This is a genomic window from Tessaracoccus massiliensis, from assembly GCF_000826065.2.
In the GTDB taxonomy this organism is placed as follows: domain Bacteria; phylum Actinomycetota; class Actinomycetes; order Propionibacteriales; family Propionibacteriaceae; genus Arachnia; species Arachnia massiliensis_A.
Window position 1 is genome coordinate 113,823 of sequence record NZ_LN623539.1, and the last position, 56,882, is coordinate 170,704.

Genomic DNA, 56,882 nt, shown 5'->3' on the forward strand with positions numbered 1-56,882 from the left:
AGGACGACTCCGAGTTTGACACGGACCCGGACGGGCTATGAGTGCTGACTACCTGATCGACACCAATATCTGGATCTCGGTGATCCGCGGAGACCAGCGCATCAGAGGCCGTCTGGCTGCGCTCCAAGGCAGGGCCATGCTCTCGCTCATCGTCTGGGGAAAACTGCATACCGGCCTCAACCTTGATCCACAGCGACGCCAGCAGGCCGCCCTTGACCAGATCCGCAGAGGTGCCAGCATCAACCGTCTCACCGCTGAGGTAGCTGAAACCTACGGCACCCTCCGCGCTCTCCTTCGCCGCGAGGGTCTGTCCATCGGCCACAACAACACGTGGATCGCAGCCGAAGCCCTGATCTTGGATCAGACAGTGGTCACCCTCAACGGAAACCACTTCACCCGGATTCCCGGCCTCGCCGTGGAGGACTGGCGCTAGGGAAAACTCTCGCGCTCCCTGAGCCAGCCGCCCGCGGCCCGACGCTTGTGCTGAGCCTGCCCCAGCGCGAAGCGCCGGGGCAGCTCGAAGTAAAGGGCGCCCGCAGAGGGCAAGCTCAGGGACCCGTCAGACGCGGGCGCCGAGGAAGTTGATGACCGATTCGAAGAACTTGCGGCCGTCGAGCGTGGGCGAGGTGAGCTCCTCCACGTTGTGCTCCGGGTGCGGCATGAGACCCACGACGTTGCCGCGCTCGTTGGTGATGCCGGCGATGTCGTTGGCCGAGCCGTTGGGGTTGTCCAGGTAGCGGAAGACCACCTGGTCGTTGTCCTCCAACTTGCGCAGCGTCTCCGGCGAAGCCTGGTAGTTGCCCTCGCCGTTCTTCAGCACGATGGTGATCTCGTCGCCCTTGCCGAAGGCGCAGGTCCACGTGGTGTCGATGCTTTCGACGCGCAGGCGCTCATCGCGGCAGATGAACTGCTGGCCCGCGTTGCGGATCATCGCGCCCTCCAGGAGGTGCGCCTCGCAGAGGATCTGAAAACCGTTGCAGATGCCCAGCACCGGCATGCCCTTGTTGGCCGCGTCGATGACGGTGTCCATCACCGGGCTGAAGCGGGAGATCGCGCCGCAGCGCAGGTAGTCACCGTAAGAGAACCCGCCGGGCAGGATGATCGCGTCGACGCCCTCGATGGAATCCGAGCCGTGCCACAGCGGGACGGCCTCGGCGCCGGAGAGGCGCACGGCACGCAGCGCGTCGTGATCGTCGAGCGACCCCGGGAACGTGACGACGCCGATGCGGGTCATCAGTCGGTCACCACGTCGAACGACTCGATGACCGTGTTGGCCAGCAGGGTTTCGGCAGCCTCACCAATCTGGGCGAGGACCTCCGGGGTGACCTCCCCGTCGACCTCGATCTCGAAGCGCTTGCCCTGGCGCACGGACATCCCGTGGAAGCCGAGGCGCTGGAGCGCACCGGTGACGGCCTTGCCCTGCGGATCAAGGATCTCGGGCTTCGGCATGACGTTGACAACGACGCGTGGCATAGCTGAAGCGTAGCGGAAAGGCCGCGGGCGGCCCGGGGGTGTCTCCCCCGAGCCGCCCGCGCGCCCTGTCCCCCGCTCAGGAGGCGGGCGTGAATGCCACGATGTTGTTGAACACCCACTCGTTGCTACGGGCGAAGCGGTACCCGCCGCCGTCGGCCGGCTGTGCGGACACGAGGGTGGCCCTCACGTAGGAGCGGCAGGCCCCGGAGCCGGTGGCGACGGTGTCGCACTCGGTGCGCCACTGCCGGCCGTCCTCCGCGGTCCACGCCCCGGTTTCAGCGAGCGGGTTGCCCGCCCAGGTCGCGCGCTTGGCCGGCAGGTACGTGAGGTTGTTGAACGCCCAGCCCTGACGCACCTCATACTCCCCATCCACCTCGACGACGGTGGTCGCCCAGATGTCGGTGCGGCACCGCTCGGTGGCCGAGTACGGCTCGCACGCGGTGTTCCAGCGACGCCCGTTGACCTCGTGCAGACCCGGCAACGTGTACGGGGCGGTGCGCTCCCCCGTCGCGGCTGGAGGCGCAGACGGTGCGGCCGTCTCAGTCACCACGGAGGTCGCGGTCACGGTGGGAGCAGGCTCCGGGGTGGCAGTCTGCGTCACGACGGACGTCGCGGTTGCAGTTGCAGTCACCGTCGCGGTAGCCGTCGCTGTGACGGTCGGCGCCGGCTCCGGTGTGGCGATCTCGGTCACGACGGTAGTGGCGGTCACTGTCGGTGCGGGCTCCGGGGTCGACGTCACGGTGACGGTCGGTGCGGGCTCCGGGGTCGCGGTGACGGTGACGGTCACCGTCGGGACGGGCTCCGGCGTCGGCTCCTGCGCCTCCGCGACAGTGGCGAGGATGCTGCCCGCGAACCAGCCGCCGGCCGCGTTCTTCGACCATGTCAGGGTGTAGTCACCGGGTTCAGCGAAGACGAGGCTGCCGTCGTCGCCCACAGTGACGCCCTCGGGGGTTTTCAGCTCCACCGGCGTGCCGTCGAGGTAGGTCACCGCTGGGGCTGCGGCCGGCGCGCCGGCCTCAGCCGTCATGGTGAGCTTCTGCCAGCGGGCACGCACCGCGCTGTAGTCGGTGACCTTGACGTGCTTGAGCGGGCTCAGGTCGGCGATGGCGTTGGTGCCCAGATCCAGGGACTTGAGGGTGGCGAACCCGGCCAGCGGGGTGACGTCCTCGATGAGGTTGTTGGAGACCAGCAGGCTCGACAGGGAGGTGGCACCCTTCAGAGGGCTGAGGTCACTGATCTTGTTGCCCTGCGCGGCGAACGTCTCCAGCTTGGTGAGTCCGCTGAGTGAGGAGAGCGAGGAGAAGCCGTTCTTGTGCGCCACCAGCCGCTTCAGGTTGGTGAGGCCGGAGACGTCGAGCTCGGTGATCTTGTTGTCGTCGATCGTCAGGTCACGGATCGAGTCGCTCTTCAGCCCGGTGACGCTGGTGAGCTGATTGCGGCTGAGCCCCACCTCGGTCACGTTCGGTAGCCCCGAGATGACGCTGGGGTCGGAGACCAGGTTGCCGTTGAGCATCAGCTCGGTCAGGTTGGTCAGCGCCGCGATGGGAGCGAGGTCGCTGATCTGGTTGGTGGCCATGGACAGCTCGGTCAGGCCGGTGAGGCCGGCGACGGGGCGCAGATCGGTGATGCCGTTGCCATAGGCCGTCAGCGACGTCAGATTCGTGAGGCCCGCCACCGGCGTGAGGTCGGTGACCTTCTGGCCGCCGATCGACAGGCCGGACAGGCCCGTGAGGTGTTCAGCGCCCGTGATGTCGGTGATGGTGCGGTACTTCGTCGCGGTGCAGTTCAACTCGCCCGTGAGCCGGTTGAGTTGATCCTGTGAGATGGCCGAATCGGCCGCCTGGCCGAGCTTGTCATTGAGGCAGAGGCGGAACTTGGGGTCCGGCACGTCCACCAGCGTCGGGTCGGTCACCGTGAGCCGCGCGGCAGAGGAGTGCACGGTGCCTGCCGGGTTGGCCACGACCGCACGGAACTGGTGGCCATGATCGGCGAGCGTGACGCTCTCCAGCGCCAGCGAGCCACCACTGGCGCCGTCGATGGGTGCCCAGGTGGCGCCGTCGGCGGAGCGTTCCCAGGCGATGGCGGGTGCTGGGCGGCCAGCGACCTCGACGGTGAAGGTGGCCCCGAAGCCCACCTCCGTGGCCACGTCCACGGGCTGCGTCACGACGGTGGGCGCGAGGGGTGCAGGGTCTGCGACTTCGCCTGGCTTGTAGCCCTCCCACCGCGGCGGGTTGCCGTTCCAGGTCGTGGCAGGCGACACCGCCCAGCCCTCAACGCTGCCGGCAGCGGGCTGGTATGAGCTGGCACCAAGCTGGGAGAACTCCCAGTCGCCCCAGCCCGCGTCGTCGGACCACTGTCGGTGGAAGTAGGTCCACCACTTGCCGTCTGCCACGTAGTCGGCCCGCACGCCGTTGATGACCTTGATGAACGCCGGGTCGTCGATGGTGAAGCCGGCCGAGACGAGGGCCTCCGACCCGGTCTCGAACTCGGTGGCGCAGCCGCCGAGAAGGTCGCCTTCACCGGGGTCGACGATCACGAACACATTGTTGTCGTAGGTGCATTCCCGCACCTCGGCGTCTGTGAAACTGAAGTCGGCCTGGGCCTGTGACGCCCAGGGCACTGAGGCGGTGACGGCGAGGGCGAGCGCCGTTGAGACGGCGCGTCTGATGGGATGGGGGCTGTTCATGCTGCCTTTCTTCTCGCGAACGAACGCGACCAGGGCAGCAGAACTGCTCGGGACGCAGCTCGCTTATCCGCGGCGAGTACTGATTCCTTCGAACAGGTTTTGGTCCGGCTAGCCGGAGACGGGTCTCCGGTCACGGTTGCGGGTCAGCCCGGGATTTGCACCCGGTTCGCCACCTGATCTGAGCGGAACCCTAGCAGTAGGCTGACGACACCACCATCCGGGGCGGACTCCTGAGCGCAGACGTGCCGGCAGGATGGTCGCCTTACCGCCACCAGGTCTCCGACGTCCTGGCGATCAGGGCAGCGCCAAGCTCTCGATCCCGGACACCACGTGGATGACATCGCCACCATCGGCATCGCCCGGCACGATCTGGGCTTCGGGGATCCCCGCTCGCGGCCACGCAGATCCTCGACTGCCACTGACTCCCGTCCGGTTCCCCGGTCTCACCGGCGTGACCACCGTCAGCGCGACACCGTCGGGTCGTCCGCGATCGAGAAGCGCAGCGGAAAGTCCGCCGCCGCGGTGATGCCGATGCGGGGGCCGGAGACCAGCACCGGTGCCGCACCTTCCCGCGGGGTGAGCGTGAGCCCGGTGGAACCGTCGAGCGGGGCGCCCGTGTCATCGAGCGAGATGCCCAGCGCCACGGTCAGCCGGGCCGGGCCTGCAGCCAGATCTGCGTCCGTGCGGGTGCGGCCGACGGCCGAGCGCCTCGCGCGCGCGATCTCCACGCCGTCGACCACCTCACCGGCACGGACGAGGACACCGGTGGGCGTACCGTCGGGGCCCACCTTCACGTTGAAGCAGGTGTGCAGCCCCATGTGCCGGTAGACGTAGGCGTGCCAGGGCGGCCCGAACATCGCCTGGTTGCGGGCATTGGGGCCGCGGTAGGCGTGCGACGCCGGGTCGTGCGGGCCGGCGTAGGCCTCCACCTCGGTGATGCGGAGGGTCACCGGGCCCGGCGCGCGGTCGACGGTGAGGTGCGCGTTGAGCAGACGTTTCGCCTCGACGGCGACGGCATCGAGCGCCTTCAGAGCGTCGAGATCAAGCTCGGTGAACCGGGCGTCGCGCGGCGTCAGCACCTCAGGCTGCCCCGGGCACGCCGAGGAGGCGGCAGATCTGCGCGTCGAGCGGGGAGGTGGGCACCTCGCGCCCGTCGGCGTGCGTGATGCGGGCCACCAGGCGGCTACTGGAGAGCAGCCAGCCGCCGCGGGCGCGGTACAGGTCGTCGACCACCAACGGCTTGACCTCCACCTCGAGGCCGGCGCCTGGCGCCTTCTCCATCAGTTCGGCCACGGTGATGGAGCGCAGGATCCCGTCCAGCGGCGGGGTGGTGAGCACGCCGTCGAGGTCCAGGATGAGGCTCGAGGTGGGCCCCTCCAGGAGGGTGCCCGACGGGGTGATGAACAGGGCGTCATCCGCGTCGTTGTTCATCGCGTAGCGGCGGGCGGCCATGTTGATGCCGTAGCTGAGCGACTTCGCTCCGGGCAGCAGCCACGGCAGGTCGACGATCTCGGTGCCCTCGAAACCGCGGTCCAGCAGCAGCACCTTCACGCCGTCGCGGCGTTCACGCAGGGAGCGCTCGTCGATGGGGGCGGCCATGGCCCAGCCGCTGGGCTCGTCGATGCCCTCGGGCCCGCGGGTCATGAACAGCCGCACCACGGCCTGATCCTCGGCCGCCCAGTCCCAGGCCTCGATGATGGCCCGGATGGCCCGGCGGTAACCTTCGGCATCCGGGGCGGGAAGTCTGAGGATCCCAGCCGATGCAGCGAGGCGCTCCAGGTGCTCCTCGACGTGGCGGGGCTCCTGGTCGACGACGATCAGCGACTCGAAGACCCCGTCTCCCCGCACCACTCCTTGATCGTCGGCGCGGACGATGGGCTGGGAGGGGTCGACGATCGTGCCGTCGAGGAGTGCAACCATGCGGATAGCCATGGCACGAGCCTACGCGTTAGGCGAACGACTTTCCGGTGAGACGACGGTACGCCTCGAGGTAGCGCTCGCGGGTGGCGGCCACCACATCATCGGGCAGCGGGGGCGGCGGGGCCTCGGATGTGCGGTCCCAGCCCGATTCGTGGGCCAGCCAGTCGCGCACGTACTGCTTGTCGAAGCTGGGCAGCGACTCCCCCGGCTGCCACTGCGCCGCGTCCCAGAAGCGCGACGAATCGGGGGTGAGCACCTCGTCGGCCAGCACGAGCGTGCCGTCGGGACGGCGGCCGAACTCGACCTTGGTGTCAGCCAGGATGATGCCCCGCGCGTCGGCGATCTCGGCGGCCTTCGCGTAGATCTCCAGCGTCAGGTCCCGCAGTTTGGAGGCGAGTTCCTCGCCGTGCAACTCGGCGATGGTGGCGTAGTCGACGTTGACGTCGTGCTCCCCCACCGGGGCTTTGATCGCGGGAGTGAAGATGGGCTCCGGCAGCTTGTCGCCGTCGCGCAGCCCCTCGGGCAGCGGCACTCCGCACACCGTGCGCGACTCCTGGTACTCAACCCACCCCGAGCCGGTGAGGTAGCCGCGGGCGACGCATTCAACCCCCACCATGTCGAGCGCCTCGACGAGCGTGGCGCGCCCGGCCACGGCGTCGGGCACATTGGTGGAGACCACATGGTTGTCGACGATGTCCGTCAACTGGCTGAACCACCACAGCGACAGTTGCGTCAGCACGGCGCCCTTGTCCGGGATGAGCGTGCTGAGCACCTGGTCGAAGGCCGAGATGTTGTCCGTGGCCACCATGAGGATGCGGCCGTCGGCGGCGTCGTAGAGTTCGCGGACCTTGCCCGCGTGCCGCAGTGGAAGGTTCAGGAGATGTCCGTACTGGCTCACCCGGCGAGCCTATCGCCCGCGGCACCTCCGGCCGCTCACAATCGGAGGAGTTCCGCCGACAGCGCCTCGTAGGGCGCCACGTCGATGCCCTGCTCGGCTTTTAGAAGGCTCATGGGTCACGAAGCCATTGAAAATGTCCGTGCCCCGAGGTTGTGTACTCTCCCCGGCTTGACACCCAGGAATTGAGAATGATGAACGCTCGTCGCAGGCGCGCTCAAGGAGGTCCTTCAGTAAATGAATGAGAAATTTCCGCAATTGATTGCCAGGCAGAGGAAGGACTTGCCAGTCAACTGTTTTACGGTCGCGCGATCACCGCTGCGCCGGTAGGCGTACACCTCGTGGTTCGGGACTTGGATGCCGGACGCAACAACCGAGACGCCGCCATTCTTGAACATTTGCACCTGGGCGTTGTACGTGATCGGGCTTGCCAAGGTGCATAGGGGGTTGCCAACTGCATGGGCGATCTCGAAACTGACGTAGGAGGTGGCAGCCCCTTTTGGAAGGAAACGTATTCCAGCACTGCTCGCCGTAGCCTCACCATGGACGGGGCTTGTCCGGACTGTTTTTCCTACAGTGCGCGTGGGAGTGTATGTCCTCCCAGTGTAGTCGATTGCAGCGGCTGCGATCGTCCGCGAAGATCCGGCCCGGTAGCTGGTGTTCCAGCTGCGGTTGTCCCCCAAGAAGGTCCCACAGGGGCTTGAGATGCTAGCAGGGGGAATGAACGTCTTGTAGTTGAACGAGGTCCAATCACTAGGGGAAGCAGACGTCGTCATGTCTGGAAAAGAGAAGGAGGTCCCGCTGGGCATGGCAACCACGGCGCCCTGTGACCCTGCGAGTGTCGTGGTTTGACAGTTGGTTTCCCCTTGCCTCCCAAGCGTTTTAAGCGCAGTGGTTCCTGAATCCGTCGTCACCCGCATGGCTAAGACATCGAGTCGCTCGGGCTTCGGGAACTCATCAAAACTCACCGTCTCCTCATGGTGACTGAAATCTTCAGTAGTGACCTCTCGCAATGAAGCCTCGGCCAACTCCTCAAGCAGGTGAGTGCTAAGTTTGACCTCTTCGGGACGCTGCCCTTTCCACAGCTCGACTCGAACCTCCCCATTCAACGACTCGAGCACGGGGGCGAACATATCGCTGTCCAGTGTGCGAGTTGCCAATCTCGCGCCGCCAGGCAGAACGATCATCTTCGATGTCTCATCTACAGTGACGAGGCAAGGGTCGTCATCAGTACGGGGGGTGGCACCCGCGTTCAGACCCAGCGGCCCTGTGGTCGCACACAGGGCAAAGATCACGGATCCCAGAGTGAGTTTCGTTTTCCACTTCATTGTGCCTTCCTTCATCCACTCTCGTCGTCGAGAGGCCGTAGGGGTAGGTTACAGGACTTGGCGGCGTCAAGAGGGGCTGAGATCATTTTGTTTTGACGGACCTCCGCTTCTGTCCGACATGATCCAGAGATAGGAGCCACCATGCACACTTCTCATCTCTGCGACGGACGCCCGCGGTTGCCTGTCGTCGTCGGCGCAGCAGGAGCAGTAGCGAAGCAAACCTACCGCGATCTGCCTCACAGGCATGTTCTCATGCACACAGGTAGGATGTAGGCAAATGGCACGTGGCCTCACGTAGGCAAGTGCACAAGGATGGAAGGCTACCTGATGAAGCCGTCGTTTCTGCTCGGGTCATGCGTAGCATTGTGGGGAGTCGTCAGCGCTCTTCCAACTATCGGGATGATCGCTCCCATGCCTTGGCTTGTCTGGCTTGTTGCCGCGTTCTGGGGCGTCGTCTACGCAAAGAGGAACTTGTCAGCGAGGCTCGCCTTGATTCAGGGTGCAAGCGTAGTCGTGGCTGCTTTGGTCTCTGGGCGCACCAGTGAGTACTTCGCGTACGCTTTGGTCATCCCTGGTGTCGTCGTCCTATCAATCGGGTACCTTATCCTGTGGATGGCTCCTTTCGGCATCGCAGACGCCTATATCAAGGACGGTTCCACCAGGCGATAACTGCGGGTCGACGGTCTTGTGGCGCCTGCGGATCGCAGGGCCGCAAGCTTGGACGATCCAGCCGGAGGACGAAGAAGTGCAACCACGTAACATCCATCGGTGATCTCGGTTGTCTCCCCTGATGCAACACGACGTAGGACGTCGACGACATTGTGGCCCAAATCTAGGCACGAGATCTTAGCATGTCACCACCCTAGCGCTCAAGGCTCGCGCCGATAGCCCCCGGAAAAACTCATCGTAGGGCGCCACGTCGATGCCCTGCTCGGCGAGCCAGTCGTCGCGGTCATAGGTGCAGCCGTAGCGCTCCCAGGAGTCGCAGAAGATGGTCACCACGCTGCCCTCCTCCCCGTTCCTGGCCATCTCCCGTGCGATGACGGCGGTGGCCCGCGGGATCACCGCGATGAAGCGCAGACCCAGCAGCCGCGCGAAGTAGGCCTCGCTCACGGCGGTGGAGCCGCTGGAGGATTCGATGACGGTGGTGTGCTGGTGGATCTGCCCGTTGCACAGCCCGAACAGGAACAGCGAACGCGCCAACCGGTGCTTCAGCGAACCGGTGGGGTGCGTCGACTCGTCCTTGAGGTAGATGTCGACGCCGGGGCACGAGGCGAGCGGGAGCCGGCGCAGGGCTACCGAGTGCCCTCACTGCACCCGGACACCCTGCGCGGAGCCTTCTCCCTCAACCGCCATGCTGTGGATGCCGATCATGCCGAGGAAGGTGGTGCGGTAGGTGCCGCGCACCGTGACCCGCGCCCCGGCCTGCTCGGTGAGGTGGACATCGGCGGTGTAGCCGGATGCCTCCGCGAACCGCTGAGCGGCGCTCCTGCCCGCCCCCACGTCGAGGGTGGGGCCTTCCTGGGTGAGGACCACTTGGTGCGTGGCGGCACGCGCTGCCTGGGCGGCCACCTCCCGCGCCTCCTGCTCCGCGGCTGCATGCCCGGCGAAGTCGACGCCAAGTCCGATGGTCACGATGAACGCGGGCATCGCCACTGCCGCCCACACCGACAGCGACAGCCCTCTCTCATCTCGACGCCTACCCATGCCCCCATTCAACATCGACGAGGGGTCACCGCAAGGCCAGCCGGGGAGGCTGTGGATAACCTGCGTCAGAGCACGGAGCCGGGGCGGTACGCGGCCGCCTCGGGATCCGCCTCGACCACTTTAGCCACACGCTCGGCGACCCTGGCGACCTGCGCCTGCGCCGTGCCGGCCAGTTCCAGGGGGCTGCCCACCAGGTTGCCCAGCTCCTCACGCGTGAGGCCGAGGCGTTCGTCGGAGGCGAGCCTGTCGAGCAGGTCGTTGGTGCGGGCGCCCTTGCGCAGGTCCAGCGCGACGGCGACGGCGTGCTCCTTGATCGCCTCGTGCGCAGCCTCGCGGCCCACCCCCTTGCGGACGGCTGCCATCAGCACCTTGGTGGTGGTCAGGAACGGCAGGTAGCGCTCCAACTCCGCCTCGATGACGGCGGGGAAGGCGCCGAAATCCGCCAGGACGGTCAGGAACGTCTCGAAGAGCCCGTCGAGCGCGAAGAACGCATCCGGCAGCGCGACGCGGCGCACCACGGAGCAGGACACGTCGCCCTCGTTCCACTGGTCCCCGGCCAGTTCGCCGACCATGGACACATAGCCGCGCAGCACCACGGCCAGGCCGTTGACACGCTCGCAGGACCGGGTGTTCATCTTGTGCGGCATCGCCGAGGAGCCCACCTGCCCCTCCTTGAACCCCTCCGTGACCAGCTCGATGCCGGCCATCAGGCGGATGGTGGTGGCCACGTTCGACGGCGCTGCGGCGATCTGCGCGAGGGCGGTCACCGCGTCGTAATCCAGGGAGCGCGGGTAGACCTGCCCGGTGGAGGTGAACACCGCGGCGAACCCGAGCTCGTCGGCGATGCGCTGCTCCAGCTCCGCCAGCTTCTCGGCGCTGCCGCCGAGGAGGTCGAGCATGTCCTGCGCCGTGCCGACGGGGCCCTTGATGCCACGGGCCGGGTATCGGCCGATGAGGTCGTCGAGGCGATCCAAGGCGACGAGCAGCTCGTCGGCCGCCGTCGCGAACCGCTTCCCGAGGGTGGTCAGCTGCGCGGCGACGTTGTGCGAGCGGCCCGTCAACGGCTGATCGGCGTACTGCGTGGCGAGGCGCGCCAACTCCGCCAGCGCGGCCACGACCCGCACCCGGATCACTCGCAGCGAGTCGAGCACCTGGAGCTGTTCGATGTTCTCCGTGAGGTCGCGCGACGTCATGCCCTTGTGGATGTGCTCGAACCCGGCGAGGTCGTTGAACTCCTCGATGCGGGCCTTCACGTCGTGCCTGGTGACCCGCTCACGCGCGTCGATCGACGCCAGATCGACCTGGTCGATGACGCGCTCATAGGCGGCGATCACCTCGTCGGCATCTGCGCCGCCGAAGTCGACGCCCAGGTCTCGCTGGGCGCGCAGCACGGCCAGCCACAGCTTCCGCTCGGAGATGATCTTGGCCTCGGGGGCCCAGATGTCGCGCATCTGCGTCGACGCGTAACGGTTGGCCAGCACATTGGGAACGCTCATAGCTCCTAAGCCTATCCCCCTGTCTTCCCCGGCGGTCCTGCCGCTGCGCCAGTTTGGAACCACCGGCGCGGCCGGCGCCGGCGCATGCGCGAGGACCCACTGTGAGCGCGAGTCAGACCGCTTCGTGGTACTGGCCCCCGGCCTTCAACGACGCCAGGCAGTTGGTGGACTACTACGAAACCGTCGGCATCCCCTGGTGAAACAGCTCCACCACGCAGGGCTCCAGCCACTCCCGTCCTCGGAACAGGACTCTGACGCGCGTCACTGAGCAGACAACTCACCCACCAGGTGCGGCTTGCCGTCCTTGTTGACGACGGCGAACCGCCACTGGTCATCGCGGCGTTCGGCCGCGTAGCCCACCTTGCCGGGCAGGAGGATGGGCTTGGCGAACTGCACCTTGACCTCGTAGCCGTCGGGCAGTTGCCCGCCCAGCGCCGCGACGGCCCGGGCATGCGTCCACATGCCGTGGATGATGGGCCGCGGGAAGCCGAACAGCTTGGCGGTGAGCGGATACAGGTGGATGGGGTTCGAGTCTCCGGAGACCTTCGCGTACTGACGCCCCAGATCCGGCGCGAGGCGCCACTGCTGAGACGGCGGCACCTCGGGCGCCGACAGCCGCACCGCAGCGGCAGGTTCGCCCGGCACCTTCGCCCCGGTGGCCAGGTAGTTCGACGAACCACTCCAGACGAGGTCGTCACCGGAATGGATCTCGCCCACCATGTCGAAGACCGCGCCCTTCGCATGGGGTTGCAGATTCTCGGCCCGCACGGCCATCCGCAGCTTCTCCCCCACCCGCACGGGGCGGTGGAGCCGCATGGTGTTGGTGACGTGCACCAGGCCGGCCAGCGAGAACGGGAAGTCCTCCTCGGCCATCAGCGCGGCCTGCAGCGGGAAGGTCTGCACGTGCAGCCAGGTGGCGGGCACCTCGTCGCGCAGGGTGAACCCCGTCACCTTGCAGTAGTCGGCCAGCCGGCCGATGTCCTGCTGCTGGTCCATGATCAACAGGGACCGGTTCGGCAGCTCGGCCCTGCGCCCCTTCTTCGTCACCGCGCCGCTGAGCGCCTTGACCAGCAGCTTGTTGACGTCGGGCATCGTGCGTAGTTCAACCACGTCGCGGCTCATCTCTCACGCCCCCACGAGGTTCTGGCCGCACACGCGGATCACCTGACCGTCGACGCCGCCGGAGGCAGGGTCGCACAGGTACGCGAGGGTCTCCGCCACGTCGACGGGGTTGCCTCCCTGGCTGAGCGAATTGGTGCGTCGGAAGATCTCGCGCTGCACGAACGGGATGGCCGCGGTCATCTCGGTCTCGATGAACCCGGGCGCCACCGCATTGGTGGTGATCGGCCGGTCGGCCAGTTCGTCGCGCATGGCCCACACCAGGCCCATCACGCCGGCCTTGGAGGCGGCGTAGTTGGTCTGGCCCTTGTTGCCCGCCACGCCGGAGGTCGACGCGATGCCGACGATGCGCGCCTCGTCGCCGAAGCCGCCGGGCACGTCGTTGCCGAGCAGGTAGTCGTTGATCCGGATCTCGGCGGCGAGGTTGACGTCGAGCACGGAGCCCCACAGCTTCTCGTCCAGGTTGGCCAGCATCCGGTCACGCGTGATGCCCGCGTTGTGCACGATCGCCCAGATACGCGCGTCCGCGCCGTGCACACGTGCGATGTGCGCCGCGATGCGCTCGGCGGCGTCCGTCGCGGTGATGTCGAGTTGCAGCGCGGAGCCCTTGATCTCGTTGGCCACCTTGGCCAACGCGTCCCCGGCGGCGGGGATGTCGACGGCGACCACCTGCGCGCCGTCGCGTGCGAACGTCCTGGCGATGGCGGCGCCGATGCCTCGTGCGGCGCCGGTGACCACCACGACGCGGCCGTCGAACGGCGTGTCGGTGAGCTCGTGGGTGATTTTTGCAGGGCCCACGCGCCAGGTCTGGCCGGAGACGAACGCGGAGCGTCCCTCCAGCAGGAACGACAGCGTGGAGGCCAGATCCGAGGCTCCGGCCCCGCCGTGCACGAAGACGAGGTTCGACGTGGAGCCGGCCCGCAGTTCCTTGCCGACGGTGCGGTTGATGCCGTCGAGCCCCTGCGCCACGGCCTTGGCCTCCAGGCCCTCCACCTCGGAGGCGTCGGTGGCCAGGATGACGATGCGGCCGGAGGGCTCGAGCCCGCGCATCACGGGGCGCAGCAACTGGCGCACACCCTCGAGCTGCGCGATCTCGCGCACGCCGGTGGCGTCGATGACGATGGCGCCGGGCTTCTGCTGGTAGCGCGGCGGCTGGGCGCGACCCTTGTCGTCCTTGGTGCGGTTCTCGGCCACGTCCAGCAGCGGCTGGCCGGGTGTGATGCCCAGCAGGGAGAGGGTCTCGCGGGCGAGACCTCCGCCGTCGAGCTTACCCAGCACAACGGGCCCGGTGGGCGTGGTGCGCCCGCGCCGCAGCCGCGGCGGCTCGGACAGGCCCAGCTTCTTGGCGACGAACTTGCCGGCGGGGGTGCCGTAGATCATTACGAGTGCGTCCATGCTCATGCCTCCAGAATTGCGACGATGCCCTGGCCACCGGCCGCGCAGATCGAGATGAGGCCGCGCGAACCCGGCCCCTTCTCCGCGAGCATCTTGGCCAGCGACGCGGCGATGCGGCCGCCGGTGGCGGCGAACGGGTGGCCCGCGGCCAGCGACGAGCCCTTGACGTTGAGCTTGGCGCGGTCGACCGTGCCCAGGCCCTGGTCCTCGAGGGACTTCAGCGTGGCGAGCACCGTCGAGGCGAAGGCCTCGTGGAACTCGTAGAAGTCGAAGTCCTGCAGCGTCAGAGCGTTGCGCTCCAACAACTCCGGCACGGCACGCGCGGGCGCCATGAGGAGGTCTTCGGAGCCGGTGACGTAATCCGACGCGGCGACCTGTGCGTCGACCACCTTGGCCAGCACGGGCCAGCCCTTGGCGCGGGCGTGCTCCTCTTCGGCGAGCAGCACCAGAGCGGCGCCGTCGGTCAGCGCGGTGGAGTTACCGGCGGTCATGGTGGGGTTGTCCTTGCCGAAGACGGTGCGCAGCTTGCCGAGTGCCTCCATCGTGGTCTCGGGGCGCAGGATGCCGTCCTTGGCCACCCTCAGGTACGGGGTGACCAGGTCGTCGAAGAAACCCTCGTCCCAGGCGCCGGCGAGGCGGCGGTGCGACTCGTAGGCCAGTTCGTCCTGCTCCTCGCGGGTCACCCCCCACTTCTTGGTGGTCAGCGCCTGCGACTCGCCCATGCTCAGCCCGGTGCGGGACTCGACGACACCCGGGGGGACCGGCATGAGGTCAGCGGGGAGGATCCTGCTGATCGCGGCGAGCTTGTCCGGCAGCGACCGGGCGCGGTTGAGCTTGAGCAGCGCCTTGCGCAGGGGCTCGGTCACGACGATGGGGGCGTCCGACGCGGAGTCGACGCCGCCTGCGATCGCGACGTCGGCCTGCCCCAGGCGGATCTTGTTGGAGGCGTAGACCACGGATTCCAGGCCGGTGGCACAGGCCTGCTGCAGGTCGCAGGCGGGGGTCAGGGGCGACAGGGAGGAGCCCAGCACGGCCTCGCGCGTGAGGTTGAAGTCTCGCGTGTGCTTGAGGACTGCGCCGGCCACCACCTCGTCGACCTTCTGGCCGGCGAGCCCGAAGCGGGCGACGAGCCCGTCGAGCGCCGCCGTGAGCAGGTCCTGTGCGGATGCGGCGGCGTACGTTCCGCCGGCCTTGACGAAGGGGGTGCGGTTGCCACCGACCACCACTGCGTTGCGTGGGTTCATGTTGAGGATTCCTCCGGACGTTCTGGTCAGGTTCACAAGTTATCTGTATCCGAGGGTAGCAGGTACGAGTAGTTTCGGATACTGTGAGTTACATGAACAATGCTGAGCCGGTCGCCGACGGGCGGGCCACGCGCTGGGAGAAACACAACACCCAGCGCCGCCGCGCGCTCGTAGAAGGCGCGGTCAAGGCGATCCGCCAGCACGGCCCCGGCGTCGGGATGGATGAGATCGCAGCCATGTCCGGCACGTCGAAGACCGTGCTGTACCGCCACTTCGGAGACAAGGCGGGGCTGTACCAGGCCGTCATCGACTCGGTGCACGACTTCATCCTGCGCAAACTCCCCCTCGACGACGCCGAGCACCTCGACCCGGTGGAACTGGTCTCGACGGTGGCCGACGCCTACCTCGCCGTCGTGGAACGGGACCGCAACCTGTACTTCTTCGTCGCCTCGCGCCCCACGGGCGAGACGCCCACATCAGATCCGGTGGGCTACATCACCACCCGGATCGGGGACCGGGTGGCTGAGGCCATGAAGGCCTGGCTCCGCAGGGAGGGGCTCAGCGAGGACCCCGCCAACATCTGGGCGCACGGCGCCGTCGGCTACATCTGGGCGGTCGCGGACCGGTGGATCGTCACCAACCTGCGCCGCCCGCGTGCCGATGTCGTGGCCTACATCAACCAGTTTTTCGCACCAGCTTTCACCGCACAGAAGAACACAAAGGAGTGACACCGCACATGACCATCACCCCCACCGGCGAAGGGCTACGCCGCGCACTGGACGGCCCGTTCCATGACCTCAAGCAGCGCTGGCGCACCGAGATCAGCGCCGACGACGTCGTGCGCGACACTGCGCTGTCCATGGAAGAGGCCCGCGAATGGACCCTCGACCGCATCAAGCGCCTCGCCAGCCGCGAGTTCGTCACCGCGGGCTTCCCGGCCGCGCAGGGCGGCACCGGATCGTCGGCCGAATCCGTGGCGAACTTCGAGATGATGGCCATGGGTGACCTGTCGCTGACCATCAAATCCGGCGTGCAGCACGGGCTTTTCGGCGGCGCCATCACCAACCTCGGCACCGCCAGCCACCACGAGCGGTTCCTCCCCGGCGCGATCGACGTGTCGCTGCCGGGCTGCTTCGCCATGACCGAACTGGGCCACGGCTCCGACGTGCAGTCCATCGAGACGTCGATCACCTGGGACCCGGAGACCGCCGAGTTCGTCGTCCACTCCCCCAGCCCGACGGCGGCGAAGGCCTACATCGGCAACGCCGCCCGCGACGGCCGTATGGCCGCGGTCTTCGGCCAGCTGTGGGTCGACGACGAGCACCACGGCGTGCACGTGGCGTTGGTGCCCATCCGCGACGAGCAGGGCAACCCCATGCCGGGTGTGACCATCGGGGACCACGGCCACAAGGGCGGCCTGCTGGGGGTTGACAACGGCACCATCTCGTTCGAGCACGTGCGCGTCCCGCGCGACATGCTGCTGGACCGCTACGGCGGCGTGGGTGAGGACGGCAAATACCACTCGAAGATCGAATCGATCAACGCACGCTTCTTCACCATGCTCGGCACGCTGGTGCGGGGCCGTATCTGCGTGGGCGGCGGCGCCGCGTCGGCCGCCCGTAAGGCACTGAGCGTCTCGGTCAACTACGCCGACCGTCGCCGCCAGTTCCGCCAGCCGGGCCTAGGCGAGGAGATCCTGCTGCTGGACTACCTGCAGCACCAGCGCAGGCTGCTGCCCAACGTCGCCCGGGCGTACGCGTTCGGCTTCGCGCAGAACGAGATCGCGCTGCAACTGCAGCGCATCATCGACGCGGACGGCTCGGATCCGCAGGCCGCCCGCGAGCTGGAGACCCGCGCGGCGGGCATGAAGTCAGCCATCACCCGCTGGGCCAACGACACGCTCCAGGAGTGCCGCGAGGCCTGCGGCGGTGCCGGCTACATGTCGGACAACGGCATCACGCTGTCGCGCCAGGACGCGGACATCTTCGCCACGTTCGAGGGCGACAACACCGTGCTGATGCAGCTGGTGGCCAAGGCGCTGCTGCTGGACTACAAGTCCACGTGGGGCGACATGGATCTGCGCGGCACCGCGCAGAAGACCGCCAAACTGCTGGGCGGGCGGTTCCTGGAGCGGACGACGGCCCGCTCGGTCATCGACCGCCTGGTGTCGACGGCGAACCGCAAGTCCGAAGCGGATCAGCTCCGGGCCCGCGGCTGGCACGTGCAGATGTTCGAGTACCGCGAGCAGCACATCGTCGAAGGCTTGGCGCAGCGGATGCGCGCCGCGAGCAAGGAGAAGTCCTTCGAGGCGATCAACGCCTGCCAGCCGCACATGATCGAGGCGGCCAAGGCGCACGTCGACCGCGTGGTGCTCGAGGCCTTCATCGAGGGCATCGAGGAATGCACAGACGACTACGTCAAGGCCATCCTCATCAAACTCTGCGACCTCTACGCGTTGACCACCATCGAGGCCAACCGGGCCTGGTTCCTGGAGCACGAGGTGTTCGACGCGCGGCGCAGCAAGTCGATCACGTCCGCCGTCGACGAGCTGTGCGGCGAGTTGCGCCAGCACTCGCGGGCGCTGGCCGAGGGCCTGGGAGTGCCGCAGGAGTGGACCATCCACCCCCGCACCGCCGTCCCGCCTTTGATCCCCGCCCCTTGAGCGGCACGAGGGGCTGCGGAGGGTGCAAATCAGCACTGTCAGACCTCGCGATGCGCTGCCCCTCCTATCCCACATACATGAACGGAAAGGGAACGGAGTTCACCTCGTCACTGCACCTTGGCTTTCTTGGCGGGGCCGCTCAATAGGGTTTAGGCTCTCTGACCATGGGCATGGGGACTCAAGAAGCGAGCACAGGTATGACAAGCACGTCTACAAACAACGGCTTCGGTAAGAGTCTCTACCGAGTTCCCGTTTTGTGGCGGCGAATCGCGTTGATATCTTGGGACGCCTTTGCTTGGGTTATCGCCCTGCTTTTCTTCACCCTCATCCGCTACGATCTCGGGCTCTCCAGCACCCAGTGGCGCATGGCGCTCCTCTACACGGGGGCCGCTGTGGTGGCCCAAGTCCTTGCCGGCCTCTTCACCCAGCACTATCTAGGGCGGAGCAAGATCGGCAGCTTCACCGAAGCCACGTGGGCGGGTGCCATCGTGCTCGTCATCGCTGTTGTGCTCGCCCTCGTCTTCGGCGTGATCAGCTCGGACATTCCGCGCGGCATCACTCTGGGCGTTCCACCCGTTGCTCTTCTCGCCATGGCCGCAGCGCGCTGGCTGTTCCGCAGCATGGTGGATGCCCGCCCCCGGAACGCCCGGGCCGACGCGATCCCAGCCATCGTCTATGGAGCCGGTAACGCGGGCTACCAGGTTGCGCAGCTGATGGATCTGGCCGAGGAGCCGCCCTTCCACATCGTCGGATTCGTCGACGACGACAAGGGCAAACGTCACCTTCGCATTCGCGGCGCACGGGTACTGGGCCGCGGCAAGGATCTGGTCCAAGTGGCCCGCGAGACTGGTGCGGAAGCGGTCATTTTGGCCATCTCCTCAGCGAGCCCCAAGCTGATCACGAAACTGAACGAAACGGCCCGCGCCAACAATCTTGATCTCATGGTCATTCCCCCCCTGCGCGAAATGGTGGGTGGGCAAATGACGATCGGCTCGCTGCGCCACCTCAATGTGGCTGATCTTTTGGGCCGCCGTCCAATCCGTACCGATTTGAGCGCCATCGCCGATTACATCACCGGCAAGGTGGTGCTCGTCACAGGCGCCGGCGGATCAATCGGCTCGGAACTCGCCGTTCAGGTGAACCGCCTCGGTCCCTCGAAGCTTGTGCTTCTGGACCGCGACGAATCCGCCCTTCACGGCGTCCAACTCGCCATCTATGGCAACGGCCTGCTCGACACCGACGACATGGTGCTGTGCGACATCCGCGACGAAGACGCCCTTCGCGAGATCTTCCAGACGCACCGCCCCGAGGTCGTCTTCCACGCGGCTGCACTCAAGCACCTCCCAATGCTCGAGCGGTTCCCCTTCGAAGGATGGAAGACCAACGTCCTGGGCACCCGCAACGTTCTGCGCATGGCTCACGAGGTTGGCGTTAAGCGCTTCGTGAACATCTCCACAGACAAGGCAGCCGCTGCCACCAGCGTGCTGGGGCGGACCAAGCGCCTCGCCGAACGCCTCACGGCGTGGTATGCCAACGGATACCAGGTCCCCTACCTGTCGGTTCGCTTCGGCAACGTCTTGGGCTCGCGGGGCTCGGTTCTGATCTCCTTCCGCACGCAGATTGAGCAGGGTGGCCCCGTGACGGTGACCCACCCAGACGTGACGCGATACTTCATGACCATCCCCGAAGCGTGCGAGCTGGTGCTGCAGGCTGGAGCGATCGGAGAGCCCGGCGACGTCCTGGTGTTGGACATGGGCGAGCCGGTCAAGATCGTTGATGTCGCCAAGCGCATGATCGCCGAGTCAGGCAAGGACATCTCCATCAAGTTCACTGGGCTTCGCGAGGGCGAGAAGATGCACGAAGTGCTCTTCAGCAACCAAGAGACTGGCCAATCTAGCCGGCACCCCCTTATCAGCGAAGTTTACGTACCACCACTTAACCCAGCATATCTAGCTCCAGAACTTGATTCCGATGAAGTGCTCGGGATCTTGGACACTGAACCGACGCTCTTCCTCAGGCCATAGTTCATCACCGACGGCCAAATCGTCGGTTTGCGAGGGCATCTCGGACAAGCTGAACCGAGCCCTTTAGGTGATCACGGGTCGCCTGCGCTGCCACCAGCGGAACGAGCATCGCTACAGTACCAACCAGCACACCGATCAGGATCGCTGGCGCTCCGCTCAAGGCTGGCGCGACTGATCGAACGACAACCCAGCAGGCAGCCCCACCCAACAGGGCGGAAGCTATGATCCAGGTCCCCTGGACGAGGAACTTGCGGACCGGAAGGCCAGTGGTTCGCCCAAGCCAGAAAAGGCTAATTGGCCAGCCTGCAGCGAGTCCGAGCGCGTAGCCCCACGCCACTCCAGTCAAACCAAAGAAGGACCCCGCGATGAGAAACAAGACGGAAAGTGGCTTGGTGACGAGATCACACTGGAGCAACTGTTTGCTTTGCTGGTTGGCGATGAACCCCCACCAGGCTACTGTTCCGAGCGATGACGCCAGCCCACCTACTGCCAAGACCTGAAACACAGGAATGGTTGGCCCCCAACCAGCGCCAAGCGCGAGAGGGATCAACTCCTCGGCGGAACCAGCTGCCATAGCGAAGATCCAAGCCATTGCAGCTCCGATAACAAACTGCACCCTGAGAAGAATGGGAGCGTAGGCACGTCCCTCGTTCTGCGCCTTGTTCATGAGCGGCACCGCCACATGTACGAGAGGCGAAACAAGCCTCGAGGCTGGCGCCTGCAAGAGTTGATACCCTCGGTTGTAGTAGCCCAATGGGAGGGCTCCCAGCCTCGTGCCCAGAATGAAGGTATGGGCATTATTCTGCAGAAAACTCATGGCATACGCCGCCCCGTACTGTGCTCCAGCGCGAAACATTGCCGCCGATCCATGGCCACGCCTTGGGCGGCTCGGCAGCCAGCGTGTAGCGACTATGCGAAGCAAGAGCAGGACAGCCGCCGCAACCAATTGTTGAGCGACAAGCGCCCAGTAACCGGCCCCGGCCAGCGCCAAGACAATCGCAGCCCCAAGCCCAGCGGCCTGCGAAGCGACATCAGTCCCTACCATCGCTTTGTAACGCAGCTCCCGCGCCAGCCGAACTTGTAGTTGAGCACCAATCCCGGTGATGACAACGACAAGGGCCATCAATGGAACGAGGTGCGCAAGGCGCGGCTCTGAGTACAGGGCCACAATTGCGGGAGTTGATAGCGCTAACCCTCCGCCAGCCACAATCGCGAGGGATACGCTCATCCAAAACAGATTGGATGCCTGCTGGTTGGTCAACTCCCGGGCATGAAGCGCAACGGTGGGCATCCCTGAGTCCCTCAATAGACTTCCCAAAGTCACAAAAACCGCGACCATCGCTAGGAGGCCAAAGTCCTCAGGCCTAATCAGCCGAGACAGAACGACCACAGCTACGAACTGGATAACAGCGACCGCTGCACTCCCCAGCACAACTACAGCGCCTCCACGTGCACCGCTCGCTTGCTTTTCAGTCGCCATCTAGATCGCTCTTTGGTGGGCACGTGAGGCACTGCGGGTGCGCTTCGGCTCATTGGACAATCGTTGGTTCAGCATCGCGACCAATGCGATTGCAGACACCCCAACCAACGTGCTAGGAGCGACAATTGCACTGACAAACCCAGTTGCTGATCCCCTGGGAGACCAGAGGATGCTCTGAATTGCGATGAAGCGCACCGCATCGGCGACTACTGAGGATCCGCCCGCTCGATCAACCCAAGCGATCAATAGTCCGATGACGATCGAAACCACCAATACCCCGCCGAAGCCAAAGTCGACGAAAGCCTCTGCAATGTAGGACGAACCCGTTGCCTGCCCATCCAAGTATCGCTGGCCAAGGACGAGGTAAGACAGTGAGTGGCTGAGCGAACCGCCTTCCATGGCGCGCGTAACAGAGTTGCCCTCGAAGACTGTCTGCCCAGCAATCCGGGCTGGTATACCCCTGTGCAAGAACTCAAGGAGATACTGTTGCTCCGGCAGAGCGTCCCCGTAAAGCGCAACGTTCTCCAGAACCTTGACAGTGACTCCTTGCCCATGAAAAAACTCAGGCACGGCCGACAGAGAGAACCCCGAGGCATTGCCGACACCACGCCACGACTCCAGGCCCGCGAAGAGCACCAGCAGTAGCGGTAAGAGCAGCAACGCCGGCAGCACACGTCTCCGAGTCACCCACGGGTCTTCGGGAGTGATTCGGTTACGGACCAACCCATAGCACAAAAGAAACAGCAAAAGGACGGCGAGTTCTGCGCGTCGCCCGGTCAACAGGTGAAGGCCTGAGTACATGCCCCATAACACGAGCGGCACGAGAGCCGTGCGCAGTCGCGGCATCGTTGCCAAATAGATTGCGAAGGCGACGGCGGCGAGTTCGGAGCTATACGTCAGAACAGTTCCGACGACCCCCCCCTGACTGGCAGCAAAGCTCTCCGTATAGGTCGCCGCATACGAACTCGAGCGGACAAACAGCACGTCTAGTACCACGGACACGATCGCGAGAGGCACGGTGAGAGCAAATGCAAGCAAAGCAGCCGATCGCACGCTTTCACGCGAGATCAGGGCTCCACGAGACGCGTCTGCCGCGAGCATCGACGCTGCAACTCTAGAGTCAGGTGGGCGCCTCCGAGCAACAATGGGGAGGAAGTATCCCACAGCCAAGCCAAGGAGGCTGATGACCAACATGGCCGAGATCAGGGCATGCGCCTCCTCCGAGACCTGTGGGGGACTGAGCTTGAACACCCGTTCAAAAGTGTCGTAGGTCATGAGGAACAGAAAGAAGCAAAGCAAAAACCCTGCGAAGAAGGGGCGTTGCGTCAGTCTCGACAGGGCTACAAAAAGGAGATTCATCCAGCAGAAGAGGACGAGGGACCAGACGCCCGTGGCCCCCGACGCCAAAACCAGCACGCCCAAGATCAGGTTGGCCGCCAGCCACACAAGGGCCATCGGGCCACCTCCTACCGGCTTGAAGCCACCCTATCATAGCCCCTGCGAGCCAACTTGTGAAAGACTGAGCCACTGACCCGCACGGCCCAAAAGGAGATGTACGTGTCGATGAAACCAAGACTACTCATGGGTGGGATGACCGCCAACCGTGGCGGCAAAGAGGCATTCATGATGAACGTCTTCACCGCACTCAGCGATGACTTCTCGTTCCACTTCTTGGCCGATCAGGATGTCGCGATTGGGGCTGAGATCCTATCCTCGGGCGGGACAATCCATCACATTACTCCCCGAGGACGCCACCCCTTGGCCTATTTGCGAGACATCAACGCTGTCATCGCGACAGGAGGGTTTGAAGCAATCTGGTTGAACCAAACAGTCGTCAACTCCATCGAACCCCTTCTGGTGGCCAGCTCCCACAAAGTCCCGATCAGGATCCTTCACAGTCATTCGAGCCAGAATATGGGCAGCCCGCTTACCGGACTGCTCCACGCGGCACAACGTCATGTGGCCCCATATGTCGCCAACCGTCTCTTTGCGTGCTCGGAACCGGCGGCCCAGTGGTTCTACGGTAAAAGGCAATATACTTTCATCCCCAACGCCATCGACGCCGACCACTTCCAATTCAACCCACCACAGCGCTTGGGCGTCAGAAGGAATCTGGCGATCCCAGCGTCAGCACTTGTTCTTTCGCACGTAGCACGGATGGGGCCAGAGAAGAACCATTCCTTCAGCCTTGAAGTACTTAGTGCTCTGCGCAACCGCAACATCGATGCGCATCTTGTGCTGGTTGGCGATGGAGCGGGCCGGAAACAGCTTGAGGAACTTGCTTCCCGAGAGGGCATCGCGCGTTTCGTACACTTCGTTGGCATGCAGCCCGACGTAGCCCCGTATCTCGACGCGTCGGACGTCTCAGTATTGCCTTCTACATTCGAAGGCCTCCCGTTCACTGTGATCGAGGCCCAGGCAGCAGGTCTGCCGGTACTCGTATCAGACGTCGTCACACGCGAAGCCGCTGCCTCCAGCACCGTGGAGTTCCTACCCCTCAGTTCAGGGCCGGACCACTGGGCAGACCGTGCTGTAAAGGCCGCGCGAAAGGGAAGGAACCCAAACCCACACCCTCTCCGCAGCACGGCCTTTGACCTCAAGAACAGCCGGCATTTCCTGCTAGATGCGATCTACGCGTCAGATAGCAGTTCGGCGACGAAACTTCGGTAGTTATCCGAGGCACTATAAGACTTCTCCCATTGAGTGCGAGCTTGTCGGCACATCTCCTGCCAGCGATCATCAGGCAAGATCGCAAGCCGATGGATCGCCTCAGCTATCGCGTGGGGCTCTGGGTCACTTGGCAAGAGAACGCCGTTGACTCCATCGACCACGATCTCTCCGACCCCACCCACATCGGTCGCAACGACTGGCACGCCAAAGGAGCTAGCTTCCATCATTGAAACTGGGACTCCTTCCGACGAGCTCACATTCACTAAGACGTCGAAAGCACCCGCCGCATAGGCCGCGAGGACCTCGCTGTTCGCACGGTGCCCCATGAATCTCCAAGAGACCTTGCCATCCAAGAGACTCTCGGCCAGCGCGACAATCTCGCCTTCCACCGGCCCCGCCCCGAAGTGAGCCCATTCGACCTCTCCGTCAGGCAGCTCAGCAAGTGCCCTGACAATCAACTCGACGCGTTTGACTGGGACCAAGGTGGAACACGACACAATACGAAGCGGCCCACCGGAGCGCCGCCTCGGAAACGCGCCAGGGAGGTCACTGGTGCCGAGTCGCGATACGGCCATTTTCCCAGCATGTTGCGGGTGGCGCCCCTGAAGATACTTCAGCCCATGATCCGCGACCAAATAGATCCTATCCAGGCATCTTCCAACCGTGATATCGCGCATTGGAATATAGGAATTATCCGCGAACTCCTCATACAAGTCAGCTCGATGGGCACGTGCCACACGATGCGCCTTCAGTCCGAGCCTTCGTCTCACCACTTCGGCCAGATAGGGCTGATACGCCATCCTATAGGAGTAGAGGACAACACTGTCGTCGTCAAACAAACTCGAAGAAGCAACCAACTTGCTGACGACCTGCCGTGCCTCATCAAGTGCTCGGCTCAGGAATACGAGCAACTGGATGAGCCGGCCAACAGTAAAGCGGTGGGCTTTGAAAAGATGAATAACCTCCCGATAGAAGTCCCTATTGCCAAGCACGCGAACAGCCCTGAGCGCGTAATAGATCTTCGACCTGAAAGGGATGCGGTGAACCTGAATCTTAGGATCAAGCCCCTTCAGTCGATCGCTAGTAACATCTGGGCGCACAGAAAGGGAAAAAATGTGGACCTGATCGAAAGCAGTCAGATACTCACATTCTGTCTCCAGAAAGGGCTCCCAGGACGAAAACGGAAACTGATTCGCAAAAAGCAAGAGAACTTTACTCATGCTGAGCAGCCTTCAATTCGATACGATAAGCCTCTAGCGCGTTGTCCATACGCAGCCGGGCTTGCTCCTCAGAGGCACCGGTGGTCATGATTTGACCCACACAATGACCCGAGTGACTAAACCCTTCTAGCACGTCGCCCGCAGTCTTGAAAAGCACGATCTCCGCGGAAGGTTCCTTACTCTTGTCCACCACCACCCTGCCGATTGTCCCATGCAACTCAGGCTCGGCCAGCATCCGGACGACAACATGCGGAGCGGCTACAGCACCCCAATCGACTTGGGGGGAAAGACCCATGGCGACTTGGGCCAGAACCTCATAGTAATCGATGCCAAAGTACGCGGACACCATCTCTGGGAGGCCGTTGGCACCAACACGGCCTGATAGCTCGATTACGAAGACCTCATCGCCACGAACAATTAGGTCAACATTCACCGCACAGTTGTCCAAACAGACGGCCCGTATTGCCGCGACAATCTGTTCATGTGCCGAGGCTTGCAGCTCCGCGGAGAGACTACACGGCACTGAATGCTCGATCGGGATGGCAGTCGCTGCCTGAAACACCCCATCGTCGTGCAGCAGCACGAAAACGATCTGGCCATCGACGACAAGAGCTTGAGCCCCGAACTCCAGACCCTCGATGAATTCTTCAACAATTACGGACTTCCGGCTCGACTGACTGGAGGCATATAGGAAAGCTGCTTCGAGGGAAGCACGTTCACGCACGACAGCAATGCCCTTACTACCCTGCAGATCCGTAGCCTTAACGATAACCGGCATCTGAAGTTCTGATACCGCACTCATCAGTTGCTCAACGCTGGCGACCACTGAAAACCTTGCGGTGTTGACCCCGCCGCGCACCAATGATTGCTTCATCAGTGTCTTGTCACCACAAATCGCTGCAGTTTCAGTAGTCAATCCCGGAAGATTCCGTGCCTCACAGAGTGCCGCGAGTGCGTCGAGTCCAGTGTCCGCGCAAGAGGTTGCTACCCCAGAGATCGCATACGCTTCCGCAGCGACCCGCACTGCCTCAGGGTTAGAAATGTCTGCATGCAAGACTTCGTCAGCCAACTCCAGCCCAGGGGCTGACTGCGAGGGCAACGATGCCACTAGGGTACGCATTCCCAGATTCCGCGAGGCCCTAATCAGCCCCACTTGTCCTCGACCAGCACCGAGAACCAGCATCGCGCCTTGTTTCATGATCCACCCTCCTGCTCAACGCCCCGAATCAGCCTGAGAACGCGGTCAGCATTCGCCTCAGCTTCTTGGCGAGTGTCAGCCCCCACTATCACATGTCCAAGCCGATCCACACTGCTTCGAATCTGCCGCTGGTCATGCGTACTCTCAATGTGGATCGCTTCCACGCCAGGGATCCGTTGGAGTTCTTCAATCGCCCGAGGTTCTGCGATGTCCGGCGACAGCGCAGCAAGAAAACGAATGGCGCTAGCGCGGTCGAACCGCCGGTCAAGCTGCGGCTCGAGACCAAGGCTGATCTCGACCAGTGCCTCAACCATATCTACGCCCGTGGAAAGTGACACCAGATGGGAGGTGATGAAATCGCCACCCAACCGCGCACCAATCTCGATCATTCTAGGCCCGTCAGAGGTCACCATCATTTCGGCGTGGACTGCACAGTGATCGAGGCCCAATGCCTGCACACTCAAAACAACTAGGCGCTGGATCTTTTCCAACATGTGCACCCCGACCGCGGATGGCTGAGTGTGCCCCATCTCTACGAAATGCGGTGGCCCCGTTGTGATCTTGTCCGTGACAGCCACCACGTGTACGCGGCCATGAATTACGAACCCCTCAACACTAACCTCTTGTCCCTGCAGATACTCCTGCGCGATGACTCGGCCATCTCGGCTCGAGGCCATGGAGTAATCGAACGCCTCCCTAAGTCCGGAAAGATCATGGAGCAACTTGACCCCACGGCTCCCAGAACTGTCCACCGGCTTGAGGATGAACGGCACGGGCCATGCGTCAATGGCTCGTCGCAACTCCTCTTCAGAGCTGCAGACAGCGGCCCTCGGAGCTGGGACCGAGAATCGATTGAAGGCCTCAGCCATGAGGCCCTTGTCGGTAGCGGCATAGGCCGACGCACGCGAAGGTCCAGGCAAGCCTAGAGCTTCGCACACCGCCGCTACTGACCGCATGGGAAGGTCTGTTCCCATAGTTAGCACTCCAGACGGCCGGAACTGGGCTGCAACGGCCACAACGCCATCTGAATCGGTCGTGCTCACCTCGAAGAATTGATCAGCGACGCTTGCGCCAACAGCCTGAGAATTCTGGTCGACAGCCCCAACGATGTAACCCATTCGCTGTGCAGTCTCGATCGCTGGCAATTGTAGCGTCGATGCTCCGATCACAAGGACTCTAAGTGGCTCCACAGCAACCCCTCCAATTATCTTTGGGCGTTGATGTTCTTCGCCGTAATGACAGACATGACAGTCTTTAGAAGAATCCGGAAATCAAGGACAAAACTGAGTTCATCGACGTACCGTGCATCCAGCATATACTTCTCTGCCGTCGTCCCAGAGTTGCGAAGTTCAGCCTGAGCCCATCCGGTGATTCCAGGACGAGCACGAAGTCGCTTCCGCTCGATGTCGGTCAATTCATCCCATGTCTGACGTGTGAGATTCGGCCGCGGTCCAACCAGACTCATATCACCTTTCAACACATTAATGAGTTGGGGTAATTCGTCGAGGGACGCGCCTCTCAGCACCCGGCCCACCTTGGTTACTCGAGGATCCGAGTCGCTGGTGACCGTAGAAAGATCAGCGTTACGCAGTTCAGGCGCGTTGACCTTCATGGTGCGAAACTTATACATGGTGAAGTGACGTCCATCCATGCCTCGGCGCTGGCTGACATATAGCGCCGGCCCACCGTCGCTCAGCCGTATCAAAGGAACCAGTACAACTGAAACTGCGGCAAACAATGGCAATGCTGCCAACGAAGCAACGATGTCCAGCACCCGCTTTCCGTAACGCGGATACAGTCTCATTCTGCTCACCGCAATCCTATGGTAGACATGGCATGCCTCAGCTCTGTTATCACGAAGTGCACATCTTCATCCGTCATCAAAGTATGCAGCGGTAGGGACAAGACGCGCTCATACTGCGCCTGTGCGTGCGGATAGTCAGCCATCGAGAAGCCAAGAGAGCGGTAAGCAGTTAGCATGGGCAACGGCTTGTAATGCACATTTGTGGCGACTCCCGCACCGGCCAACATCTCGATGATCTCGTCACGATATTCGGCACAGCGACCGAGATCGGTTAGTGCCAGATGCGCGCTCGACCTCCAATCACGACCGCGGTGAGGAAGGACCGCGAGCACGTCCGACAGGCCGTCTGCGTACATTTCAAGGATCTCGTGGCGCCGAGCAATCATCTCCTCGTAACGTCTGAGCTGTGACAGCCCCAGCGCCGCGAGAACATCGGGCATGTTCCATTTATGGGCTGGTTCGAGGATGTCATACTCCCACCGGCCCGCCTTTGACTTTTCCAAAGCATCTTTATCTTGGCCATGTAAGGCTAGGCGACGCGCTGTTTTTTCGAGGAATTCATCATCAATCGAGAGGCCGTCCCGCCACCCGAGCGCTCCACCCTCAGCCGTTGTCAGGTTCTTGACCGCATGGAAGGAAAAAGCAGTGAAATCTCCCAGTTGGCCAGCACGGTACTTCAGTCGCGTGGCCCCCAAAGAGTGAGCTCCATCGACAATTACGGCCGGCCTTCCGAGCGGCAGGTCTTCCGAAGAAAAACGTCGTCCCAACTCCTCTCGCAGCTCCTCGGCCGCGAAGGGCACACCAGCTAGATCGACGACCACGACAGCTTTTGTCCGACTTGAAACACAATCCAAGATCTGGCTGATCGACGGGACGTACTGACCCGGTGCCGAATCGACCAGCCGCAAGGTGGCGCCCACATGGAGAACAACGGAGGCTGAAGCGGTGTACGTGTAAGAGGGAACGACCACTTCATCGCCCGGACCGATGCCCAGCAGTCTGAGCGCGACCTCTAGAGCAGCAGTGCATGAGTTGAGGCAAACTACGCCAGCCGCGCCAGTGTAGTCGGCGAGGCCTGACTCAAACTCTCGCCCAACCGGACCCGTCGTAATCCACCCCGACCGAAGGACGGCAGCCACGGCCTCGATGTCCTCTTCTCTGATATCGGGTGGTGAAAATGGAACTCTCATAAACTCGACTCCGTCTCAGAAGCTGGGGTTTCTGGCTTGCGCTGGCCGGCCTCACCGGTCGACCCACCGACCAGGACTCGAGATGCCTTATCCCCATTGTGTCGCACGTAGTAACCACCGTATCCAGCGTTGAGGTTCTGCGGCACGTCGTTGAGAACCACACCTAGAAGCGTCACCTTGCCTGCCTCAAGCAGCGCCTGCGCGGCTTCGAATTCATGGCGCTTAACTTTCCCAGAACGTGCCACGACAATTGCGCCGCTGGTCCGAGCGGAAAGAACTACAGCATCAGTGACCGGAAGCAATGGGGACGCATCAAAAATAACGTGATCAAATTCACGCTCGACAGTCGACAGCAGGTGAGACATGGCCTCCGAGCCCAGCAATTCGCTGGGATTCGGCGGAATCGTTCCCGCAGGAAGGACGGAGAGATTCGGGCTTGCTGGGATGATGAGATCCTGCAGCGCGCCTCGCCCGGTTAACACATCCGATAGCCCCAGTTCGTTATCGAAGTTCATGCGAGCGGCCACTTGGGGACGCCTCAGATCGGCATCGATCAAAAGGACTGACTCCCCAGCCTGGGAGAGAACGCGCGCGAGATTCACCGATGTCTCGGTCTTTCCCTCCGATGCTACGGAAGAGGTGACAACCAAAGAGGGGCGGCGCTCACCCCCGAGCCCAATGAAGCCAACATTGGTCCGCAGCCGCCGGTATGCTTCCGAAGTTGCCCACTGATCCCGCGAGGCGGGCAGGCGAGCGCCGGCGGGCGACTCTCGCCTACCAATCGTGCCTAGCAGTGGAGCATCGGAGAGATGCTCGATGTCTTCCACCGTCCGAACCCTCGTGTCCAGCAGACTGCGGACGATGGCTTGCCCAACTCCCAGCGCCAATCCGATCAATAGCCCCAAAGCTAGGTTCGTCACGGGGCGGGGCGATGTCCTCTCGCTGGGAGCAAGGGCGCGATCAATCAGAGTCGCAGACACCAAACGCCTGCCGTCCGCAGTTGGAGGAGCAAGAGACTCAACGGCATTCGCCAGGCTTTCGGCCACCTCATTGGCAATCACAGCCGCCATCGCTGGGGCTCCATCGGATGCAGCAACGCGGACGATGGATGTACCCGTGGGAGACGTTACTGAAATCTTACCCGCGAGTTCCTGAGCACTAATATCGAGCGCTAGCTTTTCAACAACAGGCTCGAGCACGACCGCACTGGTTGCCACCGAAACAAACGATTTTACTTGGCGCTCAGCGTACGTGGCGCCCTGCGCCAAATCTCCAGCCGAGTTGCCACTGTCGACTGTGAGATAGAGAGACGCTGTCGAGGTATACACGGGCTTCTGCAGCAGGGTGATGGCCGCCACCGTAGCGACGGCAAGCAGCACAACGGCCGCAGCACTTCGCCAATAACGCCTCAGGACTTGAAGATATCGCTGTAGTTCCATTGACGACGAGTTCCCCTTACAGAATCGCACTGGCAGGACCTCCCGTTGGCCCGTCCTGCTCACTCACGCGAGTTCTTATAGTATGGCGTACTGTCCACGAAGACGAACAGCGACGAGCAAAGTCTCTCAAACAGAACGGGCCGCATAAGATTGAACCGCTCAAAACTCAGCATCATCGGACTGGTCGTGCTCGCACTTCTCGCTGGCGTTCTCTCGCTGGCCGCTCTCAGACCCCCTTCCCCTACGACCACAGCCTTGCCGCAACCCGCCGTCAGCCCCACAACGGCGTCCACCGATCAGGCGTCCACGCCGGTGGCTTCAGAACCGATCGTCACCCCATCATCCGAGTCCAGCCCTCCCGCCACGCCGACGAAGGCGGAGTCACCGTCCACTGACGCGACTACGTTGTTGGTGGTCGGCGATAGGTATTCACTCGCTGACGCGCCCGGATCTTGGGTCGACGCTGCCGCCGGCGAGCTGGGATGGGAGGTCATCAACTTCGCGAGCCCTCAGCGTGGCTACCTCTCCGATCCCGCTGATTGCGACGTCAAGCCTTGCTCCAGCTTCACCGGTACCGTCGACGCCATTGCCGCCAAAAGGCCTGACATAGTGGTCACCTTCGGGGGTACGGCTGACGGAGACCAGGATCTCCGCGAAGCTGCTGCCACCTACTTCGAGGACCTCCGAACCGCTCTTCCTGATGCAAAACTCGTGGCCGTGGCACCCATCACGACCGACGACGAGTGGCCCTACTACCTCACCATGCACGCCAGGAGCATCCGTGCCGCCGTCGAAGCCGTCGATGGCACGTTCATCGATTCCAAGCGAATCGGCCTCGGCGACGGAGAGGAACTGTCCGAGGAATCCCAGCGGGAGCTCGCAAAAGTCATCATCGAGGCGCTGCGCTGAGATCGTCTCAGCCTAGGGAACAGCTATGGACAACAACCTGCAGATCCAACGCACCCAGATCCCTGGGCTGCTCCTGATACGTCAGAAGTCTGTGCCCACGCAGGACGGTTGGTTCATCGAGAACTGGCACCGCGGGAAGATGGTGGCCCAAGGCCTACCGGACTTCACACCCGTCCAACACAACGTCACCCGGGTCTTCGCGCGGGGTGTCACCCGCGGCCTCCACGCCGAACCATGGGATCGCTTGATCAGCCTGGTCGGCGGCCGCTCGTTCAGCGCCTGGGTGGATCTGCGCCAGGGCGCGGGCTTCGGCAAAGTCGTCACTCAGGAACTCACACCGTCGGTGGCCGTCTTCGTCCCGCGCGGCGTGGCCAATGGCCATCAGGTGTTGGAGAACAACACCATCTTCAGCTACCTCATGGAACAGCAGTGGACCGAAGAGGCATCGAAGCAGTACGCTTCGGTCAACCTGTTCGACCCTGAACTGGGAATCCAATGGCCACTTTCGCAGGCCGAGTCCCTCGTTGTGCGGCGCGACCAGCTCACACCAAAGCTGGCCCACGCCACTCCCCTCCACGAGCGGCAGACGCTCCTCGTCGGCGCCGACACCCCCCTCGGCCAGGCACTCGCCGAGGAGATGCCGACAGCCAGGCAAGTGTCGAGCGACGACATCCTCTCCGCCGAACGCTCCGACGCGGGGCTCGATCTCTCATCATTCGACACGATGGTCGTTGCTGAAGGGCCGCTCCTGCGCGGCGTCCCAACCGCTCCCTGGGCACATCGAACCTGGGGCGACGCCGTCGAGCACGCCCAGCGTCTCACCGATGTGGCCCGCCGTCACCACATGCGCTACGTGTTCGTGTCGCAGCCACCCGCCTTCGAGGGCAATTCCACGGAACCCGACGAAAGTGTCAGCATCAGCTTGGCCAGCGCCGCTGGCCAAGAGGCCGCTGTCGGCGAACTCATGGCTGCCAGTGTCCCGCGCCACCTCATCATCCGAAGCCAATGGGTGTCCGGCCAGACCACGATCGGCCTCGTCCCGGACGTAGCCGTCGCCGCTCGCACCGGACGCACGGTGGAGGTCCCTGACGGGATGTATGGCCGACTCACCTTCGCCGATCGGCTCGCCGCTGGCATCCAGCACCTCCTCGACACCGGCTCCGAGGCCGGGACCTACAACATCACCGGTGACGGTCCTGCTTCCTCCCTCAAGGACGCCGTCGGCGCCATGCTGCAGCTTCTTGGGGGTAGCGCATCGTCCATCAGCACAGTGCCAGCACCTCAGGGCGTCGGCTCCAACCCACTGGCCATCAGACGGCTCAAGGAGACTGGCTTCCGTCCAGGCAACGCTCAGCTCGACATGCAGGATCGACTTCGGCCCCCACGCCGAATGGCCGACATCCCGCCGAGCCCCTCGGAGGGCGGCTCAGAGGGTCCGTTCAAGGTGCTGTTCGTCTGCACCGCCAACATCTGTCGCTCTGCTTACGCCAACGTCATGGCAGACGCGGCAGCGATCCCGGGCGTCGAGTTCAAATCCGCTGGAACGCACGGACTCGTCGGCGAATCCATCGACCCACCCCTCGCCACGATCGCCGAGCGCAACGGAACAACCCCAACCCATGAGGCGCAGCAACTCACGAAGACGTTGGTTGACGAAGCCGATCTCATCCTCACCATGGGCAACGAGCACCGTCGCTACATCTTGGACGTATGGCCGCAGGCAGCACGCAAGGCGTTCGTCATCGGCCAAGCCGTACGTCACCTCAAGGAAGCCCCCGCCGAGATCAACTTCGATCTGGTCCAAGATCATCTCTGGAAGAACCGAAGCACTGCACCTGGTGACGAGGTCGCAGACCCCTATCGTCTTGGGCCGGAGGCTGCAGAAGCCTGCGCCACGCAGCTTGACGGGTACATCGCGGAGCTGAAGGCCCGCTTCACGGCGATGCATGATCTGGAAGGAGCATGAACTTCCTTCGCGGCGATCTCACACAGAACATCGGACGGGGGTGTCAAATGGTCTGTGTAAGAGGTCAAGCCGATCTGAAGGAGATTGACTATGACTATGACCAAGAACAACGACAAGCCGGTTAGCGAGGCCGGGCAGTTGCGCCGTGAGTTGATCGACGACGAACTGCTTGATGCGATGTTGGCCTCGACCAGCGAACGGGGGATCTCGTTGACTGGGGAGGGTGGGTTCCTGCCCGAGTTGATCAAGTCCGTGTTGGAGCGCGGGATGAGCGCGGAGCTGACCTCGCATCTGGGCTACGAGAAGAACGACCCTGCCGGGAGGGGTTCGGGCAACTCGCGTAACGGCACCACACCTAAGACCGTCGCCACCGAAGTCGGGCCCATCGAGTTGGATCGGCCCCGGGACCGTAACTCCACGTTCGTGTCCAGGCTGGTGCCCAACGGGCAACGGCGCCTCGGTGGGCTCGAGGACCAGATCATCAGCTTGTATGCCGGCGGGATGACCATCCGCGAGATCCAACACCACCTCGCCGCCACGTTGGGCACCGACTTGTCACACGAGACCATCTCGAATGTAACCGAAGCGGTGGCCGACGAGGTCGCCGCCTGGCAGAACCGGCCCTTGGAGGCGTTCTACCCGGTGATCTACCTCGACGCACTGGTGGTCAAGGTCCGTGACCAGAACCGGGTCGTCAACCGGCATGCCCACATCGCGGTCGGGGTCGACCTCGACGGCATCAAACACGTGCTCGGGATCTGGGTCCAAGCGAGCGAAGGCGCCAAGTTTTGGGCAGCGGTATGTGCCCAGCTCGCTAACCGCGGCGTTCAGGACGTGTTGATCGTGTGTTGCGACGGGCTCACCGGCTTCCCTGAAGCGATCGAGGCGACCTGGCCTGGCGCGCTGGTGCAGACCTGCGTGGTCCACCTGATCCGCGCCTCGATGCGCTACGTGTCCTACTCGGACCGCAAGGCCGTGGCCGGGATGCTCAAACCGATCTACACCGCCATCGACGACAACGACGCCCTGATGGCGCTGACGGCGTTTGCCGACTCGACCTTGGGCCGCAAATATCCCATGGCTGTCAAGACTTGGGAAGATGCCTGGGACCGGTTCATCCCGTTCCTCGAATTCGGGCCCGCGACCCGCAAGGTGATCTACACCACCAACTCGATCGAGTCGTTGAACTATCAGATGCGAAAGATCATCAAGAACCGCGGCCAGTTCCCCAACGATGCCGCGGTGGTCAAACTGCTCTGGCTCGCGATCCGCAACATCGAAGACAAACGGGCCCGCGAACGCGCGAAAGAAGCCGGCCGACCCAAGGGCCAACCCCGCAACGCACCGGCCAAACTCGTCGAAGGCGCCACCGTCCAAGGCTGGACCAAAGCCCTCAACGAACTCGCCCTACGCTACCCCGAACGATTCCCCCAAACCATCTAAAACCGACCACTTACACAGACAACTTGACAAGCTCCATCGGACTCGCCCTCGTGGCCGTCGCAGCCGTCTCGCTGTCCGTCATCGCGTTCATGTCCGGGGGGACCGTCCCAGGTCGACATCCACGCCGTCGACCGCCAGCCCAACGCCGATCGCAAGCGAATCACCAGAGTTGAGCCTCTCCCACAGCCCGAGCGCCGAATCGGCACCACCGTCATGGACGCAGGTCTCCAGCACCCCTCCAGTGGACAGAGCCCCCGTCGAGCCGAGCAACCGCCCAATTCGCAGCACGCGCCCGCGCCCGGTCACCCAGACACGGCCAGTTCATGGTACGCCAACCCCGAGTCAGTACTCGCCGACCACGCCGTGGCCTGCCCCAACCTCAGAACCCGAAATGCCTGTCCGGACGACCACAGCACCGTCCAGCTCAGCGCCCACCACAAGACCCACCACGGCTCAGCCTCCTTCGAACGATCCGGGCCCAACCAACGAGCCTGACCCGCCGACACGGAGCCAGCACCAGATCCCGGCCCTGTCCTTGAGCCGACGGTCAGCGAGCCATAGCGAGGTTGACGCCGGGCTCCTGCCGCTTAGCGATCAGTGCGGGATGCCGATGTCGGTGCGGTGGAAGCCGTCGGCGTAGTCGACACGATCGAGCAGCCCATAGGCGTTCGCCCGTGCCGCATCCACGTCCGCGCCGCGGCCCACGATGCCCAGCACCCGTCCGCCCGCGGCGACCAACTGCCCGTCGTCGACGCGCGTGCCGGCGTGCAGCACGTAGGCGTCCGGCTCGTCCTCGGGGAGGTTGATCGCGCCTCCGGGTTGAGGCAGGCCCGGGTAGCCCTCCGCGGCCTCGACCACGACCAGTGCGGCGCCGTCGCGCCACTCGAGCTCACCGACGGTGTCGAGCTCTCCGCGTGCGGCGGCGTGCAGCACCCCTGCGAGGGGGGTCTTGAGGAGGGCCAGCACGGCCTGGGTCTCGGGGTCGCCGAAGCGCACGTTGAACTCGACGATCCGCAGCCCCTTCGACGTGAGGGCCAGCCCTGCGTAGAGCAGCCCGACGAACGGGGTGCCCCGGCGGCACATCTCGGCGAGGGTGGGGTTGATCACCTCGTCCATCACCTGCTGCGCGAGGCCCTCGTCGGCCCAGGGCAGCGGGCAGTAGGCGCCCATGCCGCCGGTGTTGGGGCCCTCGTCGTTGTCGCCCACCCGCTTGTAGTCCTGCGCAGGCAGCAGCGGTAGGGCGCGTTCGCCGTCGCAGATCGCGAACAGGGAGGCCTCCGGGCCGTCCAGGAAATCCTCGATCACGACGCGGCCGCAGCTCTCCGCGTGCGCGATGGCCTCGACGCGGTCGTCGGTGACGACGACGCCCTTGCCCGCGGCGAGCCCGTCGTTCTTGACCACGTAGGGGGCGCCGAACTCGTCGAGCGCGGCCTCGATCTCGCCTCGGGTCATGCACACGCGGGCATCCGCCGTCGGTACGCCGGCCGCCTGCATGACCTCCTTGGCGAAGGCCTTGGATCCTTCAAGGACGGCTGCTTCTTTGCCTGGGCCGAAGGTGTCGATGCCGACGTCGCGCAGCGCATCGGCAACCCCCGCCACGAGCGGGGCCTCGGGGCCGATCACCACGAGGTCGACGTGGAGTAGCTGGGCGAGGTCGACCACCGCCACCGGCGACGCCGGATCCGTGGAGTGGAGCGTGGCGATGGCCGCCAGGCCCGGGTTGCCGGGCGCGGCGTGCAGTTCGGTGACGGACGGATCGGCGACGAGGGCGCGGCCGAGCGCGTGTTCGCGGCCGCCGGAACCCAGCAGGAGGATCTTCACGCCCGCCAGCCTAGTGGGCTGCCCAGCACTGCGGGGCGGTGCCCGTTCAGAGGGCGGGCGGGTGCTCGTCGTCGGCGATGGGCTGCTGCTCGACGTCCTCTTCGATGTGCTGCTGCGTGCCCACCCGCATGCCGAAGAAGGCGATCAGCACCATGGCTCCGACGGGGATGACCCACCACCAACTCCAGGGAATGCCACCTTCGGTCATCGTGGCGATGGCAAACCCGATGCCGAACAGGATGGCCCCGACGGCCAGCGCGATCACGAGCCACTTCATTCTCGGCTGCACGGTGTCCTCCTAGTGATGGTATGGCTGTCGAGCTTACGGAACACGTCGCCCAGACTCACCACCCAGACGGGTGACCCTCGCCGACCGAGCCACCCCTGAACGTCGCGCCCCGCTGTTATTGCGGTCCCTGAGCCTTGATCCACCGGTGGTGGTGGGGTTCTGTGGTGCGGCGTTGCAGGCGAAATGCCTTTTGACTTGGGAAAATGGGGTTTTCCACAACGCACATCTACCAAGAACAAAAGGCATTTCTTAGATGAAAGCATCTCACATTCTTCGCCGGGGCCACGATGACGCGTCGCTGGTCGGGGTAGCGGGGCTGGTTCCGGTGATGAGGTTGGCGCAGCAGGCCGGGCTCCATGACCTGTTGGTCGAGCATCTCACGGCGAGGACGTCGACCGATGCGTTGAAGGCTGCCGGGGTGATCGCCGGGATGCTGGCAGGCGCGGACAGTATCGATGACCTCAACATGCTGCGGCATGGGGCCATGACACAACTGTTTGACGGGGTGCGGGCACCATCGACGTATGGCACGTTCCTACGCTCAGCCACGGCCGGGACCGCGGCCCAACTCCAGGCAGTCAACAGCCGTCTGCTGGGCCGGCTGGGTCAGGCCACGGGGATGGTCGCGGTCGAAGGGCTCACGATGATCGATATCGATGACACGATCCGTGAGGTCCACGGTTACCAGAAACAAGCCGCCCGCTACGGCCATACCCGCCAGTTGGGGCTCAACATCCAGTTGGCCACGATCAGTAGTGATACCACTGGCCCGGTGATCGCGGGGGCGAGGCTACGCCGTGGTAACACCACCTCGATGAACGGGGCTGAACAGATGGTCACCGACGCTATCGGCTGCGCCGGCCGGGCCGGGGTCACCGGCCAGGTCATGGTCCGGGTCGATGCCGGCTACTACGCCCACAAAGTCGCCTCCGCAGCCCTCAAGGCCGGGGCATGGTTCTCCATGACAGCTAAACAGGACACGGCCGTCAAACGGGCTATCGCCACTATCCCGGAAGAAGCGTGGACTGAATCGCCCCGGGTTCGGTGGAGACTCGGTTAGCTGGTTCCGGTCTTGGTGAGGACCTTGTCCTCACGGTAGTGGTTGGTGTGGTGTTGGGACCAGTGGTTGGTCTCGAACTCGTTGGGTGGGACGTGGCCGAGTTCTCCGTGGAGTCGTCGGTGGTTGTACCAGTCGATGTACTCGGCCACGGCGATCTCGACATCGGTGACGTTCTTCCAGCCGCCTGCGGGGCGCATGGCTGGGTTGCGGATGCACTCGGCCTTGAAAAGCGAGTTCAGCGCCTCGGCCATCGCGTTGTCGTAGGAGTCGCCCTTGCTGCCTACGGAGGCGACAGCCTCGGCTTCGGCGAGACGCTGGGTGTAGCGGATGGCTCGATACTGGACTCCGCGGTCGCTGTGATGGACCAAACCGGTCAGGTCGGCCCCAGTGCGGCGGCGGGCCCACAGCGCCATGTCGAGAGCGTCCAGGGCCAGATCGGTGCGCAGGGAGGTGGAGACCTGCCAGCCCAGCACGATCCGGGAGAACACGTCCAGGATGAACGCGACGTAGACCCAGCCGGCGTGGGTGCGGACGTAGGTCAGGTCGGCCACCCACAACTGGTTCGGGGCCTCGGCGACGAACTGCCGCTCGACCAGGTCCTCGGGGCGGGGTGTCTCGGCGCCGTCGGAGCGGGTGGTGTGGAGGGTCTTGGCGCGGGTGATGCCACGCAACCCTTCAGCCCGCATCAACCGTTCCACGGTGCAGCGTGCCACCTGTTGGCCCTGCCGCCGGAGTTCGGCATGGACCTTCCTGGCACCGTAGACGCCCAGGTTCTTGCTGTGCACGGTTCGGATCTCCTCGGTCAGTTCGGCATCGCGGACCGCGCGCGCCGAGGGGGTGTAGTGCTTGTTGGCGTAGTAGGTGCTCGGAGCGATCTGCACGCCTGCTTCCCGCAGGACCCGGCAGATCGGCTCGACTCCGAGTTCACGGCCCTCCACGATGCGGCCGCGGTGAGCGTCGATGTAGTCGACGACCACCGCGACCGGCACCTCCCCAGTGGCTACCTGATCTTGCGGTCGAGCTCCGCTGCTGCGAAAAAAGCTGCGCTGGTCTTGAGTATCTCGTTGGCTCGGCGCAGCTCCCGGACCTCGCGTTCCAACTCGTTGATCCGGGTCTGGTCGTCGGTGGTGATCCCCGGACGAAGGCCGCCGTCGACCTCGGCGTGACGGACCCAGTTGCGTAGTGCTTCGGGGTGGATCCCCAGCTGGTCAGCGACGCGCTTGATCGCGCCACGGCTCGTCTCGGGGTCCTTCCTCGCATCCAACGCCATCCGCGTCGCCCGCTGCTGCAGCTCAACGCTGTACTTCCTCGGTGGTGCCATAACTCTCATCCTTCACTGATTTGAGAGCCTCCACCAGACCCGGGGCGATTCAGTGAGGCTGAAGTCGCTGAAGTGCCGGTGTTTATGGCCTTCACCCGCTCGAAAGCCACCACGATCGCCTGCCGGTTGATCGTGCGACGAGTCAAACGACTCAACCCGAAACACCAACCAGCCCTCTGCGAGGACTGGCGCTACCACGGGTTCATCACCAACAGTGACCTACCCATGATCGAGGCCGACCAACGTCACCGTGACCACGCGATCGTGGAGCAAGTCATCGCCGAGGTGAAAACCATGGCACTGAAGCATCTTCCCTCCGGGAAGTACTTCGCTAACACCGCATGGGTCGGCTACGCAGTCATCGCGTTCAACATCTCCCGCGCCGCAGCCCACGCAGCCCAGCGTCCCACCACCCGATGGCCCAGCCTGACCCGACACCTGATCACCATCCCCGCCCGGGTCACCCGATCCGCCAGACGCCTGCGGCTCCATTTACCGACCCGATGGGCCTGGAAAACCGCCCTCGACCAACTCTGGACAGCCACCAGCCCACCACTACGCGGCACTCTCTGACCACCCAGCCCCCGCAGGGCCCAACCAAAGGAACCCCAGTAGAAAAGCCGGGCAGACCGGCAGATACCCCACGCCCTGACCCCACACGAACACCCACCACCACCCACCCCTGGCCACAACCAGCCTCCAAGACCACCAACGGTGGATCCAGGCTGAGCCGGGCGCGGGCGGCAGACCCTTCAGCTAAGACCGGCTCGGCTGGTCGAACTCGCGATCTGCGCGGTCCGCCACCTCCTGGGAGCGCTGCACCAGGATGCGGAAGCCGACGATCGCGGCGATGAACGCGCCGCCCAGAGGGACGGCCCACCACCAGCCCCAGCCGATGTCCTCCTGGGTCAGGGCGATGACGACCGTGCCGATCATGAACACCGCGATCAACGCGACCAGGGCGACGACGAGGGGGCGCTGCCGCACGTCAGATCAGGTCGTTGATGGCCACCGACTGCTCGCGGCCCGGCCCCACACCGATGCCGCTGATGCGGCAGCCGATGAGTTCCTCCAGCCGGTGCACGTAGGCCTGGCAGTTGGGCGGCAGGTCGTCGAACGTGCGGGCACCGGAGATGTCCTCGTGCCAGCCGTCGAGCAGTTCGTAGATGGGCTTGGCGTGGTGGAAGTCCGACTGCGTCATGGGCATCACGTCGTGGCGCACGCCGTCGACCTCGTAGGCCACACACACCGGGATCTTGTCCCAGCCGCTCAGGATGTCGAGCTTGGTGAGGAACACGTCGGTGAAGCCGTTGATCTTGCACGCCTGCTCCACCAGCAGCGCATCGAACCAGCCGCAGCGGCGGGGGCGGCCGGTGGTGGCGCCGAACTCGCCGCCGATCTCACGCAGCTTGTCGCCGTCCTCGTCGAACAGTTCCGTGGGGAACGGGCCCTCCCCCACGCGGGTGGTGTAGGCCTTCGCGATGCCGATCGAGCGGTCGATGCGGGTGGGGCCCACGCCGCCGCCCGTCGTCGCGCCGGAGGCGGTGGGGTTCGACGAGGTCACGTACGGGTAGGTGCCCTGGTCGACGTCGAGGTGGTGTGCCTGCGCACCCTCGAACAGCACCACCTTGCCCTCGTCGAGTGCGTCGTTGATGAAGCGGCCGGAGTCGATGATGTAGGGGCGGATGGTCTCGGCGTGCTTGAGCAGCGATTGCACCACCTCTTCGGCATCGATCTCGCGGCGGTTGTAGACCTTCACGAGCAGCTGGTTCTTCTGATCCAGCGCAGCCTCCACCTTCTGCCGCAGGATGGACTCGTCGAGGATGTCCTGGATGCGGATACCGAGGCGGTTGACCTTGTCGGAGTAGCAGGGCCCTACGCCGCGGCCGGTGGTGCCGATCTTGCGCTTGCCCAGGAAACGCTCGGTGACCTTGTCGATCACCTTGTGGTACTCCGTGATGATGTGGGCGTTGGCGGAGAGATACGGGTGCGGCACGTCGACGCCGCGGTCCTTCAGCACCTGCAGTTCGCCGGCCAGCACATCGAGGTCGACGACCACGCCGTTGCCGATCACCGTGGTGGTGTTGGGGTTGAGGATGCCCGAAGGCAACAGGTGCAGGACGAACTTCTCACCGCCCACGACGAGCGTGTGGCCCGCGTTGTTGCCGCCGGAGTAGCGCACGCACAGGTCGACGCGGTCCCCCAACTGGTCTGTCGCTTTACCCTTGCCTTCGTCGCCCCACTGGGCGCCCACCACAACCACACTTGGCACGTTGGTCCACTTCCTCGGCGTAAAGAAGCCCCGCATCGCCGCAGGGCATGACGTGCACAGTCTAGCTGGACCACCATCCCCAGCACGCACCCTGCGGCCCGTGCAGCCACCCGCCTTGCTCATCGTGGCCCTGCGTCGCGACTGACTTCTCCCCGGGCATTGACTTGTGGTGAGACAATGGAGGCCAACGCGCACGCGCGCGATGCGATGACGCAGGAGGCGCAAGCATGAAGAAACTCATCAACTCCCCGGACGACGTGATCACCGATGCACTCAAGGGCATCGAGGCCTCAGATCCCACCCTCCGGATCGACCATGAATCCAAGGTGATCCTGCGCGCCGAGCCGAAGGAGAAGGGCAAGGTCGCCCTGGTCTCCGGCGGCGGGTCCGGCCACGAGCCGCTGCACGGCGGGTTCGTCGGCACCGGCATGCTCGACGCGGCCTGCGCCGGCGAGATGTTCACCTCCCCCACCCCGGATCAGATCCTCGCGGCCACCACCGCCGCGGATGCGGGCGGCGGCGTGCTGCACATCGTGAAGAACTACACCGGCGACATCATGAACTTCGAGATGGCGGCCGAACTCGCCACGGACGCTGGGGTCACCGTCGAAACGGTGATCGTGGCAGACGACGTGGCGGTGCAGGATTCGCTGTACACCGCGGGCCGCCGCGGCGTGGGCACCACGGTGCTGCTCGAGAAGATCGCCGGCGCCGCCGCCGAAGAGGGGCAGGATCTGGCTGCGGTCAAGGAGATCGCGCAGCGGGTGGCGGACAACGGCCGGTCTATGGGCATGGCCCTGACCTCGTGCACCGTCCCGTCCGCGGGCCACCCCACGTTCGACCTGCCGGAAGACGAGATGGAGATCGGCATCGGCATCCACGGTGAGCCCGGCCGGCACCGTGAGCCCATCGCCGACGCACGCTCGGTGGCCCAGCAACTGGTGCAGCCCATCCTGGAGGACCACGACTTCACCGGCGCACCGGTGATCGCGATGCTCAACGGCATGGGCGCCACCCCACTCATCGAGCTGTATGTGATGTACGGCGAGGTGGCTGCACTTCTGAAGGATGCCGGCGTCACCGTCGAGCGCAATCTGGTGGGCAACTACATCACCAGCCTCGACATGGCGGGCTGTTCGCTCACTCTGCTTCGCGCAGATGAGGACATCCTGCGCCTTTGGGACGCACCGGTGCGCACCTCGGGGCTACGGTGGGACATGTGAGCGCGAACGAACTGACCCTGGATGATCTGGCGGAGTGGCTGCGCCGTTACGCGCAGATCATCGATGAGAAGAAGACGTACCTGACGGATCTCGACGCCGCGATCGGCGATGCCGATCATGGCGCCAACATGGCGCGCGGTACGGCCGCCGTCATGACCACGCTGGATCAGGCACAGACCATCGACGCCCTCCTGAAGAAGGCGGGCATGACGCTGGTGAGCACGGTGGGCGGCACCTCCGGCCCGCTCTACGGCACGCTGCTGATGAAGATGGGCATGGCCACCGGCCAGGTGGTCGCGCTCGATCCCGCAGCGTTCGGCAAGGCGTTCCGCGCGGGTGTCGAGGGCCTCATCGCCCGCGGCAAGACGGAACTCGAGGACAAGACGATGGTTGACGCGCTCCTGCCGTCGATCGACGCCTACGACGCCGCCGTCGCCGACGGTGCGGACATCTGGGACGCGATCGACTCCGCTCAGGCCGCCGCCGCCGCCGGTCGCGACGCGACCACGCCGCTGGTGGCACGTAAGGGCCGGGCCAGCTACCTGGGCGAGCGCTCCGCCGGCCACGTCGATCCAGGGGCCACGTCCGCCACGTACCTGTGGGACGCCCTAGCAGATGTGATGGGCGCCTGATGTCCGTCGGCATAGTGGTGGTGTCGCACTCGGTCGGGCTCGCGCAGGCCGCCGTCGATCTGGCGCTGCAGATGGTGCACGACGATCCCCCACCCATCGCCCTGGCTGCGGGCACTCCCGATGGCGGGCTGGGCACGGATGCGACGGCGGTCGTCTCTGCCATCGGCGAGGTGGACCAGGGCGAGGGCGTGGTGATCTTCGTGGACGTGGGCTCGGCCATGATGAGCGCTGAGCTCGGCGCCGAACTTTACGGCGAGTCCGCAGACATCCGCGTGCTGGCCGCCCCCTTCGTCGAGGGCATCATGGCCGGCGTGATCAAGGTCGCCGGCAGCGCCCCGATCGACGAGGTGGAGGCGGAGGCGGTCGCCGCGCTGCGCCCGAAGCTCGCCCACCTCGGCACCCCTGAACAGGTCAGCTCAGCCCCCGAATCGAACCGCACCGCGCAGTCCCGCGGGGAGGCGGTCCTCTCCAACGATGCGGGCCTCCACGCCCGCCCGGCAGCGATGTTCGTGGCGAAGGCGCGCGAGTTCGACGCCCAGGTGCTGGTCAGCAAGGGGGTCATCGGGCCGGTCCAGGCCACCAGCTCCATCGGCCTGGCGACGCTGGACGCGCGCAAGGGCGACACGCTGTTCATCGAGGCCATCGGCCCGCAGGCCCAGGAGGCCGTCGACGCTCTGGTCGCCTTCGTGGAGGCCGGCTTCACAGACGTTGGTTGAGCAGGCTGCCTCCGAGGAACGAGGAACGCAGCCGTGTCGAAACCCCTAAATGTCCCCGACCGCCAACGCCTGGTACGCCTCTTCTGACGAGTCGCGGAGGAACTGCGCACACCGGTCGCGTTCGGCATCCTCGCCGATCCGCCCCGCGGCGACGCTCAGCGCCCACAGCGCCCGCAGGAACCCGCGGTTGGGTTCGTGCTCCCACGGCACATGTCCGCTGCCCTTCCAGCCGTTGCGACGCAGCAGGTCAAGGCCCCGGTGGTAGCCGGTGCGGGCGTAGGCGTAGGCCGCGATGTCGTTGCCGCGGTCACCTTCGGCCAGGCAGGTCTCGGCGAGCAGCGCCCAACACAGGGAGCTTTCGGGGTGCGCGGCCACCACGTCGAGGAACCCGCCATTGCCCCGCTCGATGATCGCTTCGAGCGCGGGATCCTCGGGAAGGTGCACCACGACGTCGGAGGCCATGAGATTGGGATGCGTCTCGCTCATATCGACAGCCTACACAGCCTCAAGCCCGCAGGCCGGACGCGCATGCCCAGGCGAGCGACGACTGCGTCAGCTTTTTCTGAGGTGCCATGCGGCCGTACACTTCTCGACGGCCCTCCGCCATCTATCTCCGGGAGCACTTGCCCATGCCAAAACGCGAAGACCTGCGAAACGTCGCCATCATCGCCCACGTCGATCACGGTAAGACGACGCTCGTCGACGCCATGCTGTGGCAGTCAGGAGCCTTCCGCGAAGGCTCCGACGTCAACAACCGGGTCATGGACTCGATGGACCTCGAGCGCGAGAAGGGCATCACCATCCTCGCCAAGAACACCGGCGTGCGCCACGTCCGCCCGGACGGTTCCGAGGTGACCATCAACATCATCGACACCCCCGGCCACGCCGATTTCGGCGGCGAGGTGGAGCGCGGCCTCGAGATGGTCGACGGCGTGATCCTGCTGGTCGACGCGTCTGAGGGCCCGCTCCCCCAGACCCGCTTCGTGCTGCGCAAGGCGCTGGCCAAGCAACTGCCGATCATCGTGGTGGTCAACAAGGTGGACCGCTCCGACGCCCGCATCTCCGCCGTCATCGACGACACCTACGGCCTGTTCATGGACCTTCTGGAAGACGATGCCGCTGACCTTCTCGACTTCCCCATCGTCTACGCCTCCGCGAAGGCCGGGCGCGCGTCGCTGACGCAGCCGGCCGACGGCACCATGCCCGACAGCCCCAACCTGGAGCCGCTGTTCGACACCCTGTTCGACACCATCCCGGCACCCGAGTACGAAGAGGGCACCACCCTGCAGGCGCATGTCACCAACCTCGACGCCTCGCCGTACCTCGGCCGTCTCGCGCTGCTGCGCGTCGTCGCCGGCGAACTCAAGCGCGGCCAGCAGGTGGCCTGGTGCAGGACCGACGGCACCATCCAGACGGTCAAGCTCACCGAACTCCTGAAGACCGAAGCCCTGGACCGCGTCCCTGCGGACACCGCGGGCCCGGGCGACATCGTCGCGATTGCCGGCATCCCCGAGATCATGATCGGCGAGACGCTGTCGGACCCCGAGAACCCGAAGCCGCTGCCGCTCATCCACGTCGATGAGCCGTCGATCTCCATGACGATCGGCATCAACACCTCGCCACTGGCGGGCAAGTCCGGCAAGAACCTCACCGCCCGCCTCCTGAAGGCGCGTCTCGATCAGGAACTCATCGGCAACGTGTCCATCCGGGTGCGCCCCACCGAGCGCCCCGACACCTGGGAGGTGCAGGGCCGAGGCGAGCTCCAGCTGGCTATCCTCGTCGAGATGATGCGCCGCGAGAGCTTCGAGTTGACCGTCGGCAAGCCGCAGGTGGTCACCAAGGTTGTCGACGGGAAGGTGCATGAGCCCATCGAGCGGCTCACCATCGACATCCCCGAGGAGTTCGTGGGCACCGTCTCGCAGCTCATGGGGCTTCGTCGCGGCCGCATGGAGCAACTCGTCAACCACGGCACCGGCTGGGTGCGGCTCGAGTTCATCGTGCCGGCGCGCGGCCTGATCGGTTTCCGCACGGAGTTCCTCACCGAGACCCGCGGCACCGGCATCATGAACCACGTGGCCGAGGGCTACGAGCCGTGGGCCGGCGACTTCCGCACCCGCCCCACCGGCTCCCTGGTTGCTGACCGCAAGGGCGTGGTCACGGCGTATGCCCTGTTCAACCTGCAGGAGCGCGGCACGATGTTCGTCTCCCCCGGCGCCGAGGTGTACGAGGGCATGATCGTCGGCGAGAACTCCCGCGCAGACGACATGGACGTCAACCCCGCCAAGGAGAAGAAGCTCACCAACGTGCGCTCCGCCACCGGCGATGAGCTGGAAAGGCTCATCCCGGCCAAGCAGATGTCGATGGAGCAGGCGTTGGAGTTCTGCGCCGGCGACGAGTGCCTGGAGGTCACCCCGGCTGTCGTGCGCATCCGCAAGGTGAACCTCAACGCCAACGAGCGGATGCGGGAACGCAACCGCGCCAAGAAGAACTGACAGAACGCCGGGCGTGCACACTTGGTGGATCAGCACGCCCGGCGTCCTTTTCAGCGGCGACGCTGCCGCAGGTTCAGGTCAGCCCACAGCCTCCGCGAGCTTGGCCAGCGAGTCCTCCAGCGCGGACTGCTCGACCAGCGGGAACGAGATCTTGTTGAGGAGCGCCTTGTCCGTGACCTCGGACCAGTCGTAGGTGACGGTCACGTCGGTCTGGTCGCCGTCCCCTTCCAGGGTCCAGACCCAGGACCAACCGGGCGGCTCCTCGCCCGCAGGGGCGGTCTTCCAGCCGATGGCGGTGTTGGGCGCGCAGGCGATGACGTGATTGTCGGTCTGGTACTCGCCGCCCATGTGGTCACCCTCCATGTTCATCGTGAACTTGTCGCCGACCTGCTGGATGCGGTCGCCGTGGCCCACAGAACGAACGAAGCCCGAGCCGTCGAGATCGACATGGTTGGCCGGCAGGGACAGGTAATCGAAGATCTTGTCCGCGGGGGCGTTGATGGTGCGGGTGGCACTGATCCGGTTCTCACTCATGATCTACACACTACGGATCTCAACCAATGTTGACAAGGTCTTTAACCGAAACAGGGGCCGGAATCAGCCCAGTTCCCGGGCGAGATTGGCTCTCGCCTCCGCTTCCCATCGCTCACGACCGATCGCGGTGGCGAAGATGAACTCCCTAGCCAGGAAGCGTTCCACGAAGGCTCTGCGGCGGGCTCTCCAGCCCGCCTCGCCGAGGCGCGGCAACTCGGCGCGGATCGCGTCGACATTGGCCAGGTACTGCTTCCACGGCAGCCCGAGCCCATGCAGGTCAGCGTCCGCGACCCGAGCGCCCCGCTCGTCACCGACGGCCGGCAGGTGCGAGACGGTGACCAGCACGAGCCGGCACACCTCGTCGACCTCGGCAGGCGTCAGATGTGGGGCGAGCAGACGGCGGGCGACCTCCGCGGAGGCCAGTTCGTCCGCCGGCGAGTTGTTGGTGTGCACCGCGTCGTGGCACCAGTAGGCCATCATCTCGAGATCACCCGCACCCAGCTCACGGAGGACAGCCAGGCCGTCCTCCAGGTGCGAGATCCCATGGTAGCGGCGGTGGGCCTCGCGCCAGCGGCTCAGGAGATCAGCGGCAACATCCGGCGGCAGGAGCTCGCCTGTCACCACAGCCGCACCACCCCGTAGGCGACCCCCGCCCACAGGCCCGCCCATAGCATGCTGGCAAAGGTGCCGATGATGAACAGCTCCCCCTTGCGCGACGTGCCAGATTCCGACGTGGTCTTCAGATCCGCATAGCGGCCGAGGCCCTTGACCGCCAGCACCATGGCGATGCCGGCCGGGAAGCCCGTGACGATGCAGGCGTAAACGGCGAGACGCTCCAGCATGCCCACCCACCGGCCGCCGGGCAACTCGCGCTGCGCGGCCACCAGACCGAGGCTCTCCCTGGTCTGGCGCACCTCGTCATCCGCAGGCACCCGGGCCGCCTGGTCGATGTGGCGCAACAGCCAGCGGATCACCCGGTTGCCAAGCAGCGCGAGGGCGCCCCCTGCCACCAGGACGGCACCCTTCAAGACGAGATCCAGCACGGGTCGAACGCTACACGGCAGCACCGACAAGCACAGGACGTAAGCACTTCCCTTCACCAAGACAACATGAAGCTATTATCTTCATATGGCCAGAATGAAAGATATGTCTAATGTCGCGGCGCTGCTGTTCGACGTCGTCGGCTCCCGCGGCCGGGCCCGGGACGCCCGCCACCGGGCGCTGCTGGCCGCGGTGGAGGTGGCCAACACGCTCGTCACTGCGACAGACCCGCTGCGGTTCACCGTCGGCGATGAACTTCAAGGCATCTACCCCTCCGTACCCGACGCGCTGCGCGCGGCCTACACCCTCCGGCTCGCCGCGTCCCCGGAGGCAGAGTTGCGCGCAGGCATCGGCGTGGGCGAGGTCACCGTCATCGACGAGGAGCGTGGCATCCAGGACGGCTCGGCGTGGTGGCACGCGCGGGAGGCGATCGACGCCGTCCGCGAGCGCGCCGCCGACCCTGGCTACCGCGGACTGCGCACGGCGATCGTGGGCGTGGAGGACCCTTTCCTGGACGCCACCCTGGGGCTCATCGACGCCCACCTGGCCAGGCTGCGCGGCACCACGGTCGGCACGCTGCGCGGGCTGCTCGAGGGCCTCAGCAACAGCGAGATCGCGCAGCGCGAATCCATCAGCGAATCAGCCAACTCGCAGCGGGTGATCAACAACGACCTGCGCCCCCTCGCCGACGCCATCCGCGCGGTCAGCGGGGGCTAGTCCTCCTGCTCCTCGGAGTCGTCAGCCATGCGGTTCTTGCGGCCCCGAGTCACGATCAGCGGATCCGTCGGCTTGATCACCGAGGCGTCCTTGCCGTCGTAGTCGTGGAGGTCGAGGAACAGCCGCATGGCGTTGAGCCGGGCGCGCTTCTTGTCGTTGGACTTGATGCGGTACCAGGGCGCGATCTCGGTGTCGGTGTGCTTGAGCATCGCATTCTTGGCCGCGGTGTAATCCTCCCAGCGGCCCAGCGACTCCAGGTCCATCGGAGACAGCTTCCACTGCCGGACAGGGTCGATCTGGCGGATCGCGAAGCGGGTGCGCTGCTCGCGCTGAGTCACGGAGAACCACAGCTTGGTCACCGTGATACCGGATTCGATGAGCATCTCCTCGAACAGCGGCGCTTCACGCACGAAGATGTCGTACTCCTCGTCCGAGCAGAACCCCATCACCCGCTCCACGCCGGCACGGTTGTACCAGGACCGGTCGAACAGCACGATCTCGCCGGAGGTGGGCAGGTGCTGGATGTAGCGCTGGAAGTACCACTGCCCCTTCTCCCGCTCCGTGGGCACGCCCAGCGCCACGGTGCGGGCGTAGCGCGGGTTGAGGTGTTCGGTGAAGCGCTTGATGGCGCCGCCCTTGCCCGCCGCGTCACGGCCCTCGAAGATGATCACGTGCTTGGAGCCGCGGTCCTGCGCCGAGTACTGGAACTTCAGCAGTTCGATCTGCAACTGACGCTTCTCGATCTCGTACTCGCTGCGGCTGATGAGCTCGTCGTAGGGGTACTTGTCGCGCCACGTCTCGACGGCGTTGCCGAGCGGGTCGATCAGGTAGGGATCTTCGCCGTGCACGTCGGTGACGGCGTAGCCCTCCTCGACGAGCTGGTCGATGTACTCACGCAGACTGGATTGGCCCATGTCGAGGATCAAACCACTTCCAGATGAACTGCGGGCGAACAACCCGCCAATCAGGCAGCCTTTTCGCCCACAGCGTCTAGCCAGATTTGGCGCCATCGGGAAAGATCGGGGGTATGGCTGACATCACCTTCAAGGGAAACCCCATCCACTCCATCGGCGAACTGCCCGCCGTCGGGAACGACGCGCCTGACTTCGAGGTCACCGGCGACGACCTGGGCGAGATCAAGCTCTCGGATTTCAAGGGCCAGAAGCTCGTGCTCAACATCTTCCCCTCCGTCGACACCGGCGTGTGCGCCACCAGCGTGCGCACCTTCAACGAAAAGGCCGCGGGTCTCGAGGGCACGAAGGTGCTCAACATCTCGCGCGACCTGCCGTTCGCGCTGGCCCGCTTCTGCGGCGCCGAGGGCATCGACAACGTCGTGGTCGCCTCGGATTTCCGCACCGGCTTCGGTGAAACCTACGGCGTCACGATGAAGGACGGCCCGCTCAAGGGCCTGCTGTCGCGCTCCGTGGTGGTCATCGACGCCGACGGCAAGGTGGTCTACAACGAGCAGGTCCCGGAGATCGGCCAGGAGCCTGACTACGACGCAGCCCTCGCCGCTGCCTCCAACTGAGGGTCCCCGCGACGCTGGTTGAGCCGGCCAGCGACGCTGGTTGAGCCCGCGAGCGACGCTGGGTGAGCTCGCGAGTTCTACGAGCGGTGTCGAAACCCCGTGAGGTTGTCTGGCACCTTTGCCACCGCACCTGTGGTCGGCCTCAGCGTCAAGGAGTGGCCGGGGGCGGGGGATGCAAGTACGCGCGCCGAGCCCGGACCCCACCCAGGTAGTTGTTGCCCGGCAACGCCGGCCATCTTCGGAGTACCCCCCCCCCACCGGACACTCCGGCAACCAACGCACCAACGGTTTCGGCAGCAACAGCCAGCAGGCAAAAGCAGTCAAAGCAGTGTCTGATGGGGGCCTGAGAGGGTGGGTCGGGCGTTGCCGAAGACGGTCACCCCAACCCAAACCCAGAGCACCCGCAGTGTGACCGCCTTCGGCATGGGCGGCGAAGGCCCCCATCAGACACTGCGGCACCAAGCTGTGCCTGAGGTGCCAGACACGCTGCAGCGGTTTCGACACTGCTCGCTGCGCTCGCAGGCTCAACCGGCGCTGCGGGGCCCTTCACTTCGACCTGGCCGACGCTTCGCGCGGGGACAGGCTCAGCACAAGCGTCGCCGCGCGGGGCGCCACGCTCAGGGAGCAGGCCCCCATCAGACGCTGCGGATACCAGCTGTGGCCCAGGTATCAGACACGCTGTAGCGGTTTCGACACTGCTCGCTGCGCTCGCAGGCTCAACCAGCGGCGCGGGGCGCGACGCTCAGGGACCGGGAAAATCAGCCGAGGACGGGGCGGATGTGGAGGCCGACGTCGGGGTCTACCAACGCCTCCTGTGCCGCGGCGATCCCGCCGGCCTGAAGTTCCGCGTCGACCGGCACATTGCGCTTGAGCAGGCCCAGGGCGATGGGGCCCAGCTCGTGGTGCCGCGCCGATGAGCCGACGAAGCCGACGGTGCGGCCGCCGAACTCGATGGGCGCCCCCGCTTCGGGCAGCTGGGAGCCCGAGCCGTCGAGGTGCAACTGCACGAGCCTGCGCGGGGGCCGGCCCAATGTGTGCACCCGCGCCACGGTCTCCTGCCCGCGGTAGCAGCCCTTGTTGAGGTGGGTGCCCACCAGGCCGATCTCGTTGGGGATGGTCTTGTGGTCCGTGTCGACGAAGATGCGCGGCGCCCCTGCGGCGACCCGCATGGCGTCGAAAGCCCACGTGCCGACGGTGGACTCGAGCTCGTCGTCTGCAGGCAGGAACACCTCGACGCCGCCCAGCTCAGAGTCCCGCACCCGCCACCCCTGATCCAGCGACACCTGATGCCCGGCCCAGGCCAGGCGCAGGTCGTCGCGGCGGGCGACCTCGACGCGCATCGCGAAGCGCATCGAATCCAGGAACTTCACCAATGCATCCGCGCGGCCCGGTTCGGTCCAGGCGAGGAAGCTCGCACCGTCGTCGGTGCCGTAGAGGACGTGCTCGATGTGGCCGGTGGGCGACAGGATCAGCGCGGTGGTGGCCTCCCCCACGCCCAGCCCCGAGAGGTGCTGGGTGGTCAGCGAGTGCAGCCAGCTGAGCCGGTCCGCGCCCGTGATCTCCACGATCTCGCGGTTGCGCAGGTCGACGACCCCCTCGCCCGAGGCGAGCGAGCGGGCCTCCGCCACCGGGTTGCCGAAGTGCCAGATGAGCCCCTGGTCGAGCCCATCGTCGATCTGGACGGCGGCCATCAGACGCGCTTCAGGCGTGCCCACATGTGGGGGCGCAGCTCATGGGTGGAGGTGGAGCGGTCCAGCGCGTACATGAGGTCACCCTCCACCTTGCCGTAGAGCCGCTGGCCGGCCATGTGCTCCACCTGCGCGGACTCGCCGCGCACCACCGCGTCCGTGGTGAGGTCGATGCGGGTCACCTGGATCTTGCCGACGAGGACCTCGGTCCAGCCGTCCGAGCTGGCGAGTTCCACCTCGAGGGAGGCATCTGCCTTGGGGCGCCAGAAACCTGTCTCCATCCCGAGCACCTTCGTCGCCCGGCCGATCCCGTCCTCGGAGGGTTCCTCGTCCGCGTCGTCGTCGAGCAGGAAGGTCTGCGAGACGTAGTAGAGGTAGTCCTCGCCGTTGCTCTGGAACTCCATGCGCTGCTCGAAGCGGAAATCGTTGCCCTCATGGTCTGTGCCGTGGCCGGTGCCCTCCCAGCGGCCGACCATCCAGCCCAGCGCCGCGAGCGCGGGGTTGAGCCCTTCCGGGACCTCGATGTCAATGTTGAGCTGCGGGGTATCAGACATGGCGCCAAGTCTACGGTGCGGCACAATGTGCGCCATGCGCGTTGTGATGACGAAGGTGCTCGAGGCTTCCGTGAAGGTCGACGGCGAGGTGGTGGGCGAACTGGACCGCCCGGGCCTCCTGGTGCTGGCGGGCGTGGGCCACGACGACACCCTGGAGGACGCGGCGGCGTTGGCCCGCAAGATCTGGTCGCTGCGCATCCTCGACGATGAGCGCTCCGCCAGCGACGTCGACGCCCCGCTGCTGGTGGTCAGCCAGTTCACGCTGTACGCCTCCACTCGCAAGGGCCGCCGCCCGTCGTGGAGCGCCGCCGCACCCGCAGCGGTGAGCGAGCCGCTCGTCGACGAGTTGTGCCGCCAACTCGAACTGCTGGGCGCGACGGTGAGTAGGGGCAGGTTCGGCGCCCACATGCTCGTCTCGTCGGTCAACGACGGCCCGGTCACCATCACGATGGACACGAAGAACTGGGAGTAGCAGCGCTCGGCTCAGGCCGGGGTCAGGAACTCCAGGGAACTGATGGACACGGCGTCGACGTGGACTCCCTCCTCGCCCGGCTCGGTGACCTCGAGCACGGTCAGCGTCACTCCCGTCGCTGTGACGGGCGGGAACCGGACCTCCTGGGGGTTGCGGTTGTTCGCTGCCAGGCCCTGCACGAAGAAGGAGCCGTCGTCGAACTCCCAGCGCAGCGCCACGATGCGGCGTTCCTGGAGGTAGCGATCCGCCCAGGCTGTGTTCCCGTTGACCAGCCGCACCCCGACGAGGGGTCGGCGGCCGCTGAACGTGAAGGAGACCATCTCCCCCACGCCCTGGCCGTGGCAGCGCCAGATGGTGCCCGGATCGTTGTCGAGCAGCATCTCCGGCGTGTCCCGCGAGACGTCGTTGAGGCAGGCGCCTGCGGCCGTGAGGGCGGGGGCCACCACGACGGCGTCGGTGTAGGCGACCAGCCCGTCATCGGCCGACGTGCCCGTGGACGTCAGGGACGGCGTGGGGGGCGGGCTGACAGTCACCACCGGCGTGGGGTCCGTATCGAAGACGAACAGCCGCCCGACGGAGAAGGCGAGCAGCAGGGACAGCGCCAGGATCCCTGCCAGCATCCGGGGAGAGATGCCGCCGGCATCGAGCTTGACGTCCTTGAGCGCCGACGAACCGGCGTGCGGCGCCTCCGGCTCAACACGCTCACCTTCGGTTACCTCATCGGTCCCCGGCCGGAACAGATCCTCCGGTAGGCCCTGCGTCATGCCCGCCATCGTAGTGGTGCCTTCGGAACGGCGCGCGGCGGCGTGCGCCCAGCCATTAGGATGTGGACGTCCCGCGGTGAGCGGAAGGGAGGGCAGCCATGAGTAACATCGTGTTCGTCTCCTCCAAGGAAACCCCTCCCGAACTGGCACTTCTGAGCCACCGCGTCACCATCGTCGCCTCCACCGCCCAGTCACTCGTCGAGGCAGAGGAGGCCGACGTGGTGGTGGTCGACGGCACCGTGGACCTCGCGGGGGCGCGTTCGGCCTGCCAGACCCTGTCGCGCAGCGTCTCAACCCCGGTGCTGCTGATGGTGGCGCTGTCCGGACTGGCGGTGCTCTCCCCCGATTGGGGCTTCAACGACTTCGTGGCGGCGGGCAGCGAACCCGCGGAGTTGGACGCCCGCATCCGCGTCCTCACCCGCGCCGGCTCGGATCCTGATCTCCTCGTGGCGGGCCCGCTCCGCGTGGACGGCGCGGCCTACGCTGCCACGCTCGACGGCGCCCCGCTGGACCTGACCTATACGGAGTTCGAGCTGTTGCGCTACCTCATGGCGCACCCCGGCAGGGTTCTGTCACGCGAGACGCTCGTGAGCCAGGTGTGGGGTTACGACTATTACGGCGGAACCCGCACCGTCGACGTCCACGTGCGGCGCCTTCGGGCTAAGCTCGGCCAATTCGACTACTACATCGGCACTGTGCGCAACGTGGGCTACCGCTTCGCCAGCGCCAGGGAGGCTCATCGTGCTGGTTAGCTTGACCACTCTGACACCGACGGTGCGCGAGGCGCTGCGCCGCCTGGTGACGGAGATCGCCGAGCATGACGGCGTCTCCCCCATCAACGAATCCGCCTCGCTGGGCATCGACGGCGTGCGTGAGGCTGACTTCTTCTTCATGGGCACCCGCTCGGACCCCCACGGGTTCGTCATCTGCGACGAGCGCGACGGAACGCTGCTGGTGGGTGTGCACCCGGACCATCGCCGCCAAGGCGTCGGCACCGAGATGCTGACGGAGGCGCTCGCCGCCCATCCCGGCTCCTCGGCCTGGGCCTTCGGCACGCTGCCCGGAGCCCCCCAGCTCGCCGCCCGGGTGGGCCTGTCGCCCGCCCGTGAACTCCTCCGCATGGAACTGGTCCCTGAGCGTCGCCCTGCGAGCTCTGCGAGCCAGGCGACGACGAAGGGCACCCGCGGCTTGCAAGCAACGCTCCCTCCCGGCTACACCATCGACACCTACACCCCCGCTGACCGTGAGCAGATCGTCGCGATCAACGCCGCGGCGTTCGCGCACCACCCGGAACAGGGCAGGCTCACCGTCGAGGAGTTCGACGATCTCGCCCGCCAGCCCTGGTTCAGCCCGGAGGGCCTGTTCGTCGCCCGCCACGACGGCCAGGTCGCAGGTTTCCACTGGACCAAGCGCCACGGCGACGGCCTCGGCGAGGTCTATGTCATCGCCGTGTCCCCCAGGCATGAGGGCAAGGGACTGGGCCGCATCCTGCTGCAGGCAGGCCTCGACCACCTCGCGGCAGAGGGCGACACCCGCATCCAGCTCTACGTCGAGGGCGACCAGGAGCGCGTCGTGCAGATGTACCTCAACGCCGGGTTCAAGACTGTGCAGACCGACACCAGCTATCACGCCGAGAGGGGCCAGGCATGACCGAAACTGCCGATGAGACGCCGCTGCCAGCGGCGCGCTATCTGGATCGCGAGCTGAGCTGGCTGGCGTTCAACAACCGTGTCCTCGACCAGGCCCGCGACGCGCTGCGCGTGCCGCTCATCGAGCGTGCCAAGTTCCTGGCCATCTTCTCCTCCAACCTGGACGAGTTCTTCATGGTGCGGGTGGCCGGCCTGAAGCGACGCATCGCGGCCGGGGTGGCGGTGCCCACCGTCGCCGGCAAGATGCCGGGTGAACTGCACGCCGAGCTCCTCGAGAAGATCGCGCAACTGGTGGAGGCCCAGTCCCGGGTCTTCCAGAACGACGTGCGCCCCGCGCTGCGCGAGGAGGGCATCGAGATCCTCAAGTGGGAGGAGCTCACCGCCACGGAGAAGGATTCGATGCGGGCGCTGTTCGCCGAGCGGATCTTCCCCGTCCTCACTCCGCTCGCCGTCGACCCTTCGCACCCCTTCCCCTACATCTCCGGCCTGTCGCTGAACCTCGCGGTGCTGCTGCGCAACCCCGCCACGGGCGCCCGGTCCTTCGCCCGCGTGAAGGTACCGCCGGTGCTGTCGCGGTTCGTGCGGCTCGCCGAAGGCCGGTTCCTGCCGCTCGAGGAGATCATCTCTCGCCACCTGGGGCAGCTGTTCACCGGCATGCAGGTGCTGTCGCACACCAGCTTCCGCGTCACCCGCAACGAGGACATCGAGGTGGAGGAGGACGACGCCGAGAACCTCCTGTTCGCCCTCGAGCGCGAGTTGCTGCGCAGCAAGGTGGGCCGCCCGCCGGTGCGCCTCGAGGTGGAGGAGGACATCGACGAGCAGATGCTCGACATGCTCACCA

General features: G+C 65.1%; 54 protein-coding genes and 1 pseudogene (2 of these 55 cut by a window edge). 21 read left to right on the forward strand and 34 right to left on the reverse strand.

Going from position 1 to position 56,882, the window contains the following annotated elements:
• Positions 1-41, forward strand: the end of a protein-coding gene (locus tag BN1186_RS02405) for an antitoxin (protein WP_040282208.1). The gene continues 187 nt to the left of window position 1, outside the view; 41 of the gene's 228 nt are visible here — the last part of the coding sequence; the start codon falls outside the window, past its left edge; the stop codon is at positions 39-41.
• Positions 38-433, forward strand: a complete 396-nt coding sequence (locus BN1186_RS02410; protein WP_040282210.1) for a PIN domain-containing protein — start codon at positions 38-40, stop codon at positions 431-433. The genes BN1186_RS02405 and BN1186_RS02410 overlap by 4 nt, the downstream gene beginning before the upstream one ends.
• A 126-nt stretch (positions 434-559) precedes the next feature.
• Here BN1186_RS02410 and purQ read toward each other — a convergent pair whose 3' ends face one another.
• From purQ to BN1186_RS02475, 13 genes and pseudogenes are all read right to left on the reverse strand, one after another.
• Positions 560-1,234 (reverse strand): phosphoribosylformylglycinamidine synthase subunit PurQ, encoded by a 675-nt coding sequence (gene purQ / locus BN1186_RS02415; RefSeq protein WP_040282212.1) that lies wholly within the window; start codon positions 1,232-1,234, stop codon positions 560-562.
• Complete coding sequence (purS, locus tag BN1186_RS02420) at positions 1,234-1,473, reverse strand: phosphoribosylformylglycinamidine synthase subunit PurS (protein WP_040282214.1); 240 nt, start codon at positions 1,471-1,473, stop codon at positions 1,234-1,236. The genes purQ and purS overlap by 1 nt, the downstream gene beginning before the upstream one ends.
• A 76-nt stretch (positions 1,474-1,549) precedes the next feature.
• A complete protein-coding gene (locus BN1186_RS02425) occupies positions 1,550-4,159 on the reverse strand; it encodes a leucine-rich repeat domain-containing protein (protein WP_052459675.1) in 2,610 nt (869 codons plus the stop codon).
• Between the two features lie 461 nt (positions 4,160-4,620).
• Entirely contained in the window at positions 4,621-5,238 is a 618-nt protein-coding gene (locus BN1186_RS02430) for a DNA-3-methyladenine glycosylase (protein ID WP_246043218.1), read from the reverse strand.
• A 1-nt stretch (position 5,239) separates the two neighbouring features.
• Entirely contained in the window at positions 5,240-6,091 is an 852-nt protein-coding gene (locus BN1186_RS02435; protein ID WP_052459676.1) for an aminotransferase class IV, read from the reverse strand.
• Between the two features lie 31 nt (positions 6,092-6,122).
• Positions 6,123-6,956: pseudogene (locus BN1186_RS02440) on the reverse strand (phosphoribosylaminoimidazolesuccinocarboxamide synthase); the annotation flags it as partial.
• 248 nt (positions 6,957-7,204) lie between these two features.
• Positions 7,205-8,269 (reverse strand): hypothetical protein, encoded by a 1,065-nt coding sequence (locus BN1186_RS02445; RefSeq protein WP_139650762.1) that lies wholly within the window; start codon positions 8,267-8,269, stop codon positions 7,205-7,207.
• 879 nt (positions 8,270-9,148) lie between these two features.
• Positions 9,149-9,595, reverse strand: a complete 447-nt coding sequence (locus BN1186_RS16205) for a pyridoxal-phosphate dependent enzyme (protein ID WP_425471466.1) — start codon at positions 9,593-9,595, stop codon at positions 9,149-9,151.
• Between the two features lie 15 nt (positions 9,596-9,610).
• Positions 9,611-10,009, reverse strand: coding sequence for a hypothetical protein (locus tag BN1186_RS02455; protein WP_040282221.1), 399 nt, complete (start codon positions 10,007-10,009; stop codon positions 9,611-9,613).
• 65 nt (positions 10,010-10,074) lie between these two features.
• The gene (gene purB, locus BN1186_RS02460; RefSeq protein ID WP_040282223.1) at positions 10,075-11,505 is read right to left on the reverse strand and encodes an adenylosuccinate lyase; all 1,431 of its coding nucleotides are present in this window, start codon (positions 11,503-11,505) and stop codon (positions 10,075-10,077) included.
• A 261-nt stretch (positions 11,506-11,766) separates the two neighbouring features.
• Entirely contained in the window at positions 11,767-12,615 is an 849-nt protein-coding gene (locus BN1186_RS02465; protein ID WP_180349000.1) for a MaoC family dehydratase, read from the reverse strand.
• Positions 12,616-12,630: 15 nt separating this feature from the next.
• Entirely contained in the window at positions 12,631-14,019 is a 1,389-nt protein-coding gene (locus BN1186_RS02470; protein ID WP_052459679.1) for a 3-oxoacyl-ACP reductase, read from the reverse strand.
• A gap of 2 nt (positions 14,020-14,021) precedes the next feature.
• Positions 14,022-15,263 (reverse strand): acetyl-CoA C-acetyltransferase, encoded by a 1,242-nt coding sequence (locus BN1186_RS02475; protein ID WP_040282227.1) that lies wholly within the window; start codon positions 15,261-15,263, stop codon positions 14,022-14,024.
• 92 nt (positions 15,264-15,355) lie between these two features.
• Here BN1186_RS02475 and BN1186_RS02480 point away from each other — a divergent pair, with 92 nt between their 5' ends.
• From BN1186_RS02480 to BN1186_RS02490, 3 genes are all read left to right on the forward strand, one after another.
• On the forward strand, positions 15,356-15,991 hold the full coding sequence (locus BN1186_RS02480) for a TetR/AcrR family transcriptional regulator (protein ID WP_040282229.1): 636 nt from the start codon (positions 15,356-15,358) through the stop codon (positions 15,989-15,991).
• Between the two features lie 8 nt (positions 15,992-15,999).
• Positions 16,000-17,925: an acyl-CoA dehydrogenase family protein gene (locus BN1186_RS02485; RefSeq protein ID WP_052459680.1), complete on the forward strand. Its 1,926-nt coding sequence runs from the start codon at positions 16,000-16,002 to the stop codon at positions 17,923-17,925.
• A gap of 164 nt (positions 17,926-18,089) precedes the next feature.
• A complete protein-coding gene (locus tag BN1186_RS02490; protein WP_218975383.1) occupies positions 18,090-19,949 on the forward strand; it encodes a polysaccharide biosynthesis protein in 1,860 nt (619 codons plus the stop codon).
• 4 nt (positions 19,950-19,953) lie between these two features.
• Here the strand turns inward: BN1186_RS02490 and BN1186_RS02495 are convergent, their stop codons facing one another.
• Positions 19,954-21,429: a lipopolysaccharide biosynthesis protein gene (locus BN1186_RS02495; RefSeq protein ID WP_082031070.1), complete on the reverse strand. Its 1,476-nt coding sequence runs from the start codon at positions 21,427-21,429 to the stop codon at positions 19,954-19,956.
• Positions 21,430-22,884 carry an O-antigen polysaccharide polymerase Wzy family protein gene (locus tag BN1186_RS02500; protein ID WP_040282233.1) on the reverse strand — a complete coding sequence of 485 codons (1,455 nt, stop codon included), beginning with the start codon at positions 22,882-22,884 and terminating at the stop codon, positions 21,430-21,432.
• A gap of 108 nt (positions 22,885-22,992) precedes the next feature.
• On the opposite strand from BN1186_RS02500, the gene BN1186_RS02505 reads away from it, so the two are divergent.
• Positions 22,993-24,099: a glycosyltransferase gene (locus tag BN1186_RS02505; RefSeq protein ID WP_246043227.1), complete on the forward strand. Its 1,107-nt coding sequence runs from the start codon at positions 22,993-22,995 to the stop codon at positions 24,097-24,099.
• Here BN1186_RS02505 and BN1186_RS02510 read toward each other — a convergent pair.
• Genes BN1186_RS02510 through BN1186_RS02535 form a run of 6 tightly spaced genes read right to left on the reverse strand, consistent with a single transcriptional unit; the run spans position 24,060 to position 30,950 of the window.
• On the reverse strand, positions 24,060-25,319 hold the full coding sequence (locus BN1186_RS02510; protein ID WP_040282236.1) for a glycosyltransferase: 1,260 nt from the start codon (positions 25,317-25,319) through the stop codon (positions 24,060-24,062). The genes BN1186_RS02505 and BN1186_RS02510 overlap by 40 nt on opposite strands.
• Complete coding sequence (locus BN1186_RS02515) at positions 25,312-26,517, reverse strand: ATP-binding protein (protein WP_074436893.1); 1,206 nt, start codon at positions 26,515-26,517, stop codon at positions 25,312-25,314. The genes BN1186_RS02510 and BN1186_RS02515 overlap by 8 nt, the downstream gene beginning before the upstream one ends.
• Positions 26,514-27,707 (reverse strand): ATP-grasp domain-containing protein, encoded by a 1,194-nt coding sequence (locus BN1186_RS02520; RefSeq protein ID WP_040282238.1) that lies wholly within the window; start codon positions 27,705-27,707, stop codon positions 26,514-26,516. Before BN1186_RS02520 ends, BN1186_RS02515 begins: the two co-directional genes overlap by 4 nt.
• Positions 27,708-27,721: 14 nt before the next feature.
• Positions 27,722-28,291, reverse strand: a complete 570-nt coding sequence (locus BN1186_RS02525; RefSeq protein WP_218975384.1) for a sugar transferase — start codon at positions 28,289-28,291, stop codon at positions 27,722-27,724.
• A 35-nt stretch (positions 28,292-28,326) separates the two neighbouring features.
• A complete protein-coding gene (locus tag BN1186_RS02530; RefSeq protein ID WP_040282240.1) occupies positions 28,327-29,511 on the reverse strand; it encodes a DegT/DnrJ/EryC1/StrS family aminotransferase in 1,185 nt (394 codons plus the stop codon).
• Positions 29,508-30,950: a tyrosine-protein kinase domain-containing protein gene (locus BN1186_RS02535; protein ID WP_074436895.1), complete on the reverse strand. Its 1,443-nt coding sequence runs from the start codon at positions 30,948-30,950 to the stop codon at positions 29,508-29,510. The genes BN1186_RS02530 and BN1186_RS02535 overlap by 4 nt, the downstream gene beginning before the upstream one ends.
• A 186-nt stretch (positions 30,951-31,136) precedes the next feature.
• On the opposite strand from BN1186_RS02535, the gene BN1186_RS02540 reads away from it, so the two are divergent.
• The 3 genes from BN1186_RS02540 to BN1186_RS02550 all read left to right on the forward strand — a co-directional run bounded on the left by BN1186_RS02540 (position 31,137) and on the right by BN1186_RS02550 (position 35,268).
• Positions 31,137-31,859: an SGNH/GDSL hydrolase family protein gene (locus BN1186_RS02540; protein WP_139650764.1), complete on the forward strand. Its 723-nt coding sequence runs from the start codon at positions 31,137-31,139 to the stop codon at positions 31,857-31,859.
• A gap of 25 nt (positions 31,860-31,884) precedes the next feature.
• Positions 31,885-33,825 (forward strand): dTDP-4-dehydrorhamnose 3,5-epimerase family protein, encoded by a 1,941-nt coding sequence (locus BN1186_RS02545; RefSeq protein WP_052459683.1) that lies wholly within the window; start codon positions 31,885-31,887, stop codon positions 33,823-33,825.
• Positions 33,826-33,915: 90 nt separating this feature from the next.
• Positions 33,916-35,268, forward strand: a complete 1,353-nt coding sequence (locus tag BN1186_RS02550; RefSeq protein WP_040282205.1) for an IS256 family transposase — start codon at positions 33,916-33,918, stop codon at positions 35,266-35,268.
• Positions 35,269-35,862: 594 nt separating this feature from the next.
• Here the strand turns inward: BN1186_RS02550 and purD are convergent.
• Together purD and BN1186_RS02560 are read right to left on the reverse strand one after the other, a co-directional pair.
• Positions 35,863-37,089, reverse strand: coding sequence for a phosphoribosylamine--glycine ligase (purD, locus tag BN1186_RS02555; RefSeq protein WP_040282244.1), 1,227 nt, complete (start codon positions 37,087-37,089; stop codon positions 35,863-35,865).
• Between the two features lie 46 nt (positions 37,090-37,135).
• Entirely contained in the window at positions 37,136-37,366 is a 231-nt protein-coding gene (locus tag BN1186_RS02560) for a hypothetical protein (RefSeq protein WP_040282246.1), read from the reverse strand.
• A gap of 265 nt (positions 37,367-37,631) precedes the next feature.
• Here BN1186_RS02560 and BN1186_RS02565 point away from each other — a divergent pair, with 265 nt between their 5' ends.
• Positions 37,632-38,438, forward strand: a complete 807-nt coding sequence (locus BN1186_RS02565; RefSeq protein WP_052459684.1) for a transposase — start codon at positions 37,632-37,634, stop codon at positions 38,436-38,438.
• Here the strand turns inward: BN1186_RS02565 and BN1186_RS02570 are convergent.
• A protein-coding gene (locus tag BN1186_RS02570; protein ID WP_139650766.1) for an IS3 family transposase occupies positions 38,435-39,759 on the reverse strand; the annotation gives its coding sequence in 2 pieces (ribosomal slippage) (positions 38,435-39,468 and positions 39,468-39,759; 1,326 coding nt in all). The genes BN1186_RS02565 and BN1186_RS02570 overlap by 4 nt on opposite strands.
• Before the next feature lie 294 nt (positions 39,760-40,053).
• Between BN1186_RS02570 and BN1186_RS15900 the strand changes: the two genes are divergently transcribed.
• Positions 40,054-40,332: a hypothetical protein gene (locus BN1186_RS15900; protein WP_246043219.1), complete on the forward strand. Its 279-nt coding sequence runs from the start codon at positions 40,054-40,056 to the stop codon at positions 40,330-40,332.
• A gap of 183 nt (positions 40,333-40,515) precedes the next feature.
• Here the strand turns inward: BN1186_RS15900 and BN1186_RS02580 are convergent, their stop codons facing one another.
• Together BN1186_RS02580 and BN1186_RS02585 are read right to left on the reverse strand one after the other, a co-directional pair.
• Positions 40,516-40,746 (reverse strand): hypothetical protein, encoded by a 231-nt coding sequence (locus tag BN1186_RS02580; RefSeq protein ID WP_040282251.1) that lies wholly within the window; start codon positions 40,744-40,746, stop codon positions 40,516-40,518.
• A gap of 1 nt (position 40,747) precedes the next feature.
• Positions 40,748-42,067 carry an adenylosuccinate synthase gene (locus tag BN1186_RS02585; protein WP_082031072.1) on the reverse strand — a complete coding sequence of 440 codons (1,320 nt, stop codon included), beginning with the start codon at positions 42,065-42,067 and terminating at the stop codon, positions 40,748-40,750.
• Between the two features lie 191 nt (positions 42,068-42,258).
• On the opposite strand from BN1186_RS02585, the gene dhaK reads away from it, so the two are divergent.
• The 3 genes from dhaK to dhaM are packed head-to-tail and all read left to right on the forward strand — an operon-like array spanning position 42,259 to position 44,602.
• Positions 42,259-43,254, forward strand: a complete 996-nt coding sequence (gene dhaK, locus BN1186_RS02590; RefSeq protein WP_040282253.1) for a dihydroxyacetone kinase subunit DhaK — start codon at positions 42,259-42,261, stop codon at positions 43,252-43,254.
• Positions 43,251-43,886, forward strand: a complete 636-nt coding sequence (gene dhaL, locus BN1186_RS02595; protein ID WP_052459686.1) for a dihydroxyacetone kinase subunit DhaL — start codon at positions 43,251-43,253, stop codon at positions 43,884-43,886. Before dhaK ends, dhaL begins: the two co-directional genes overlap by 4 nt.
• Positions 43,886-44,602 carry a dihydroxyacetone kinase phosphoryl donor subunit DhaM gene (gene dhaM, locus BN1186_RS02600; protein WP_040282254.1) on the forward strand — a complete coding sequence of 239 codons (717 nt, stop codon included), beginning with the start codon at positions 43,886-43,888 and terminating at the stop codon, positions 44,600-44,602. The genes dhaL and dhaM overlap by 1 nt, the downstream gene beginning before the upstream one ends.
• Positions 44,603-44,647: 45 nt before the next feature.
• On the opposite strand, the gene BN1186_RS02605 is transcribed toward dhaM, so the two are convergent.
• Positions 44,648-45,088 (reverse strand): DUF3151 domain-containing protein, encoded by a 441-nt coding sequence (locus BN1186_RS02605; protein WP_082031073.1) that lies wholly within the window; start codon positions 45,086-45,088, stop codon positions 44,648-44,650.
• Positions 45,089-45,231: 143 nt separating this feature from the next.
• Here BN1186_RS02605 and typA point away from each other — a divergent pair, with 143 nt between their 5' ends.
• Positions 45,232-47,094, forward strand: coding sequence for a translational GTPase TypA (gene typA / locus BN1186_RS02610; RefSeq protein ID WP_040282255.1), 1,863 nt, complete (start codon positions 45,232-45,234; stop codon positions 47,092-47,094).
• Positions 47,095-47,172: 78 nt separating this feature from the next.
• Here typA and BN1186_RS02615 read toward each other — a convergent pair whose 3' ends face one another.
• The 3 genes from BN1186_RS02615 to BN1186_RS02625 form a co-directional block, all read right to left on the reverse strand.
• Entirely contained in the window at positions 47,173-47,628 is a 456-nt protein-coding gene (locus tag BN1186_RS02615; protein WP_040282256.1) for an SRPBCC domain-containing protein, read from the reverse strand.
• A gap of 63 nt (positions 47,629-47,691) precedes the next feature.
• A complete protein-coding gene (locus BN1186_RS02620) occupies positions 47,692-48,249 on the reverse strand; it encodes an HD domain-containing protein (RefSeq protein ID WP_139650768.1) in 558 nt (185 codons plus the stop codon).
• Positions 48,246-48,671 (reverse strand): hypothetical protein, encoded by a 426-nt coding sequence (locus tag BN1186_RS02625; protein ID WP_040282257.1) that lies wholly within the window; start codon positions 48,669-48,671, stop codon positions 48,246-48,248. The genes BN1186_RS02620 and BN1186_RS02625 overlap by 4 nt, the downstream gene beginning before the upstream one ends.
• A 103-nt stretch (positions 48,672-48,774) precedes the next feature.
• Here BN1186_RS02625 and BN1186_RS02630 point away from each other — a divergent pair, with 103 nt between their 5' ends.
• Positions 48,775-49,386, forward strand: a complete 612-nt coding sequence (locus BN1186_RS02630; RefSeq protein ID WP_052459688.1) for a SatD family protein — start codon at positions 48,775-48,777, stop codon at positions 49,384-49,386.
• Here the strand turns inward: BN1186_RS02630 and ppk2 are convergent.
• The gene (gene ppk2, locus BN1186_RS02635) at positions 49,383-50,300 is read right to left on the reverse strand and encodes a polyphosphate kinase 2 (RefSeq protein ID WP_052459700.1); all 918 of its coding nucleotides are present in this window, start codon (positions 50,298-50,300) and stop codon (positions 49,383-49,385) included. The two genes, BN1186_RS02630 and ppk2, sit on opposite strands and share 4 nt — an antisense overlap.
• 113 nt (positions 50,301-50,413) lie before the next feature.
• On the opposite strand from ppk2, the gene tpx reads away from it, so the two are divergent.
• A complete protein-coding gene (gene tpx, locus BN1186_RS02640; protein WP_040282260.1) occupies positions 50,414-50,914 on the forward strand; it encodes a thiol peroxidase in 501 nt (166 codons plus the stop codon).
• 758 nt (positions 50,915-51,672) lie between these two features.
• Here the strand turns inward: tpx and ygfZ are convergent.
• Both ygfZ and BN1186_RS02650 read right to left on the reverse strand, forming a co-directional pair.
• Complete coding sequence (gene ygfZ, locus BN1186_RS02645) at positions 51,673-52,608, reverse strand: CAF17-like 4Fe-4S cluster assembly/insertion protein YgfZ (RefSeq protein ID WP_139650778.1); 936 nt, start codon at positions 52,606-52,608, stop codon at positions 51,673-51,675.
• Complete coding sequence (locus BN1186_RS02650; protein ID WP_040282263.1) at positions 52,605-53,156, reverse strand: heme-binding beta-barrel domain-containing protein; 552 nt, start codon at positions 53,154-53,156, stop codon at positions 52,605-52,607. Before BN1186_RS02650 ends, ygfZ begins: the two co-directional genes overlap by 4 nt.
• 34 nt (positions 53,157-53,190) lie before the next feature.
• Between BN1186_RS02650 and dtd the strand changes: the two genes are divergently transcribed.
• Complete coding sequence (dtd, locus tag BN1186_RS02655) at positions 53,191-53,628, forward strand: D-aminoacyl-tRNA deacylase (RefSeq protein ID WP_040282265.1); 438 nt, start codon at positions 53,191-53,193, stop codon at positions 53,626-53,628.
• An 11-nt stretch (positions 53,629-53,639) separates the two neighbouring features.
• On the opposite strand, the gene BN1186_RS02660 is transcribed toward dtd, so the two are convergent.
• Positions 53,640-54,392, reverse strand: coding sequence for an NADase-type glycan-binding domain-containing protein (locus BN1186_RS02660; RefSeq protein WP_040282267.1), 753 nt, complete (start codon positions 54,390-54,392; stop codon positions 53,640-53,642).
• A gap of 98 nt (positions 54,393-54,490) precedes the next feature.
• Between BN1186_RS02660 and BN1186_RS02665 the strand changes: the two genes are divergently transcribed.
• The 3 genes in view from BN1186_RS02665 to BN1186_RS02675 are tightly spaced (at most 1 nt apart) and all read left to right on the forward strand, a layout consistent with a single transcriptional unit that may run on beyond the window.
• Positions 54,491-55,144 (forward strand): response regulator transcription factor, encoded by a 654-nt coding sequence (locus BN1186_RS02665; RefSeq protein ID WP_040282269.1) that lies wholly within the window; start codon positions 54,491-54,493, stop codon positions 55,142-55,144.
• Between the two features lies 1 nt (position 55,145).
• The gene (gene mshD / locus BN1186_RS02670) at positions 55,146-56,042 is read left to right on the forward strand and encodes a mycothiol synthase (RefSeq protein ID WP_180349005.1); all 897 of its coding nucleotides are present in this window, start codon (positions 55,146-55,148) and stop codon (positions 56,040-56,042) included.
• A protein-coding gene (locus tag BN1186_RS02675) for an RNA degradosome polyphosphate kinase (RefSeq protein ID WP_040282271.1) crosses the window boundary here: on the forward strand, positions 56,039-56,882 show its start. It continues 1,247 nt past the right edge of the window; only the first 844 of its 2,091 coding nucleotides appear in the window; its start codon is at positions 56,039-56,041; its stop codon lies off the right edge, out of view. The genes mshD and BN1186_RS02675 overlap by 4 nt, the downstream gene beginning before the upstream one ends.

Coding starts and splice junctions, on each gene's coding strand:
- typA (WP_040282255.1), top strand. CDS start 45,232: ATGCCAAAACGCGAAGACCTGCGAAACGTCGCCATCATCGCCCACGTC.
- purQ (WP_040282212.1), bottom strand. CDS start 1,234: ATGACCCGCATCGGCGTCGTCACGTTCCCGGGGTCGCTCGACGATCAC.
- BN1186_RS02510 (WP_040282236.1), bottom strand. CDS start 25,319: ATGAGTAAAGTTCTCTTGCTTTTTGCGAATCAGTTTCCGTTTTCGTCC.
- purB (WP_040282223.1), bottom strand. CDS start 11,505: ATGAGCGTTCCCAATGTGCTGGCCAACCGTTACGCGTCGACGCAGATG.
- BN1186_RS02425 (WP_052459675.1), bottom strand. CDS start 4,159: ATGAACAGCCCCCATCCCATCAGACGCGCCGTCTCAACGGCGCTCGCC.
- BN1186_RS02545 (WP_052459683.1), top strand. CDS start 31,885: ATGGACAACAACCTGCAGATCCAACGCACCCAGATCCCTGGGCTGCTC.
- BN1186_RS02480 (WP_040282229.1), top strand. CDS start 15,356: ATGAACAATGCTGAGCCGGTCGCCGACGGGCGGGCCACGCGCTGGGAG.
- dhaK (WP_040282253.1), top strand. CDS start 42,259: ATGAAGAAACTCATCAACTCCCCGGACGACGTGATCACCGATGCACTC.
- ppk2 (WP_052459700.1), bottom strand. CDS start 50,300: ATGGGCCAATCCAGTCTGCGTGAGTACATCGACCAGCTCGTCGAGGAG.
- BN1186_RS02495 (WP_082031070.1), bottom strand. CDS start 21,429: ATGGCGACTGAAAAGCAAGCGAGCGGTGCACGTGGAGGCGCTGTAGTT.
- dhaM (WP_040282254.1), top strand. CDS start 43,886: ATGTCCGTCGGCATAGTGGTGGTGTCGCACTCGGTCGGGCTCGCGCAG.
- BN1186_RS02505 (WP_246043227.1), top strand. CDS start 22,993: ATGAAACCAAGACTACTCATGGGTGGGATGACCGCCAACCGTGGCGGC.
- BN1186_RS02485 (WP_052459680.1), top strand. CDS start 16,000: ATGACCATCACCCCCACCGGCGAAGGGCTACGCCGCGCACTGGACGGC.
- BN1186_RS02560 (WP_040282246.1), bottom strand. CDS start 37,366: ATGAAGTGGCTCGTGATCGCGCTGGCCGTCGGGGCCATCCTGTTCGGC.
- BN1186_RS02490 (WP_218975383.1), top strand. CDS start 18,090: ATGGGCATGGGGACTCAAGAAGCGAGCACAGGTATGACAAGCACGTCT.
- tpx (WP_040282260.1), top strand. CDS start 50,414: ATGGCTGACATCACCTTCAAGGGAAACCCCATCCACTCCATCGGCGAA.
- BN1186_RS02515 (WP_074436893.1), bottom strand. CDS start 26,517: ATGAAACAAGGCGCGATGCTGGTTCTCGGTGCTGGTCGAGGACAAGTG.
- BN1186_RS02650 (WP_040282263.1), bottom strand. CDS start 53,156: ATGTCTGATACCCCGCAGCTCAACATTGACATCGAGGTCCCGGAAGGG.
- BN1186_RS02435 (WP_052459676.1), bottom strand. CDS start 6,091: ATGGCTATCCGCATGGTTGCACTCCTCGACGGCACGATCGTCGACCCC.
- BN1186_RS02630 (WP_052459688.1), top strand. CDS start 48,775: ATGTCTAATGTCGCGGCGCTGCTGTTCGACGTCGTCGGCTCCCGCGGC.
- BN1186_RS02615 (WP_040282256.1), bottom strand. CDS start 47,628: ATGAGTGAGAACCGGATCAGTGCCACCCGCACCATCAACGCCCCCGCG.
- BN1186_RS02470 (WP_052459679.1), bottom strand. CDS start 14,019: ATGGACGCACTCGTAATGATCTACGGCACCCCCGCCGGCAAGTTCGTC.
- BN1186_RS02530 (WP_040282240.1), bottom strand. CDS start 29,511: ATGAGAGTTCCATTTTCACCACCCGATATCAGAGAAGAGGACATCGAG.
- BN1186_RS02565 (WP_052459684.1), top strand. CDS start 37,632: ATGAAAGCATCTCACATTCTTCGCCGGGGCCACGATGACGCGTCGCTG.
- BN1186_RS02550 (WP_040282205.1), top strand. CDS start 33,916: ATGACTATGACCAAGAACAACGACAAGCCGGTTAGCGAGGCCGGGCAG.
- BN1186_RS15900 (WP_246043219.1), top strand. CDS start 40,054: ATGGCACTGAAGCATCTTCCCTCCGGGAAGTACTTCGCTAACACCGCA.
- BN1186_RS02410 (WP_040282210.1), top strand. CDS start 38: ATGAGTGCTGACTACCTGATCGACACCAATATCTGGATCTCGGTGATC.
- BN1186_RS02455 (WP_040282221.1), bottom strand. CDS start 10,009: ATGGGTAGGCGTCGAGATGAGAGAGGGCTGTCGCTGTCGGTGTGGGCG.
- BN1186_RS02585 (WP_082031072.1), bottom strand. CDS start 42,067: ATGCGGGGCTTCTTTACGCCGAGGAAGTGGACCAACGTGCCAAGTGTG.
- BN1186_RS02660 (WP_040282267.1), bottom strand. CDS start 54,392: ATGACGCAGGGCCTACCGGAGGATCTGTTCCGGCCGGGGACCGATGAG.
- BN1186_RS02535 (WP_074436895.1), bottom strand. CDS start 30,950: ATGGAACTACAGCGATATCTTCAAGTCCTGAGGCGTTATTGGCGAAGT.
- BN1186_RS02500 (WP_040282233.1), bottom strand. CDS start 22,884: ATGGCCCTTGTGTGGCTGGCGGCCAACCTGATCTTGGGCGTGCTGGTT.
- BN1186_RS02665 (WP_040282269.1), top strand. CDS start 54,491: ATGAGTAACATCGTGTTCGTCTCCTCCAAGGAAACCCCTCCCGAACTG.
- BN1186_RS02605 (WP_082031073.1), bottom strand. CDS start 45,088: ATGAGCGAGACGCATCCCAATCTCATGGCCTCCGACGTCGTGGTGCAC.
- BN1186_RS02475 (WP_040282227.1), bottom strand. CDS start 15,263: ATGAACCCACGCAACGCAGTGGTGGTCGGTGGCAACCGCACCCCCTTC.
- dtd (WP_040282265.1), top strand. CDS start 53,191: ATGCGCGTTGTGATGACGAAGGTGCTCGAGGCTTCCGTGAAGGTCGAC.
- purS (WP_040282214.1), bottom strand. CDS start 1,473: ATGCCACGCGTCGTTGTCAACGTCATGCCGAAGCCCGAGATCCTTGAT.